The organism is Actinomadura nitritigenes (assembly GCF_017573545.1).
Lineage (GTDB): Bacteria > Actinomycetota > Actinomycetes > Streptosporangiales > Streptosporangiaceae > Spirillospora > Spirillospora nitritigenes.
Genome location: NZ_JAGEOK010000025.1, coordinates 1 through 56818 on the forward strand (window position 1 = coordinate 1; position 56818 = coordinate 56818).

Annotated in this window: 51 protein-coding genes and 1 pseudogene (1 of these 52 cut by a window edge); 22 read left to right on the plus strand and 30 right to left on the minus strand. The window is 74.0% G+C overall.

The window, feature by feature from the left end; translation table 11 throughout:
* The 3 genes from J4557_RS32810 to J4557_RS32820 all read right to left on the minus strand — a co-directional run.
* A partial coding sequence (locus J4557_RS32810) for a SpoIIE family protein phosphatase (RefSeq protein ID WP_208270660.1) occupies window positions 1–1753 on the minus strand: 1753 nt, incomplete at its 3' end.
* A gap of 193 nt (window positions 1754–1946) precedes the next feature.
* Window positions 1947–2537, minus strand: a complete 591-nt coding sequence (locus J4557_RS32815) for a TetR/AcrR family transcriptional regulator (protein WP_208270661.1) — start codon at window positions 2535–2537, stop codon at window positions 1947–1949.
* Window positions 2538–2552: 15 nt separating this feature from the next.
* Complete coding sequence (locus tag J4557_RS32820) at window positions 2553–4118, minus strand: MFS transporter (protein ID WP_307800345.1); 1566 nt, start codon at window positions 4116–4118, stop codon at window positions 2553–2555.
* A gap of 226 nt (window positions 4119–4344) precedes the next feature.
* On the opposite strand from J4557_RS32820, the gene panB reads away from it, so the two are divergent.
* Window positions 4345–5196: a 3-methyl-2-oxobutanoate hydroxymethyltransferase gene (panB, locus tag J4557_RS32825; RefSeq protein WP_208270662.1), complete on the plus strand. Its 852-nt coding sequence runs from the start codon at window positions 4345–4347 to the stop codon at window positions 5194–5196.
* A gap of 52 nt (window positions 5197–5248) precedes the next feature.
* On the opposite strand, the gene J4557_RS32830 is transcribed toward panB, so the two are convergent.
* The 4 genes from J4557_RS32830 to npdG form a co-directional block, all read right to left on the minus strand.
* Entirely contained in the window at window positions 5249–5980 is a 732-nt protein-coding gene (locus tag J4557_RS32830; RefSeq protein ID WP_208270663.1) for a hypothetical protein, read from the minus strand.
* 10 nt (window positions 5981–5990) lie between these two features.
* Window positions 5991–6335, minus strand: a complete 345-nt coding sequence (locus J4557_RS32835) for a hypothetical protein (RefSeq protein WP_208270664.1) — start codon at window positions 6333–6335, stop codon at window positions 5991–5993.
* A 240-nt stretch (window positions 6336–6575) separates the two neighbouring features.
* A complete protein-coding gene (locus J4557_RS32840) occupies window positions 6576–7589 on the minus strand; it encodes an ABC transporter permease (RefSeq protein WP_208270665.1) in 1014 nt (337 codons plus the stop codon).
* Between the two features lie 280 nt (window positions 7590–7869).
* A complete protein-coding gene (npdG, locus tag J4557_RS32845; RefSeq protein ID WP_208270666.1) occupies window positions 7870–8565 on the minus strand; it encodes an NADPH-dependent F420 reductase in 696 nt (231 codons plus the stop codon).
* Window positions 8566–8687: 122 nt separating this feature from the next.
* On the opposite strand from npdG, the gene J4557_RS32850 reads away from it, so the two are divergent.
* The gene (locus tag J4557_RS32850; RefSeq protein WP_243776735.1) at window positions 8688–9254 is read left to right on the plus strand and encodes a hypothetical protein; all 567 of its coding nucleotides are present in this window, start codon (window positions 8688–8690) and stop codon (window positions 9252–9254) included.
* 28 nt (window positions 9255–9282) lie between these two features.
* Here J4557_RS32850 and J4557_RS32855 read toward each other — a convergent pair whose 3' ends face one another.
* Entirely contained in the window at window positions 9283–9462 is a 180-nt protein-coding gene (locus tag J4557_RS32855) for a hypothetical protein (RefSeq protein ID WP_208270668.1), read from the minus strand.
* A 69-nt stretch (window positions 9463–9531) separates the two neighbouring features.
* Between J4557_RS32855 and map the strand changes: the two genes are divergently transcribed.
* From map to J4557_RS32870, 3 genes are all read left to right on the plus strand, one after another.
* A complete protein-coding gene (gene map, locus J4557_RS32860) occupies window positions 9532–10383 on the plus strand; it encodes a type I methionyl aminopeptidase (RefSeq protein ID WP_208270669.1) in 852 nt (283 codons plus the stop codon).
* Between the two features lie 58 nt (window positions 10384–10441).
* Window positions 10442–11131, plus strand: a complete 690-nt coding sequence (locus tag J4557_RS32865; RefSeq protein ID WP_208270670.1) for a ComEA family DNA-binding protein — start codon at window positions 10442–10444, stop codon at window positions 11129–11131.
* An 81-nt stretch (window positions 11132–11212) separates the two neighbouring features.
* Entirely contained in the window at window positions 11213–12253 is a 1041-nt protein-coding gene (locus J4557_RS32870; protein WP_208270671.1) for a DNA polymerase ligase N-terminal domain-containing protein, read from the plus strand.
* Window positions 12254–12310: 57 nt separating this feature from the next.
* On the opposite strand, the gene J4557_RS32875 is transcribed toward J4557_RS32870, so the two are convergent.
* Entirely contained in the window at window positions 12311–12934 is a 624-nt protein-coding gene (locus J4557_RS32875; protein ID WP_208270672.1) for an NAD(P)-dependent oxidoreductase, read from the minus strand.
* A gap of 87 nt (window positions 12935–13021) precedes the next feature.
* Between J4557_RS32875 and J4557_RS32880 the strand changes: the two genes are divergently transcribed.
* Window positions 13022–13372 carry a winged helix-turn-helix transcriptional regulator gene (locus J4557_RS32880; protein WP_208270673.1) on the plus strand — a complete coding sequence of 117 codons (351 nt, stop codon included), beginning with the start codon at window positions 13022–13024 and terminating at the stop codon, window positions 13370–13372.
* Between the two features lie 211 nt (window positions 13373–13583).
* Window positions 13584–14300: a metal-dependent hydrolase gene (locus tag J4557_RS32885; RefSeq protein WP_208270674.1), complete on the plus strand. Its 717-nt coding sequence runs from the start codon at window positions 13584–13586 to the stop codon at window positions 14298–14300.
* On the opposite strand, the gene J4557_RS32890 is transcribed toward J4557_RS32885, so the two are convergent.
* The 3 genes from J4557_RS32890 to J4557_RS32900 are packed head-to-tail and all read right to left on the minus strand — an operon-like array spanning window position 14301 to window position 16971.
* Window positions 14301–14819 carry a hypothetical protein gene (locus J4557_RS32890; protein ID WP_208270675.1) on the minus strand — a complete coding sequence of 173 codons (519 nt, stop codon included), beginning with the start codon at window positions 14817–14819 and terminating at the stop codon, window positions 14301–14303.
* Window positions 14816–16303, minus strand: coding sequence for an ATP-binding protein (locus J4557_RS32895; protein WP_208270676.1), 1488 nt, complete (start codon window positions 16301–16303; stop codon window positions 14816–14818). Before J4557_RS32895 ends, J4557_RS32890 begins: the two co-directional genes overlap by 4 nt.
* Complete coding sequence (locus tag J4557_RS32900) at window positions 16300–16971, minus strand: response regulator (protein WP_190864287.1); 672 nt, start codon at window positions 16969–16971, stop codon at window positions 16300–16302. Before J4557_RS32900 ends, J4557_RS32895 begins: the two co-directional genes overlap by 4 nt.
* A 102-nt stretch (window positions 16972–17073) precedes the next feature.
* Here J4557_RS32900 and J4557_RS32905 point away from each other — a divergent pair, with 102 nt between their 5' ends.
* Window positions 17074–19032 carry a hypothetical protein gene (locus J4557_RS32905; RefSeq protein WP_208270677.1) on the plus strand — a complete coding sequence of 653 codons (1959 nt, stop codon included), beginning with the start codon at window positions 17074–17076 and terminating at the stop codon, window positions 19030–19032.
* On the opposite strand, the gene J4557_RS32910 is transcribed toward J4557_RS32905, so the two are convergent.
* Window positions 19026–20123 carry a baeRF3 domain-containing protein gene (locus tag J4557_RS32910; RefSeq protein WP_208270678.1) on the minus strand — a complete coding sequence of 366 codons (1098 nt, stop codon included), beginning with the start codon at window positions 20121–20123 and terminating at the stop codon, window positions 19026–19028. The two genes, J4557_RS32905 and J4557_RS32910, sit on opposite strands and share 7 nt — an antisense overlap.
* A 98-nt stretch (window positions 20124–20221) precedes the next feature.
* Window positions 20222–20749, minus strand: a complete 528-nt coding sequence (locus J4557_RS32915) for a TetR/AcrR family transcriptional regulator (protein WP_208270679.1) — start codon at window positions 20747–20749, stop codon at window positions 20222–20224.
* 93 nt (window positions 20750–20842) lie between these two features.
* Here J4557_RS32915 and J4557_RS32920 point away from each other — a divergent pair, with 93 nt between their 5' ends.
* Window positions 20843–21769: a TIGR03564 family F420-dependent LLM class oxidoreductase gene (locus tag J4557_RS32920; protein WP_208270680.1), complete on the plus strand. Its 927-nt coding sequence runs from the start codon at window positions 20843–20845 to the stop codon at window positions 21767–21769.
* On the opposite strand, the gene J4557_RS32925 is transcribed toward J4557_RS32920, so the two are convergent.
* From J4557_RS32925 to J4557_RS32970, 10 genes and pseudogenes are all read right to left on the minus strand, one after another.
* Complete coding sequence (locus J4557_RS32925) at window positions 21741–23462, minus strand: class I adenylate-forming enzyme family protein (RefSeq protein WP_208270681.1); 1722 nt, start codon at window positions 23460–23462, stop codon at window positions 21741–21743. The genes J4557_RS32920 and J4557_RS32925 overlap by 29 nt on opposite strands.
* A gap of 80 nt (window positions 23463–23542) precedes the next feature.
* The gene (locus J4557_RS32930) at window positions 23543–24481 is read right to left on the minus strand and encodes a TIGR03621 family F420-dependent LLM class oxidoreductase (protein WP_208270682.1); all 939 of its coding nucleotides are present in this window, start codon (window positions 24479–24481) and stop codon (window positions 23543–23545) included.
* Between the two features lie 17 nt (window positions 24482–24498).
* Window positions 24499–25155, minus strand: a complete 657-nt coding sequence (locus J4557_RS32935; protein WP_208270683.1) for a response regulator — start codon at window positions 25153–25155, stop codon at window positions 24499–24501.
* A 94-nt stretch (window positions 25156–25249) separates the two neighbouring features.
* Window positions 25250–26476, minus strand: a complete 1227-nt coding sequence (locus J4557_RS32940; protein ID WP_307800347.1) for a sensor histidine kinase — start codon at window positions 26474–26476, stop codon at window positions 25250–25252.
* 159 nt (window positions 26477–26635) lie between these two features.
* Entirely contained in the window at window positions 26636–28702 is a 2067-nt protein-coding gene (locus J4557_RS32945) for a bifunctional copper resistance protein CopD/cytochrome c oxidase assembly protein (protein WP_208270684.1), read from the minus strand.
* 39 nt (window positions 28703–28741) lie between these two features.
* The gene (locus J4557_RS32950) at window positions 28742–29386 is read right to left on the minus strand and encodes a copper resistance CopC family protein (protein ID WP_208270685.1); all 645 of its coding nucleotides are present in this window, start codon (window positions 29384–29386) and stop codon (window positions 28742–28744) included.
* Between the two features lie 88 nt (window positions 29387–29474).
* Window positions 29475–31151 carry an AMP-binding protein gene (locus J4557_RS32955; protein ID WP_208270686.1) on the minus strand — a complete coding sequence of 559 codons (1677 nt, stop codon included), beginning with the start codon at window positions 31149–31151 and terminating at the stop codon, window positions 29475–29477.
* Between the two features lie 47 nt (window positions 31152–31198).
* Window positions 31199–32500, minus strand: coding sequence for a DUF5685 family protein (locus J4557_RS32960; RefSeq protein ID WP_208270687.1), 1302 nt, complete (start codon window positions 32498–32500; stop codon window positions 31199–31201).
* A gap of 95 nt (window positions 32501–32595) precedes the next feature.
* On the minus strand, window positions 32596–33891 hold the full coding sequence (locus J4557_RS32965; protein ID WP_208270688.1) for a helix-turn-helix domain-containing protein: 1296 nt from the start codon (window positions 33889–33891) through the stop codon (window positions 32596–32598).
* A 26-nt stretch (window positions 33892–33917) separates the two neighbouring features.
* Window positions 33918–34235 (minus strand): annotated as a pseudogene (locus tag J4557_RS32970) (PucR family transcriptional regulator); the annotation flags it as partial.
* 253 nt (window positions 34236–34488) lie between these two features.
* Between J4557_RS32970 and J4557_RS32975 the strand changes: the two are divergent.
* The 6 genes from J4557_RS32975 (at window position 34489) to J4557_RS33000 (ending at window position 40470) form a co-directional block, all read left to right on the plus strand.
* A complete protein-coding gene (locus J4557_RS32975) occupies window positions 34489–35934 on the plus strand; it encodes an NCS2 family permease (protein ID WP_208270690.1) in 1446 nt (481 codons plus the stop codon).
* Between the two features lie 134 nt (window positions 35935–36068).
* Entirely contained in the window at window positions 36069–37235 is a 1167-nt protein-coding gene (locus J4557_RS32980; RefSeq protein WP_208270691.1) for a glycerate kinase, read from the plus strand.
* Between the two features lie 142 nt (window positions 37236–37377).
* Window positions 37378–38190: an SAM-dependent methyltransferase gene (locus tag J4557_RS32985; RefSeq protein ID WP_208270692.1), complete on the plus strand. Its 813-nt coding sequence runs from the start codon at window positions 37378–37380 to the stop codon at window positions 38188–38190.
* Between the two features lie 153 nt (window positions 38191–38343).
* Window positions 38344–39459, plus strand: coding sequence for an alanine dehydrogenase (gene ald / locus J4557_RS32990; protein WP_208270693.1), 1116 nt, complete (start codon window positions 38344–38346; stop codon window positions 39457–39459).
* Between the two features lie 34 nt (window positions 39460–39493).
* Complete coding sequence (locus J4557_RS32995; protein WP_208270694.1) at window positions 39494–40093, plus strand: histidine phosphatase family protein; 600 nt, start codon at window positions 39494–39496, stop codon at window positions 40091–40093.
* A gap of 77 nt (window positions 40094–40170) precedes the next feature.
* Window positions 40171–40470, plus strand: coding sequence for a metal-sensitive transcriptional regulator (locus J4557_RS33000; RefSeq protein WP_151546637.1), 300 nt, complete (start codon window positions 40171–40173; stop codon window positions 40468–40470).
* On the opposite strand, the gene J4557_RS33005 is transcribed toward J4557_RS33000, so the two are convergent.
* Window positions 40454–40987, minus strand: coding sequence for a MarR family winged helix-turn-helix transcriptional regulator (locus J4557_RS33005; RefSeq protein ID WP_243776726.1), 534 nt, complete (start codon window positions 40985–40987; stop codon window positions 40454–40456). The genes J4557_RS33000 and J4557_RS33005 overlap by 17 nt on opposite strands.
* 115 nt (window positions 40988–41102) lie before the next feature.
* Between J4557_RS33005 and J4557_RS33010 the strand changes: the two genes are divergently transcribed.
* On the plus strand, window positions 41103–42665 hold the full coding sequence (locus J4557_RS33010; protein ID WP_208270695.1) for an MDR family MFS transporter: 1563 nt from the start codon (window positions 41103–41105) through the stop codon (window positions 42663–42665).
* Window positions 42666–42680: 15 nt separating this feature from the next.
* Here the strand turns inward: J4557_RS33010 and J4557_RS33015 are convergent, their stop codons facing one another.
* From J4557_RS33015 to ggt, 3 genes are all read right to left on the minus strand, one after another.
* Window positions 42681–43568 carry an oxygenase MpaB family protein gene (locus J4557_RS33015; RefSeq protein WP_307800348.1) on the minus strand — a complete coding sequence of 296 codons (888 nt, stop codon included), beginning with the start codon at window positions 43566–43568 and terminating at the stop codon, window positions 42681–42683.
* Window positions 43569–43718: 150 nt separating this feature from the next.
* On the minus strand, window positions 43719–44078 hold the full coding sequence (gene cutA, locus J4557_RS33020) for a divalent-cation tolerance protein CutA (protein WP_208270696.1): 360 nt from the start codon (window positions 44076–44078) through the stop codon (window positions 43719–43721).
* A 45-nt stretch (window positions 44079–44123) separates the two neighbouring features.
* Window positions 44124–46001 (minus strand): gamma-glutamyltransferase, encoded by a 1878-nt coding sequence (gene ggt, locus J4557_RS33025; RefSeq protein ID WP_307800349.1) that lies wholly within the window; start codon window positions 45999–46001, stop codon window positions 44124–44126.
* Window positions 46002–46354: 353 nt separating this feature from the next.
* On the opposite strand from ggt, the gene J4557_RS33030 reads away from it, so the two are divergent.
* The 5 genes from J4557_RS33030 to J4557_RS33050 all read left to right on the plus strand — a co-directional run bounded on the left by J4557_RS33030 (window position 46355) and on the right by J4557_RS33050 (window position 52625).
* Complete coding sequence (locus J4557_RS33030; protein WP_243776727.1) at window positions 46355–48292, plus strand: APC family permease; 1938 nt, start codon at window positions 46355–46357, stop codon at window positions 48290–48292.
* Window positions 48293–48452: 160 nt separating this feature from the next.
* Entirely contained in the window at window positions 48453–49277 is an 825-nt protein-coding gene (locus J4557_RS33035) for an NUDIX hydrolase (protein WP_208270698.1), read from the plus strand.
* Window positions 49278–49284: 7 nt separating this feature from the next.
* Window positions 49285–50331, plus strand: coding sequence for a serine/threonine-protein kinase (locus tag J4557_RS33040; RefSeq protein ID WP_208270699.1), 1047 nt, complete (start codon window positions 49285–49287; stop codon window positions 50329–50331).
* Window positions 50332–50343: 12 nt separating this feature from the next.
* Entirely contained in the window at window positions 50344–51315 is a 972-nt protein-coding gene (locus J4557_RS33045) for a hypothetical protein (protein ID WP_208270700.1), read from the plus strand.
* 29 nt (window positions 51316–51344) lie between these two features.
* The gene (locus tag J4557_RS33050) at window positions 51345–52625 is read left to right on the plus strand and encodes an adenylosuccinate synthetase (RefSeq protein ID WP_208270701.1); all 1281 of its coding nucleotides are present in this window, start codon (window positions 51345–51347) and stop codon (window positions 52623–52625) included.
* On the opposite strand, the gene J4557_RS33055 is transcribed toward J4557_RS33050, so the two are convergent.
* Window positions 52580–54022 (minus strand): purine-cytosine permease family protein, encoded by a 1443-nt coding sequence (locus tag J4557_RS33055; protein WP_307800350.1) that lies wholly within the window; start codon window positions 54020–54022, stop codon window positions 52580–52582. The two genes, J4557_RS33050 and J4557_RS33055, sit on opposite strands and share 46 nt — an antisense overlap.
* Window positions 54023–54055: 33 nt before the next feature.
* Window positions 54056–55018: an isopenicillin N synthase family dioxygenase gene (locus J4557_RS33060; protein ID WP_208270702.1), complete on the minus strand. Its 963-nt coding sequence runs from the start codon at window positions 55016–55018 to the stop codon at window positions 54056–54058.
* 238 nt (window positions 55019–55256) lie between these two features.
* On the opposite strand from J4557_RS33060, the gene J4557_RS33065 reads away from it, so the two are divergent.
* Window positions 55257–56818, plus strand: partial view of a hypothetical protein gene (locus J4557_RS33065; protein WP_243776728.1) — the 5' portion only. The gene runs 418 nt beyond the window's last position; 1562 of the gene's 1980 nt are visible here — the first part of the coding sequence; the start codon lies at window positions 55257–55259; the stop codon falls past the right edge of the window.

Below are 56818 nucleotides of genomic sequence, written 5' to 3' on the forward strand. Positions count from 1 at the left end.
CCAGCCGGGTGCGGACGAGCCCGCGGGCGCGGCGGACGGCGGCGGGGTCGGCCGGCAGCGTCCAGGAGACGAACCGGTCCTCGGGGATGCGGCGCAGCCGGGCGATGAGGACGGCGATGTCGTCGCGGTGCTGGTCGGCGTAGACGCCGGCGAGGGTCGCCTTGGCGAGGTCCTCCATCGGGCGGTCGACGGCGCCGGGGCCGAAGATGCCCTTGAGGCGGGCGAGGCCGTCGTCGATGTCGCGGCCGCGGTTCTCGACCAGCCCGTCGGTGTAGATGACGAACAGGCTGCCGTCCTCGACGGTGAACTCGCGGCTCTCGATGGCGGCGCCGCCTGCGACGCCCAGCGGCGGCGCGGGCGGGACGGTCAGGTAGTCGCTGTCGCCGGACGGGCTCGCCAGCAGCGGCGGCAGGTGCCCGGCGGACGCGATCTCGATGGTGCCGGTGGTCGCGTCGTAGACCGCGTACACGCAGGTGGCGAAGTGCGGTTCCTGCTCGCCGAGCTCGATCATCAGCTCGTGCATGACGTGCAGGGCGTCGGCGGGCGGCAGTTCCAGGTTCGCGAGGGTGTGCAGGGCGGTGCGCAGCCGGCCCATGGTGACCGCGGCGCGCACGCCGTGCCCCGCGACGTCGCCGACGATGAGGGCGACGCGGGCGCCGGGCAGCGCGATCGACTCGTACCAGTCGCCGCCGACCTCGACGAGCTTGCTGCCGGGCAGGTAGCGGTGCCGGACCTCGACCGAGGACGGCGCGGACAGCCGCAGCGGCAGCAGGCTGCGCTGCAGCGCGAGCGCGGTGGAGCGCTCGCGGCTGAACTGCCGGGCGTTGTCGATGACGATGGCGGCGCGGGCGGCGAACTCCATGCCGATCTCGACGTCGTAGGCGTCGAACTTGCGGAAGCCCGGGATGCGGGTGCAGGCGATGAAGCCGAGCAGGGTGTCGCGGGCGATCATCGGGAGCAGCACCATGGAGACGCCGCTGAGCAGGTCGCCGGCGGGGCGGCGGCGCCACTTGCTGCCGATGTCGCCGGCCGCGGCGGCGTCGATGTGCGGCAGGTGGACGGGCTGGGCGGTCTCCATCACCTGGCGATAGGGGGTGCCCTCGGGGAACACCAGGACCTCGCCGACGGGGAACGTGGCGCCCCAGCCGGGGTTGCCGTCGTCGGAGGTGACGGCGATGCGGCGCAGCACCGCCGCGCCGGACTCGCTGTGCACCTCGTCGGCGGCGACGAGGCTCTCCAGCACCAGCACGGACGCGGCGTTGCAGTAGTGCGGGACGACGACGTCGACGAGGCCGCGGGCGGACTGGTCGAGGTCGAGGGACGCGCCGAACCGGGTGAGCTGGTCGTCCATCAGGGCGCGGCGCATCAGCGCCGGGTCCTGGTAGCGCTCGCTGGGCGGCAGCGGCACCCGCACGTACAGCAGGCCCGCGGGGCCGGCGCCGGCCTCGCCGCCGAGCATCGGCTGGGCGGTGACGACCGCGTCCGGGGACGGGCCGCCGTCGCCGCGCGGGACGGCGAGCACCGCGGTGCGCTCCTGGCCCGCGGCCAGGGCCTCCAGCAGCGTCTCGAGCTCGGCCTTGGCCTCGTCGGCGACGAGGTCGGCGGCCGCGCGGCCGATCAGCTCCTGCGGCGCGCGGCCGATGACGGACGCGCTGTTGGGTCCGCACTGGACGATCCGCCGTCCGCCGTCGATGCCCAGGACCAGGGTCCGGGACGCCGAATCGGTGGCGGGCGCATCGCCTCGCGGCGCCATGACGGATCTCACCTGACGCGCTCCAGACAGCCGGTCGTCTTAGCACTACCCAGCGACAGTATGGGGCATGACGCGTGATCGGCGGGAGAAGATCACGGTTACCGCGCCGAAAACCGTGCGGTATGCAGGTCCTCGGGCGTTATCTCCCAAGGAAATGGGCCTCCGCGGCTCCCGCCGGCCCCGCCGGATCCGGTCAGGACGGGGCGCCGATCCCGGTCAGCAGGAGGTCCACGACGGTCTCCGCGTAGCCCTCCGGGAAGGTCTCCTGCGGGGTCTTGGTGGACAGCGACCCGGTCAGCATCGAGATGCCCGCCTCGATGTCGAGGTCGGCGCGCAGCTCCCCCGTCTCGACGCCGCGGCGCAGCACCTCGCGGATGACGGCGCGGCGCGGCTCGATGACGTCCTGCTTGTAGCGGGCGTACAGCTCGGGGTACTTCTCGGCGCCGCCGACCACGTTCCAGAAGCAGCGCGAGTAGCGCTTCTTGCGCTCGGCGGCGAAGGTCCGCGCGATCTCGGTGAGGTCCTCGCGGACGGACGCGCCGGACGGCGCGGGCAGCTCGCCCTTCGCCGCGCCGAGCGCGCCCACGATCAGCGCCTCCTTGCTGGGCCAGCGCCGGTAGATCGTCGTCTTGCCGACGCCGGCCCGGGCGGCCACCGCCTCGATGGAGACGCCGGCCACCCCGGACTCCGCGGCGAGCAGGTCGAGGGTGGCCTCGATGATGGCCTTCTCGGCCCGCTCGCTGCGCGGACGTCCCGGCGCGCGGTTGGTCGTCGTGTCGTTCATCGCATGCTCACGTTCTCACACGTGTGCCTTCTCCGGTTCCGGAGCCGCCTGGTTCTCCGCGGCGGGAGCGGCGGCGGTGCGTCCGGGCATCCACTTCAGCACGACCAGGGCGCCGAGGAAGGACACGACGGCCGCGACGATCGACGCGGTGTGCATGGCGTGCACGAACGCGGTGTCGGCGGGGCCGATCAGGCCGTGGCCCGCGGCGCCCATCCGGGCGGCGACGGCGTGCGCGCCCTCGATGGACTCGCCGGCGGCCTGGCGCGCCCCGGCGGGCAGCGCGGCGAGCCGGTCGTGCAGGTCGCCGCGGTAGACGGACGCGACGACGGAGCCGAGGACGGCGACGCCCATCGCGACCGCGACCTGCCGGGCGACGTTGTTGACGGCCGATCCGGCGCCGGCCTTCTCGCGCGGCAGCGCGGACATGACCGACTCGGTCGCGGGCGGCATCACGTTGGCCATCCCGGCGCCCTGCACGAAGAAGATCACGCCGAGGATCCACATGGGCGTGTCGGTGCCGACGAACTGGTAGCTCGCCAGCGCGACGGTGACCAGCAGCAGCCCGGACGTGCAGACGGCCTTGGCGCCGAACCGGCGGACCATGCCCGCGCTGCGCGGGGAGAAGATCAGCTGGGCGGCCGCGAAGGGCAGCACCATCGCGCCGGACTCCAGCGCGCTGAGGCCCCGCACGGACTGCATGTAGAAGCTGGTGAAGAAGAACACGCCGGTCGCGGCGAAGAAGCACAGCGCGATGGACGCGACGGCGGCCGACATGCGGGCGTCCTTGAACAGCCGGACGTCGAACGCCGGCGAGGCGGTGCGGGCCTCGTGCCAGACGAACAGGGCGAGCACCGCGGCGCCGGCGAGGATCGGGCCGAGGGTGCTCAGGGTCAGCCATTCGCCCTTGTCACCGCCCTGGATGATGCCGTACGACACCACGACCAGGCCGACGACCGACAGCAGTACGCCGACCGGGTCGAGCCGTCCGGGGCTCGGGTTGCGCGACTCGGGCACGAGGAACGCGATCAGCGTGACGCCGGCGATGATGACCGGCACGTTGATGAGGAAGACCGAGCCCCACCAGAAGTGGGCGAGCAGCAGGCCGCCGGTGAGCGGGCCGATGGCGACGCCGAGGCCGACGGCGCCGGCCCAGATGCCGATGGCGCGGGCGCGCTCGTGCGGCTCGAAGACGTTGGAGATGATCGACAGCGTCTGCGGCATGATCGCGGCGCCGCCGAGGCCCATCAGGGCGCGGGCGTAGATGAGCTGGTCGGGCGACTGGGCGTAGGCCGAGGCCAGCGAGGCGAGGGCGAACACGGCCATGCCGCCCATCAGCACGCGCTTGCGGCCGATCCGGTCGCCGATGACGCCGAAGGTGAACAGCAGGCCGGCGAAGACCAGCGTGTAGGAGTTGATCGACCATTCGAGCTGGCTCTGGGTGGCGCCGAGGCCCTTGTCGGGGTCGGCGATGGTCTTGAGCGCGACGTTGAGGATGGTGTTGTCGAGCACCACCACCAGCAGGCTCACGGTCAGCACGCCGAGGATGTACCACCGGCGCCGCTGGACGGTCTGGGAGTCCACAGCGCTCCTTGGATCGTGACGGAGGGAATGCGATACGGGTACGTCTCGTTTCGTAAGGAGCGTACGCCGCGTTGCACCGATACGCAACCGTAGCGTTTCGTAATTTGTTCCGGCCCGGCGCCTGAAAGATCCGGGAATCTCGGGGACTACCCGAATCGTTTTCGAAGTGGCACCATCGGATCCGTCTGGGTACGCCACCGTGGCGCCTCAAGACCGGAGGTTCTCCATGTCTTCTTCTGTAGCGCCGCCCGCACAGCCGACCGCACTCTACGGCGGTACCGGCGGGCGAAGGGTCACCGTCCGCGACATCGCGGCCGCCAAGGAGCGGCACGAGAAGTGGCCGATGCTCACCGCCTACGACGCCCTCACCGCGCGGATCTTCGACGAGGCCGGCATCCCCGTCCTCCTCGTCGGCGACTCCGCCGCCATGGTCGTCTACGGCTACGACTCGACCATCCCGGTCACCGTCGACGACCTGATCCCCCTCGCCGCCGCCGTCGTCCGCGGCTCCAAGCGCGCGATGGTCGTCGCCGACCTGCCGTTCGGCTCGTACCAGACGGGCGTTCCCGAGGCCCTCGCCGCCGCCACCCGGTTCCTCAAGGAGACCGGCGCGCACGCGATCAAGGTGGAGGGCGGCCGCCGGATCCTCCCGCAGGTCGAGGCGATGGTCTCCGCCGGCATCCCCGTGATGGGCCACCTAGGCCTCACCCCGCAGTCCGTCAACGTCTTCGGCGGCTACCGGGTCCAGGGCCGCGGCCAGGCCGGCGAGGAGCTGATGGCCGACGCCAAGGCCCTCGAGGCGTCCGGCGCGTTCTCCGTCGTCCTGGAGTGCGTCCCCGAGGAGCTCGCCGCCCGCGTCACCTCGTCGCTGTCCATCCCCACCATCGGCATCGGCGGCGGCAACCAGACCGACGCGCAGGTGCTGGTCTGGCAGGACATGGCCGGCCTCACCCCGCACACCGCGAAGTTCGTGAAGAAGTTCGCCGACATCGGCACCGTGCTCGGCGACGCCGCGCGCAGCTACGCCGAAGAGGTCGTCAGCGGCGTCTACCCGGCCCCCGAGCACACCTACCACTGAGTGATGGCGGCGCCCTCGCCGCCAGGCCGTTAGACGGCGTCCCCGGCGGCGGTCACTGGTCCGGGTTCGAGCGGACCAGCTCGCCGCCGCCGGCCCGCGTCTCGCCGGCCTGGCCGTTGCGCGGCACCGGGACGGGCGGCGGCCCGGCCGCCATGATCTCGTCCCGGAGGGTGTCGACGGCGGAGCGCAGCACGTCCGGGCCCGCCACGTTCATCAGCAGCAGCCCCAGGTTGAGGGCCATCTGCCCGTCGGTCATCTCGCTGCCCGCGAGCGCGTCCACCGCGGTGCGCAGGTCCGCCTGGTCCTCGGCGGAGACGTTCTGCAGCAGGCCGAGGCAGTACGTCGGCAGCGCCAGCTTCGACTTGGCGAACGAGACCCCGCGCATGATCTCCCCCGCCTCCTGCGCGCGGGTCTTCGCCTGCATCCGGTCGACGCCCCGGTCCGCGGCGGCCAGCAGCGAGGTCAGCAGCGTGCTCGGCCCGACCGCGACGTCCTCGTCCCCCACCCGGACGGTGAACACCGCGCTGCGGAACACCATCATCGAGCCGAGGCTCGCGACCAGCACCTGCGTCGCCGCGGCCACGTCCGGCGACGCCACCCCGAACCGCCAGCCGAAGGTGTGCAGGAGCAGCAGCGACCCCGCGCCCGCTCCCCCGTTGATCAGCACGTACGCCCAGGTGCTCGGCACCCGGACCAGCGTGGTGGGGCGGTCCCGGTAGCGGCTGACCAGCTCGGCGACGCCGACCAGGCAGCTCAGCGAGACCGCGACGAGGTATCCGGCCATCCGGTCCCGATCACCGCCCGGTCAGCCGGACGACCTCGTCGATCTCCCGCTCGATCGAGACCAGTCCCCGGTCGCGCAGCCGCTCCACGGCGCCCGCCACCTCCAGCAGCCCGAGCCCGGTCGCGTGCCGGATCTCCGCCAGCGACAGCGGCCCGTCCGCCGCCCGCAGGTGGTCGAGCACCCGGCCGTAGGCGTCGCCGCCGCCGGCCTCGCCCGCCCCGCCCGCGTCACCGCGCGCGTGCGGCGCCCCGGGGGCGTCCGGCGCGGCCGGTGCCGCGGGCGCCCCGGGCCCGGCGGGCCGGCCGGGCGGGGCCAGGAACGCGCTCCACGGGTCCGCGGACCGGATCTGCCTCATCTTCACCTGCCCTGTCGCATGCCGATCATAGGCGCCGCCGGAGCCGGCGCGGCGGGACCGCCGCCACATCGCCCACGGCGGGCGCCGCCGTGCGCCGCGCCCGCCCGTCTCGTCCATGCCCCAACGTCAGCACTTGGACGCGCCGCGGTCGGCTACCGCTCCCGCCATTGTCGCCTTCCTGGCCGGAACGCGCCACGCCGATCCCCCGGCGGCCGCGCCCGCACCGCCGCCCCGGGGCCGTCACCCGAGCCGCACCCGCGGGTCGATGACGGCGTAGAGCAGGTCGACGGCCAGGTTGAACACCACGACCGAGACTGCGGTGATCAGCGTGACGCCGAGGACCATGGGCAGGTCGCCGCTCTGGATGGAGGTGATCGCGAGCTCGCCGAGGCCGGGGATGCTGAAGGTGTTCTCGGTCAGCACCGCCCCGCCCAGCAGGAGGCCGAGGTCGAGGCCGAACACGGTCACGATCGGCGTCATGCAGGCCCGCAGCGCGTGCTTGGTGACGACGACCGCCTCCGGCAGCCCCTTGACGCGGGCGGTGCGGATGAAGTCCTCGCTCATCGTCTCGAGCATCCCCGCCCTGGTGAGCCGCGCGTACATGGCCGCGTAGAGGAAGGCGAGCGTCACCCAGGGCAGCACCAGCGCCCGGAACCACATCCCGGGGTCGGCGGTCAGCGGCCGGTAGCTGCCGCCTCCGGGGAGGATCCTCCAGGTGTAGGAGAACAGGGCGAGCGAGACCAGGCCGGTGAAGTAGATCGGCAGCGACACCCCGCCGAGCGCGATGATCATCGTCGCGCGGTCCCATAACGAGCCCTTGCGCAGCGCCGACACCACACCGGTGACGATGCCGCCGGCGAGCCAGAGGAACGCGGCGCCCACCGCCAGCGACGCGGTCGCGGGCGCGCGGTCGAGGAGCGTCCCGAGCACCGGCTGGCTGCTGCGGAACGAGTAGCCGAGGCACGGCGCCGGGCAGTGGTCGGTGACCGGGCCCGCGTCGTAGTCCCGGCCGACCGCGATCGCCTTCAGGTAGTGCCAGTACTGGACGAGGACCGGCTGGTCGAGGCCGAGCCGCTGCTTCGTCGCCTCGATCGCCTGGACGGTCGACGCCCGCCCGGCGTAGGACGCGGCGATCTGGTCGGTGGTCTGCCCCGCCAGCTTCGGCAGCCAGAAGAACGTGCCGAACGTCACCAGGGTGACCAGCAGCAGCATGACGGCGGCGCTCATGAAGCGCCGGACGATGTAAGCGAGCACGGTCTTCCACCCCGTCGGCCCGCCGGACGGTCCCGGCCGTTCGCCCGACCGGCGCGCGTGGTCACGAGGGCCGGTCCCTCGGCGGCCCGTCACCGGCAGACTAACCGCGTGGTCCCGCGGGGGCCTTGGTCGGAAGTCCCCAAGAAAACGGCGGGGCGTTGGCCGGAAATGTCATCGCGCATGCTCACGCGCGGGCTCGCTCCCCGCGCCCCGGAAGCGAGTCCCGCGCGGAACGGAACGACGCCCGCCACTCCGCCGGCGCCCCCGCTCCGGGCGCCCGTCAGACGTCGGTGATGCGGAGCCCCGCGTGCGCCTTGTAGCGGCGGTTCATCGAGATGAGGTTCGCGGTGAACGCCTCGACCTGCCCGGCGTTGTGCAGCCGCCCGCCGTAGACGCCGCGCATGCCGGGGATGCGTCCGGCGAGCGCCTGCACCAGGTCCGTCGCCTCGCGGTCGTTGCCGAGGACGAGGACGTCCAGCTCCATCTCGTCCACCTCGGGGTCGAGCAGCAGCTTCGCGGACACGTGGTGGAACGCCGCGACGACCCGGCTGCCGGTCAGCACGGCGGCGGCCTGCTCGGCGGCGCTGCCCTCCTCGACCGGGAGCGCGAACGCGCCCTTGCCCTTCTCGAAGCCCAGCGGGTTCACGCAGTCCACGACGATCTTGCCGGCGAGCGCCTCGCGCAGCGACTCCAGCAGCGCCTTGTGCCCCTCCCACGGCACCGCGACGACCACCACGTCGGCGCCGCTCGCGGCGGCCTCGTTCTCCGCGCCCGACACGGGCAGGTCCGCGCCCAGGTCGTCGGCGGCCTGCTGCGCGCGCTCCACCTTCCGCGACCCGATGACCACCCGGTGGCCGGCCAGCGCGAACCGGCGCGCCAGGCCCTTGCCCTGGTCCCCGGTGCCGCCGAGGATGCCGATGGTGAGGCCGCTGACGTCGGGGAGGTCGTGGGGAGTCCTCTGCTGCTGCTCAGTCATGCGGCCGAGTCTGCCAGGCGGCCCTCCGGCCGCTTCGCGTCGCCCTCCCGGCTCGGGCGAAACCGGCGTGCCGCCGGCGTCCGGTGCGGCACCATGGACCGGTGGACGCCGAGCAGATCGTGATGTTGCGCGAGGTGCTGTCCGCCACCGGCTGGCTGGAGCGCACCCAGGACTTCGGACGCGCCCTGCGGGTCACCTCCCGCACCCCCGGCGGGCTGCTGCTGGTCGGCACGCCCGGCGGCGACCCGTGGCACCTCGCCGCGCACCTGGACGACGAGTCGCGGCTCGGCGACGCCCCGGGCCTCGCGCCCACCCTGGTGCGCTGGTCGCCGCCGCCGGACGCGCCGCCCCATCTGAGCGTCGGGCTGTCGCGGCTGGAGGAGGCGCGGCGCGGCGAGACGCTGTTCGTCGTCGCCGAGGACGAGGCGCCCGTCCCGCTGCTGGAGCGGGTCGACGACGCGCGCCGCGTCGGCGCCACGATCCTCGCGCTGGACGGCGGCGACCGCGAGCTGGAGGGCCTGGCGCACGAGGCGCTGACCGTCCCGGCGGGCGAGGCGCTGCTGTCGTTCGACGGCGCGCAGCACCTGGTGAGCGCCGCGGCGGGCCAGGAGCCCGCGCGCGGCGCCCGCGGCCTGCGCCACCGCCTCGCCAGGCTGCTCGAGGCGGTGACCGGCCCGACCGTCGACTAGCCCGCCGCCGGTCCTCCCCGGCGTCCCGCTAGTCCTCCCCGTCGTCCCTGCGCCACGCCTCGTTGCGCTCGCGGGCCAGCGCCAGCGCGCCGGCCGCCGCGCTCTCGGTCGGGTACGGGCCCATCCGGTCCTTGTTCGGGCAGCCGGGCCCGTGCTCGACCTTCATGTGCTTCAGGCAGAACCACCAGTCACCGTCGTCACCGGCCATCGGCGCTCCTTCCGATCGTGGCTCGCGCGGGATTCGTTGCCGCGATGCCGCTGACTACACTCCATCACTATGACGACCCAGCTTCTCCGTCCCGGCAACATCTCTCCCATGCGGAAGGTACCGGCGCAGATCCCGCGGCCGGAGTACGTGGGGAAGAAGCGCCCGAAGACCGGCGAGCCGGACGTCAAGACACCCGAGACCATCGAACGGATGCGCGTCGCCGGCAAGATCGCGGCACAGGCGCTGGAGGAGGTCGGCAAGCACGTCCGGCCGGGCGTCACCACCGACGAGCTGGACCGCATCGGGCACGAGTTCATGCTCGACCACGGCGCCTACCCGTCCACCCTCGGCTACCGGGGGTTCCCGAAGTCGCTGTGCACCTCGATCAACGAGGTGATCTGCCACGGCATCCCCGACGACACCGTGCTGCGCGACGGCGACATCGTCAACGTCGACATCACCGCGTTCATCGGCGGCGTGCACGGCGACACCGACGCGACGTTCCTCTGCGGCGACGTGGACGAGGAGTCGCGGCTGCTGGTGGAGCGCACCCGCGAGGCGACGATGCGGGGCATCAGGGCGGTCAAGCCGGGGCGCGCGCTGAACGTGATCGGGCGGGTCATCGAGTCCTACGCCAAGCGGTTCGGGTACGGGGTCGTCCGCGACTTCACCGGGCACGGCATCGGCACCACGTTCCACTCGGGCCTGGTCGTCCCGCACTACGACGACCCGAACGCCACGACGCTCATCGAGCCGGGCATGACGTTCACCGTCGAGCCGATGCTGACCCTCGGCAGCCACGACTACGACATCTGGGACGACGGCTGGACCGTCGTCACCAAGGACCGCAGGCGCACCGCGCAGTTCGAGCACACGCTGCTGGTGACCGAGGACGGCCACGAGATCCTCACCCTCCCGTGACCCCTTCGTCGACCTAGCGTCCCCTTCAGCCAGCGACCCGGCCGGGAGAATGCGCCTGATGAACGCGCCAGCGCCGTACGAGCCGAGGGTTCCGTCCGACAGCATGCCTCCCGGGCGGGCCGCGCTGAGCGTGACCTGGGCGGCGCTGCCGTTCCTGACGCTCGGGTACGCGACGCCCTTCACGTTCGCGGCGGCGGCCCTGTGGCGGCGCAGCGCGCACCTGCTGGTGTCGTCGGCGGTGTACATCGGCGTGTTCGCGCTGATGCTGTACCTGCTGCCGGACATCGGGAAGCAGGACGGCACGCAGCAGGCGGTGGGGGTGCTGCTGTTCGTCCTCGCGGTGGTGGGGTGCGGGCACGCGTTCCTCATCCGGCGCCGGGTGTTCGACCCGCACGGGCTGGCGGGCATCGACAACGAGGCCGTCGTGGAGCGGGTGCGGCGGCAGCGGCTGCTGCGCGAGAAGGCGCGGGAGCTGGCGGCGAGCGACCCGGGCCTCGCCAAGGAGCTGCGGATCGGCCGCCCCGACCTGACGCGCCAGTACCAGGACGGCGGCCTGGTCGACGTCAACCACGCCCCGGCGGAGGCGCTGACGCTGCTGCCCGGCATCACCCCGGAGCTCGCGGCGCGGATCGAGCGGGTGCGGGCGGAGGCCGGCGGGTTCGTGTCCGCCGAGGAGATGTCGGCGGTGGCGGGCCTGCCGCCGCAGCTGACCGGCGACCTCGCCGACTACACCGTCTTCATCCGTTAGCGGCCGTCCTCGTCCGCTGGCGGGCGTCATCGTCCCCCTGCGGGGCCGTCTCGATCCGCTGATCGCGGGTATGTGGCGGGCGTGACGGAGAAGAAGGGCGGCGGGGACGCGCGGAAAGGCGGCGACCGCCTCGCCGAGTACCGCGGCAGACGCGACCCCCGGAAGACGCCCGAGCCCGTACCCGAGGAGGAGGCCCTCCCGCACGGCGACGACGACACGTTCGTCGTCCAGGAGCACCACGCCTCCAGCCTGCGCTGGGACCTGCGGTTCGAGCGGGACGGCGTGCTGGTCTCCTGGGCCGTGCCGAAGGGCCTGCCGTGGAGCCCGAAGACGAACCACCTGGCCGTCCACACCGAGGACCATCCGCTGGAGTACGCGACGTTCGAGGGCGACATCCCGCAGGACGAGTACGGCGGCGGCAAGGTGACGATCTGGGACCGCGGGACGTACGAGACGGAGAAGTGGTCCGAGCGCGAGGTGAAGGTCGTCATCCACGGCTCGCGGGTGTCGGGCCGGTACGTGCTGTTCAAGACGCGCGGCGAGAACTGGATGATCCACCGGATGGACCCGCCCGCGGACCCGGACGCCGAGCCGCTGCCGGAGGCGCTGCGCCCGATGCGGCCGGTCCGGAAGACCCGGCTGCCGCGCGACCAGGACGCGTGGGGGTTCGAGTTCGCGTGGGGCGGCCGGCGGCTGCTCGCGTACGTGGAGGGCGGCCGGACGCGGTTCACCGACGGCCGGGGGCGCCCCGTGGACGGTCCCGCCGGGCTCGGCTCGCGGCTCGGTGAGCGGCTCGGCGCGCGCCCGGCGGTGCTGGACGGCGCGCTGGCCGTGCTGGACGGCCGCGAGACCTACATGATCTTCGATGTGCCGCATCTGGACGGCCGGCCGCTGCTGGACGTCCCGTACCGCGAGCGCCGCGCCAGGCTCGACGGGCTGGACCTGTCGGGCCCGGCGTGGCAGACGGCGCCGTGGTACCCGGGCGACGGCGACGCGGTGCGGGAGACCGCGGCCGCCCAGGGCCTGCCCGGCGTCCTCGCGAAGCGGCTGGACTCGCCGTACGAGCCGGGCGAGGAGTCCGACGCCTGGCGCCTGATCGAGGCGCCCTCGCGTAAGCGCTGACCGGCCGCGGGCTCAGTAGCCGACGGCTCGGTAGGCCGCGGCTCAGTAGGCGACGGCTCAGTAGGCGACGGTGATGCGGCGGCCGATCGCGTCGTTGTTCTCCAGCTCGTCGACGAGCGCGACGGCGTAGTCCTCCGCGCTGATGCGGCTGTTGCCGTCGGCATCACTGAGGAGCTGGTCGCCGCCCAGCCGGAACGTGCCGGTGCGCTCGCCGGGCTCGATGAGCGCGGCGGGCGAGATGAAGGTCCAGTCCAGGTCGCCGGCCTCGGCCCGGATGACGCCGAGCTGCGCGGCCGCGGCGAGCGCCTCGTTCTTGTAGACGTCGGGGAAGCCGGGGGTGTCCACGAGCCGGACCCCGGGCGCGACCTCCAGGCTTCCGGCGCCGCCGACCACGACCAGGCGGCGGACACCGGCCCGCCGCAGGGCGTCGAGGACGCCGCGGGTGGTGGCCAGCAGCGGTCCCTCGGTCTCCGAACCGTCCCGGGGCGGCGGGACGGTCAGCACGACGGCGTCGTGCCCCTCGGCCAGCCCGGCGATCGCGGCGGCGTCGGCCGCCTCGGCCTTGGCCGTCCCCTCGTTCCCGCTCCGGGTGACGCCGGTGACCTCGTGGCCGCGCTCGCGCGCCTCGCCGGCGATCCGCCGGCCGATCATTCCGGTCGCGCCGATCAACAGGATCCTCATGTCGTCCTCCTCCGTGTCCGTGCCGACCATGAAGGTATCCATCGGATACTGGTTACTTCAACGTGCTATTGGTACCCTCTGGAAACCATGAGAGGCGACGCGTTCGATCCCGAGTGCCCGACCCGGCTCATCCTCGACCGGATCGGCGACAAGTGGTCGGTGCTGGTCGTGCTGAGCCTCACCGGCGGACCGCTCCGCTTCACCGAGCTGCGCCGTCTGATCGGCGGCGTCACCCCCAAGGTCCTTACCCAGACGCTGCGCACGATGGAACGCGACGGCCTGGTCACCCGGCAGGTGTTCGCCGAGGTCCCGCCCCGCGTCGAGTACGCGCTGACCCCGCTGGGGCTGTCACTGCACAAGCCGATCCAGGCGATCACCGAGTGGGCCGAGGAGAACGTCGAGGCCGTCGTCGCCGCCCGCACCGCCCACGACGCCTGACCGTGCGCAGCGCCCACGACGCCTGACCGTGCGCCGGCCGTGCGGGCGCCTTCTCCCCCATCCTGCCGCCGTGGAACCGCCCCGGCGCTATCCGCATCAAAGGGACGTGGCATCCGCTTCGGCGCGCCGCCGCTGAAAACGATCAGTAGCGGGCTAGAGTCCCGCCCTGAACCGGGCGGCGGACGGTGCGCGGAAGGCGGGGGAACTGCCCATGATGGGGAAGACGCACGCGCTGAGCGGCGCGCTGGCGTGGCTGGCCGCGGTGCCGGTGCTCGGCCAGGAGAAGCTGCTCGGCGAGTACGCGGTGTCGCTGTCGCCCGAGCAGGTCGCGGCGGGCGCGGTGGTGTGCGCGGGCGCGGCGATCCTGCCCGACATCGACCATCACAACGGACGCATCGCCAACACCTACGGTCCCATCACGCACCACATGTGCAAGTGGATCGGGAAGGTGTCGGGCGGGCACCGGCACGCCACCCACTCGATCCTGTTCGCGGTCGGCATCGGCTGGGCGATGGACACCCTGGCCACCCACTACGTGTACGCGTGGTGGGCCTGCCTGTTCATGATCGTCGGACTGGGCCTGCGCGGCGTCGGCCTCGACTTCGAGGGCCGCGAGCCGCAGTCCGCGCTCGCCGACTGCGCGCTGGCGCTGATCGCCGTCTGGCTGATGCACAAGATCGACATGAGCTTCGTGGGGTTCGCGGTCACCCTCGGCTGCCTGGCGCACGTGGCCGGGGACTGCCTGACACCGCGCGGCTGCCCGGTGTTCTGGCCGCTGCCCTGGCGGATCGAGGTGCCGGTGGTCCCCCGCACGAACGGCAAGGTCGAGCACTGGGTCGTCGGGCCGGTGCTGATGCTCGGCATCGCGATCCTGGCGATCCGGTCGGTGCTCGGCGACGTCGCCACCCGCTGGCTCACCAAGGGCTGATCAGCGCAGGTCGGCGAAGTCGGCGCAGTCGACGAGCCCCCATCCGTACTCGTCGGGGTCCGGTCCGCTCCAGAGCTTCACCTGCTCGACCCCCGGAATGGACGCGGCGGTGCAGGCGATCTGGCCCAGCGCGACGCGCGACCAGCTCACCCGCCGGTGCGGCACGCCTTCCTGCAGGTCGACGATCAGGACGGAGGGATCGTCGACGATCCTGCCCTCCAGCGGGACGCGCACCTCGCTGTACAGGCCGACCCTTCCCTCCACCGAGGTGACCGGGACGCCGAGCTGCGCGATCGCCAGGTACGGGTGGCCCGGCAGCCCGGGACGGACGACCGGGCGGATGCCGCCGCCCTTCACGAGGTAGACCGTGATGGTGGAGGCCCGTCCCTGGGCGACCGGCATGCTGCCCGCGCTGAGCACGCCCGTCGGCCGGACGCCGCAGCCCGCCGACACCACGGCCGCCGTCACGGCGGCCGCCGCGGCGAGGGCCCGGACCGCCCGTCCCCGTCGCCTGATCATCCGTCCTCCCCGCACTCGTCCCGGTCCTCCTCGTCCGCCTGCCGGACGGGCAGCCAGAGCGTGAACACCGCTCCCCCGTCCGGCCCGTTGGCGGCCTCCAGCGCGCCGCCGTGCAGGACGGCGTTCTCCTTCGCGATCGACAGTCCCAGGCCGCTGCCCTCGCTGCGGGAGCGGGCCGCCTCCGCCTTCACGAACCGGTCGAAGACCACGGGGAGCAGGTCGTCCGGGATGCCGGGCCCGCGGTCGGCGACGGTGATCGCCAGGCCCGGCTCGCCGTCGCGCCGCTCCGGCCCGAAGCGCAGCGTGACCGGCGGGCCGCCGTGCTTCAGCGCGTTGCCGACCAGGTTCGCGACGATGACGTCGAGCCGCCGCGGATCCGCCCGGACGAACAGGTCGGCCGGGCCCTCCACCGCCACCCGGCCCGGCCAGCCGCGCGCCGACAGCGTGCCGGCGACCGCCTCCGCCACGTTCACGTCGTCCAGGACGAGCGCGGCGGCGCCCGCGTCGAACCGGCTGATCTCGATCAGGTGCTCGACCAGCCCGCCGAGCCGGCGGGTCTCCTCGGCGACCAGCCGCGCCGCGCCGCCGTCGTCGCCCGCCTCCTCGGCCAGCACGTCGGTCATCGCGATCATCGAGGTCAGCGGCGTGCGCAGCTCGTGCGAGACGTCCGCGACGAACCGGCGGGACGCCGCCTCCATCGCGCGCAGCTCCGTCACGGTCCGCTCCAGCGCGGCGGCGGCGTGGTTGTAGGTGCGGGCGAGGTCGGCGAGCTCGTCGTGCCCGCGCACCCGGACCCGGGTCGCCAGCCGCCCGTCGCCGAGCGCGCGGGCGGCCGCGCCGAGCCGGCGCACCGGCCGCAGCACCCCGCGGGTCGCGAGGAGGGCGAGCAGCAGCGCCGCGAGCAGCGCGGCGGCGTCGGCGACGATGAGCGCCCGGGTGAGCGAGCGCAGGTCCGCCGCCTCCCGGGACAGGCTCACCGAGACGAACACCATCGGCGGCGTGGTCCGCTGCGGCTCGTCCGCCGTCGTGGTGTAGCCGGTGGCGCGGGCGCCGACCAGCAGGTAGGGATGCCCCTCCAGACCGGGACGGGACTTGACCACGATCCGCTGGAAGACCATGCCGTGCGTCGCCCTGCGCGCGAACTCGCTGCTGACCGGCACGTCCAGCGCGCCGGCCGGGGGCTCCGGGGCGCTCCCGTCGAGCGGCACCGGCACGGCGACCACCGAGCGCCCGGGAGCCGCGAGCGTCTGCTCCACCTGGTCGGCGATCAGGAGCTCGGTGTCGGGCGGCATCTGCTGCGGGATCTGCTGGGCCAGCGTGTCGCGGATCTGGGTCAGCACCGCGTCCTGCGTGCGCTGCAGCATCACCCGCCGCAGCAGGACGTACGAGATGCCGGACGCGAGCACCGACGCCAGCAGCGCCACCACCGTGAACGCCGCGACGAGCCGGACCCGCAGCCCGGTGAACCGGCGCAGCGTCGTCACGGCGCGGTGAACCGGTAGCCGAAGCCGCGCACCGTCTCGATCAGCCGCGGCTCCCCGGGCTCGTCCTCGATCTTGGCGCGGACCCGCTGCACGCAGGCGTCGACCAGCCGCGAGTCGCCCGGATAGGTGTGCTCCCACACCTCGGCCAGCAGGTGCTGGCGGGTCAGCGCCTGACCGGGCCGCCGGGACAGCTCCAGCAGCAGCCGCAGCTCCGTCGGGGTGAGGCGGACATCGGTCCCCGCCTTGGTGACCTTCAGCGACGCGCGGTCGATGACGAGGTCGCCGTAGGCGGAGATGTCGGCGCGGGTCTCGGCGCGGCGCAGCACCGCCCGGATCCGCGCGTCCAGCACCCGCGGCTCGACCGGCTTCACCACGTAGTCGTCGGCGCCCGCCTCCAGGCCGAGGACGACGTCCAGGTCGTCGCCGCGCGCGGTGAGCAGGATCACCGGCAGCGGGTCGCCGCGGCGGATCCGCCGGCACACCTCGATGCCGTCGATGCCGGGCAGCATCACGTCGAGGATCGCGATCTCCGGGCGGCGGGCGCGCAGCGCCTCCAGGCCGTCCTCCCCGGTGGCGCGGGACGTCACGCGGTGCCCCTGGCGGGTCAGCGCCAGCTCCAGCGCGGTCCGCGCCGACGGATCGTCCTCCACGAAGAGAATGCTCGCCACCCGGACATTATTGGGCTCGCCGGTCACTCCGCCCCACTCATGTCACAAGATCCGGACATTCCGCCGACGGGACGGTGACGTCCGGCCCGGACCGTGGGGCCCATGACGCTCGAGATCGTTCCGGTCCTGCGGCCCGCCCCGGACGCTCCCCCGCGCACCCGGCGCCGCCGGGCCGTGCCGTGGCTGCTCGCCGCCGGATTCGCCGCGCAGGTCTGCGTCCGGCTGTGGTTCGCCCGCGCGCGCACTGGCCCCGTCGCCAACCCCGACGAGACCGGTTACCTGCTCGCCGCGCGCCTGCTGTCCGGCGGGCACGGCGGCGACATGTCCGGGAGCACCTTCTACCAGGGCGGATACCCGGCACTGCTGGTCCCCGCGTACTGGTTCTCGCACGACCCGGTCACCGTCTACACGATCGCCCTCGCCATCAACGCGGTCGTCGGCGCGGCCCTGTTCCCCCTCGGATACGTCGCCGCCCGCCGGTTCGGCCTGTCCCGCCGCACCGCGCTCCCCCTCGCCTGGGGCGCCGCGCTGCTGCCCGCCACCACGTTCTTCGGCGAGTTCGTCCTCGCCGACGCCGTCCTGCCCACGATCGTCCTCGCGTGGCTGTGTTTGTTGCAGCGCCCTTGGCGTCAGGCCCTGGAGGGCCTTCCTTCAACGGGCGCTGCGTGCGATGGCTGCATCGCTCCGGCTCGCCTGGGGGCTCGCTGCGCGATCAGGTTCTCGCAGGCTCGAACCTGGCTTCGCTCGCGATCGCGACGGTTCGGGTCGTCGCGTGGCCGGGGCTACGGGCTGGGGCCTGGCGATCAGGTCGCGTCCCGGGGTGCGCTGCGCTCTTGGCTTTCGCGGGAGCGGGTCGCAGTGGTTCGGGACGCGGGGGCGGCCGGTGCGGTCGCGGCGTTCGCGGCGGCGGTCCACAGCAGAGGCGAGGTCGTGCTCGCCGTCCATGTCGTGACGCTGGCGGCTCTCACGGTCGCCGGCGCCGTCCGCAGGCGCGGGGCCGTCGTCGCCGCAGGAGCCGCGGGGCTCGCGGTGACCGCGGGCGGTTACGCGGTGGCCGCGGCCGTCAACGGGCACGTCCGCGCCGAGCTGTACCCCGGCGGGGTGCTCGACCTCGCGGGGAACCTCGGGGAGCGGTTCACCACGGGCGCCGGGCAGGGGTGGGCGCTGTCCGGGGCGGCCGGGCAGATCTGGTACCTGGCCGTCTCCACGTGGGGGCTCGGCGGGGTCGGCCTGGCCGCCGTCGCCGCCGTGCTGCTGCGCCGCCGGTCGCTTCCGGCGGACCGGGTCATGGCGGGCGTGCTTCTCGCCGTGACGTTCGCGATCGCGTACGCGTCATCCGCGGCGCTCCCCGACGAGCACCGCGTGGGCAACTACGCGTACGGGCGGTACCTGTCATGCGTGGCGCTGGTGTACGCGCTGGCGGGTGCGGCGGCGCTGCTGCGCGCCGGCCTGCGCAGCGCGATGGGCCTGGTGGCGGCCGCCGCCGCCATCGTCGGCGCGGCGGGGCTGTGGGTGCGCCTCTACGCGGGCGAGCGGCTCCACACCTACAAGTTCATCGGGTTCGACTTCCCCGAGACGTCGTTCCTGACGGGCGACCGCGGTGCGCTGCACCTGACGGCCGCCTCGCTCGCCGCACTCGGCCTGCTGTGCGGATTCCTCGCGCTGGGCCGGGTCCCCCGGGCGGGGGCGGCCGTGGCGGCCTGCGCCCTGGCGGTGACGAACCTGGCCGCGCTCGCCTTCCTGTTCGGGACGCACCCGGACCGCGTCCGGCCCGCGCCGCCGCTGCCGGGCGCGCCGAAGGGCGGTGTCGTCGCGGACGCGTCGGTCGGATGGGAGGTCCGGACCATGCTCGTCCATCCGGTGTGGTGGACGAGGATCGGCCGCATCGACGTCCGCCGCGACCGGCCCGCGACCGGCGTGTGCACGGTCCTGGTGCAGACGCCGGACGGGACGTCCCCGGAGGCCTCGTGGCCCGCGCACCCGGCGGGCTGGCTCCCGCACGCGAACCGGTCGTGGTCGATCCGCTGGGTCGCCTGGCACGACCCGTCCTGCGATCAGTAGCGGGTCACCAGCGCGATGCGGCCGTGGTCGACCAGGAAGCCGTCGGAGACGAACGTCACCTCGCCGCCGTACTCCAGGGCCGTCTCGATGACGTCGTCCACGACGTCGTCGACGACGTCCGCGCCCTTGAGGACGCCCGGCATGCCGTCGACCGGGACGAGCTCGCCGTCGGTCCGCACGGCGGGCGCGTAGTAGCCGCGCTCGACGACGAGGTGCTCGCCGCGGCCCTCCTCGACCAGCCGGGCGACCTCGGGGAGCCCGCCGGCGTAGCGCTGGATGCTGCGCGCCGCCTCCAGTTCGGCGAGCATCCCGACCTCCCGGAGGTCCTCGTAGGCGTGCAGGGCGGGACGGGCGGCCTCGATGAGGGTGCTCGGCGCGGCGCCCTCGTAGCTGCCGTCGACGCGCCCGGCGGGCCGGATGTGGGAGCCGGCGGCCTCGTCGAAGAAGGCCTGGTGGCGGGTGACGCCGGCGACGATGACGGGGCGGCGGTCGCGGGCGAGGACGCGGTCGAGGGCGGCGACGACCTCGCGGGCGGCCCGCCGGTGCGGTTCCTCCTCGCTGTCGCGGGCGCTGCGCCGCGCCATCCTGCCCGCGTCGATCTCCTCGGCGGGCTCCGGGGCGATCGGGAACCCGTCGCGGGCGTGCTCGGCCAGGTCCTCGCCCTGCCCGCTCCAGAGCCGGATGCGCTGGTCCGACAGCGACAGCAGCCAGTAGCGGGGCGAGCGGGTGTAGGCGGCGACGAGGTCGCGGGTGGCGAACCCGGTGTCGACGACGACGCGCTCGTCCACCGGCTGGGAGATCGCGAACGCGTGGTGCTCGCCGTCGGGCGCCGCGAACAGCACCAGGCCGTCGGAGGCGTGCCGCAGGTCGATCTCGGCGGCGGCCCGCTCCAGCGCGTGCACCACGTGGTCGGCGGTGCCGCCGGTCACCCGGACGTCGTCGTGCAGCCGGCGGCGGGCCTCGGCGAGCAGGTTGCGGAGCCTGATCGGGTCCTGGCGGTTGCCGGGCGCGGACCGGTGCGTCGGCATCAGCACCGAGACGGCCGGGTAGGGGCGGGGCTTGCGCAGGTCGGACAGGGTCGAAGCGTCCATGATCCCCCGATCATCGCCTCTTGCGTCTGTTGTCTCTTTTGTAGCTACTCGCAGGTAAATGAGGCGTAAGCGGCGATTGAGGATCCGGCGCGGGCCGGTCACGGGCGGGCGCGCAGGCCGTCCAGCACGACGCGGGTGACCGGGTCGCCCGCGCGGGCGCCGGGGCGGCAGACGGCCATGCTGATGATCTCGACCACCTCCGCGGGGCCGATGTCGCCGCGGACGGCGCCCTCCTCCTGCGCCTCGCCGGCCAGCCTCTCCAGCAGGGCGTCGACCTCCGCCTGGAGCTCCAGCCGCTCGGGCGGCGCGGGACCGTCCCCGGCGAGCGACTTGATCAGCGCGAACGGCTCGCCGGCGCAGTGCTCCACGGCCAGCGCCAGGACGTCCCAGCGCGGCACGTCCCGCTCCCGGACCTCGGCGATCCGGTCGCGGAACCGGACCAGCGCGGACACGGCGATCTCCTCGACGAGCGCGCGCCGGTCCGGGAAGTGCCGGTACAGCGTGCCCACGCCGAGTCCGGCCGCGCGCGCGATGTCGTCCATGCTCACCGCGCATCCCCGTGCCGCGAACAGGTCCAGCGCGGACGCGACGATGCGCTCGCGGTTGCGGCGGGCGTCGGCTCGCACCGTCTCCTCCTCCAGCCAAGCGGAACTTCGGGTTCAGGTTACTCTGTCCCCGTAAGCAGAAGCGGAACATCAGGTTCAGGTTAGGAGCGGTCCATGCGCATCGGAATGTTCGCCCTCGCCGCGGGGGCGCCGCTGGACGACGTCGTCGCCCGGGCCCGCCTGGCGCGCGACGCGGGGCTCGACAGCGTCTTCTTCGGCCAGGTCCCGTCCTGGGACGCCCTCATGGCCGCCGCCCTGGCCGGACGGGAGGCCCCCGGCCTGGAGGTCGGCACCGCGATCGTCCCGACCTGGCCCCGGCACCCCCTCGCCCTGGCGAGCCAGGCCCTCACCGCGCAGGCGATGGCGGGCGGGCGCTTCACGCTCGGCATCGGGCCGAGCCATCCGCCGGTCATCGAGGGCGGGCACGGCATCGCCTACGAGCGGCCCGCGCGGCACGTCCGCGAGTACCTGTCGGCGCTGCGCCCGCTGCTGCGCGGCGAGGACGTCGAGTACCGCGGCGAGACGCTGACCGCGGTGGGCGCGGTGGACGCGCCCGGGGCGACCCCGCCGTCGGTGATCCTCTCCGCGCTCGGGCCGGCGATGCTCCGGGTCGCCGGCGAGTTCGCCGACGGGACCGTGACGACCTGGACCGGCGCCGCCGCGATCGCCGACCACATCGTGCCGTCGATCACCCGGGCCGCCGAGGCCGCCGGGCGGCCCGCACCGCGCGTGCTGGCGGGCGTCGTCGTCGCGCTCACCACCGACCCCGACGGCGTCCGCCGGGAGCTGGCCGAGCAGTTCGCCGCCGCGTCGCGCTTCCCCGGCTACCGGGCGATCCTCGACCGGCAGGGGCTGTCCGGCGTGCACGAGACGGTCGTCGCGGGCGACGAGGCGGCGGTGGAGCGGGAGCTGCGCCGCTTCGCCGACGCCGGCGCGACCGACCTGCTGATCAGCCCGCACGGCGACGCGGCGCCGGTCCTGGAGCTCGCCGCGTCGCTGCGCCGGCCGCCCGTCACAGCGACGCGCGCAACTCCCGCTTGAGGACCTTGCCGGCCGCGGACACCGGGATCTCGTCCACGAACCGGACCTCGCGGAGCCTCTTGTAGTGCACGACGGCGGCGTTGACGTGCTCCAGCAGCTCGTCCGCGGTCACCTCGCCGGAGCGGACGACGAACGCGGTCGGCAGCTCCCCCGCCTTCGGGTCGGGGCGGCCGACCACGGCGGCGCCCGCGACGGCGGGGTGGGCGAGCAGCTTCTCCTCCAGCTCGCGCGGGTACACGTTGTAGCCGTTGTAGAGCAGCATGTCCTTCTTGCGGTCGACGATGGACAGGTAGCCGTCCTCGTCGAGCACGCCGACGTCGCCCGTGCGCAGCCAGCCGTCGGGGCTCAGCACCGCCCCGGTCTCCTCCGGCCGGTTCAGGTAGCCGGTCATGACCTGCGGGCCGTGCACGCACACCTCGCCCTCCGCGCCGGGCGGCAGCGCGGGGGTCGACTCGTCCACGGACGGGGCGTCCGCCGCGACGATCTTCACCCGGGCGTCCGGGACCGGGACCCCGACCGTGCCGGTCCTGCGCACGCCCGACCGGTGCGTGGGGTTCGCGGTGGCGCCCATCGTCACCTCGCTGAGCCCGTACGCCTCGACGACCACCGCGTCCGGGAAGGCGGCGCCCAGCCGCGCGATCATCTCGTGCGACAGCGGCGCGGCGCCCGACCGGACGCCGCGCACGGGCGACAGGTCGCGCTCGGCGAACGACGGGTGGGCCAGCAGCGCGGAGAACATCGCGGGCGCGCCGCCGAGCGCGGTGGCGCGGAACCGCTCCATGTCGGCCAGGAACGCCGGGACGTCCAGGCGCGGGTGGCTCACGATCGTCGTCCCGGTCATGAACTGGGAGTTCAGGTAGCCGACCGTGCCCATCGCGTGGAACCAGGGCGCGACGCTGACGATGACGCCCTCGCCGAGCGGCGTCGAGTACTCCCCCTCCGGAGCGGCCGAGCGGAGCGTCAGCCCGCCGTGGCCGTCGAGTTCGGGCACCGACCCCGTCCCGGAGCAGGCGAACTGCAGCGTGTTCACCACGACGTTGCGGTGCGGGAGCATCACGCCCTTCGAGCGGCCGGTCGTCCCGCCGGTGTAGGCGATGTGCGCCAGGTCGCGGCGGGCGTCGATCCCGACCTCGGGGAACTCGTCCGGGCGCCCCTCGCCGACCTCCTCGAACGCGACGCCGCAGCCGGCGAACGCGCCGTCGCACAGGCCGGTCACGTCCGCCGGGCCGCCGCCCGAGCCCGCGACCACCACCGTGCGGACCTTCGTCCGCCCGAGGACCTGCGCGACCGGCCCCGCGAGCAGGTCGAGGGTGACGACCACCACCGCGCCGCAGTCGGCGAGCTGGAAGGCCAGCTCGTCCGGTGGCAGCAGCGGGTTGCAGGGGGAGAACGTGGCGCCCGCCAGCAGCGTCCCGTAGTAGGCGATCGCGAACTGCGGCACGTTCGGCAGGTGCAGCGCGACGACGTCGCCGCGGCCGACGCCCCGCTCGATCAGGCCGTGCGCGAACCGGGCCGACGCGCGCGCCAGGCCGGCGAAGGACAGGTCGCGCCCGGCGTGGTGCAGGGCCGTCCGGTCGCCCCAGCGCCGCGCGGCGCCCGCGAGGATCGCGCCGACCGGGACGTCCGGGTAGTCGAGCGAATGCGGCACACCGGCGAACCAGTGCGGGGTGGTCTCGGAAGACGTCGCGCCCATCGCCGTCCCTTTCCAGAGGCTCGTTCTAGAATCTCGTTCACACACTCTAGGAGAGGGACCGGGCGCCCCGGTGCGGCGGGTCAGCGCAGCCGCTCGATCACCGGGCCGAACTCGTCCAGGAACGGACCGTGCACCGTCACGTAGGAGAAGCCGAACCGCTCGCGCCGCTCCCGCAGCTGCCCGGCGATCTGCTCGTGCGTGCCGATGAGCGCGAACGGCGTGTCCAGCACCTCCTCGACGCTCATGTACGGGAGGCGGGCGTCCCGGATCCGCTCGGCCGCGGCCCGCCGGTCCGGGGTGACCTCGACGTGCTGGACGAGCACGTTCCACTCGATCGCCCCGGCCCGGTCCCCCGCGTGCGCGCGGGCGAACGCGACCCGCTCGGCCGCCTGCGCGGCCGTCCCCATCCGGAACGTCCCCGGCGGCGCGCCCTCGACCTGGTACGTCCCCGCGATCCCCACGATGTCGGCGTGCTCGGCGGCGGCCCGCAGCACCGTGTCGCCGGTGCCGCCGACCAGCAGCGGCGGGCCGGAGCCGCCGAACCCCGAACGCTGCACCGGCGCGAGGTCGGCGAGCCCGAAGTGCTCGGCCACCGGCCTGCGCTCGGCGTAGCCCGGCCCGCCGAACAGCCGCCCGAGCTCCTCGATCAGCGCCGTCATCCGCTCGGCGCGGGCGGCGAACGGCTCCCACGCGATCCCCGCCGCGTCGAACTCCCACTTCATGTGCCCCGCGCCGAGACCGATTTCGACCCGCCCGCCGGTGAGCCGGTCGGCGGTCGCGATCTCGCGGGCCAGCAGGTGCGCGTTCCAGAAGGCGGCGTTCAGCACCAGCGTGCCGACCCGCAGCCGCTCGGTCGCGTCCGCCGCCGCGACCATCGTCGGGAACGGCGCCGGCGAGCCGAGGTGGTCGGGGACCTGCGCCACGTCGTAGCCGTACCGCTCGCCCCGCCGGCACCGCTCGACGAAGTCCCCGGGAGAGGCGATGTCGAAGAAGTTGAACCCGAACCGGAAGTCCCTCATGTGGCGATCATGCCCGGTCAGCCCGGAGTGATGAAGCCCGTCTCGTAGGCGAGGATGACCGCCTGCGTCCGGTCCCGCGCCTGGAGCTTGGCGAGGATGTTCCCGACGTGCGTCTTCACCGTCTGCGGGCTCACGAACAGCTCCCCGGCGATCTCGGCGTTGGAGCGGCCCTTCGCCACCAGGCGCAGCACGTCCGCCTCCCGCTCGGTCAGCTCGCCGTGCCAGCGCGCCGCCCGCCCGCCGGCCGGCGACGGCCCGTGCGCGGCGGCCAGCTCCCGGATCGCGGCCGGGAACAGCAGGGTGTCGCCGTGCGCGACCATCCGGACCGCCTGCAGGATCTCCTCCGGCCGCGTCCGCTTGAGCAGGAAGCCGTTCGCGCCGGCCTTCAGCGCGTCGTAGACGTACTCGTCGTTCTCGAACGTCGTCACGACGATGATCTTCGGGGGCTCCCGGACGGTGTCCAGGATGTGGCGGGTCGCCTGGATCCCGTCGAGCCGCGGCATCCGCACGTCCATCAGGATCACGTCCGGGCGGAGCCGCGCCACCGCGTCCGGCACCTCCGCGCCGTCGGACGCCTCGCCGACCACGGCCAGGTCCTCCTCGGCGTTGATGATCGCCGCCAGTCCCGCCCTGATCAGCCGCTCGTCGTCGACCAGCAGCACCTTGATCGTCATGTCCCGGACCCTCTCACGAAGCACCGTCCTCCCGTGGAACACCCGCGTCCGGTGGAGCACGCCGCTCCGGGGACGGGGCACCGCCGCCGCCTGCTCAGGGGACGCGTCCCAGCGGCAGCGACACGTGCATCCGCCAGCGGTCGCCGTCCGGCCCCGCCGTCATCTCGCCCCGCAGCACGGTGACGCGCTCGCGGATGCCGCCGAGCCCGCGCCCGCCGCCGTGCCCCGACCCGACGCCGCGCGCCCCCAGCGGGTTGCTCATCTCCATCTCCAGCCGATCCCCGGCCACGCCGAGGCGCAGCCGCACCGGCACCTTGCCCGCGTGCCGCAGCGCGTTCGTCAGCCCCTCCTGGACGATCCGGTACGCCTCCCGGGACACCGCCGCGGGCACGTGCTCGACCTGCGGGTCCACCTCCGAGTCGAGCCGCACCCCGGCGAGCCGCGTCTGCTCCAGCACGCGGCCGAGATCCTTCAGCGTGGGCTGCGGCGCCGGCCGGGACCGGTCCTCGCGCAGCAGCCCGAGCACGTGGTCCAGATCCTCCAGCGCCGCACGCGCCGACTCCTCGATCGCGCCGAGCGCCTCCCGGGCGAACTCCGGGTCGGTGTCCAGGACGCGTCCGGCCGCGCCCGCCTGCAGCGTCACGACGCTGAGCGCGTGCCCCACCGAGTCGTGCAGCTCGCGCGCCAGCCGGTTGCGCTCGGCGAGCCGGACCGCCCGCGCCTCCAGCTCCGCGAGCCGCTCCGCGGCGGTCGGCCCGAGGAACCGCGGCGCCAGCCGCGCCAGCAGCACGCCCCCCGCGACGATCAGGACGAGCAGCACCGCGACTCCGGCGACCCCGGCCGGCGGCGCCGCCCACTCCACCCACGTCCCGGGCCGCCCCCACCGGCCGAGCAGCCGCTCGTCCCAGTCCACCATCGGCGCCATGACCAGCACGAACGCGAAGGGCGGCACGGCCAGGCTGAGCCCGCTGACGACCACGCCGGCGAACAGGTGCAGGGTGAACCACGCGCCGGACCGCGTCCGGCTCTCCCAGGTCCCCGCCGGCCCCGGCGCCAGCGCCGCCGCCGGGCCCCGCAGCAGCTCCTTGGCCAGCGAGCTCTCCAGCAGCCGCACCGACGGGACGAGTCCGGTGACGAACGCGGCGGCCGCCGGGAACACCAGCAGCGCCAGCACCCCCGCGCCCGGCCCGCCGAAGGGCAGCAGCGCGGCGAGGGTCATGCCGAGGAACCAGTACGGCATGAGCAGCGCCCCGCCCACCACCAGGTGGGCCCAGCGCCGCCAGGTCGTCCGCTCGATCAGCGGATGCAGAACACCGGACACGCCCCGATCCTGGCAGAACGGTGGCGCCGCCCCCTCCCCCGCGCGACCGGCGCGGCTCCCCCGCGCGGGGGAGCCGCCCGCCGCATCACGCACGGACCGCCGCATCAGCGCCGCGCCCGCCGCCGCGTCACGGCGCGCGTCCTGGCACGGGTCGGCGCGTCACGCCTCGGGCTGCCGGGCGGCCTTCCGGCCCTGCTCGCCCGCGAGCCGGTCGCGCTCGGCGAGCTTGGCCAGGCGCGCGTTGTAGGCGGCGAGCTCGTCCTCCCCCTCGCCGGCCTCCCCCCGCGCGGTGCGCTCGGCGGCGCGGTCGGCCTTGCGGTCCATCCGGCGGGCCTGCCGCTGGTCGTCGGCGTACCACTGGAACGCCATCACCAGCAGGACGACGAAGGTCGGCACCTCGCCGAACGCCCACGCGATCGACCCGGCGGTGTGCTGGTCGTGCAGGATCGTGGTGCCCCACGGCGGGTTGACGGCGTTGTACCAGCCGGTCGCGAGCGCCTGGTTCAGGCTCATCAGCGCGATGCCGAAGAACGCGTGGAACGGCATGGTGACGAACAGCAGCAGCAGCCGCATCGGGTGCGGCAGCCGGCGCGGCGCCGGGTCGATGCCGAGCAGCACCCAGAAGAACAGGCAGCCGGACGCCAGGAAGTGCACCATCATCGCGATGTGCCCGAGATGGTCCCCCATGAGCTTCTCGAACAGCGGCGTGAAGTACAGCGCGAACGTGCTGCCCATGAACAGGATCGTGGCGAACGCCGGATGGGCGACGAACCGGACGAAGCGGCTGTGCAGCATCGCGGTGAGCCACTCGCGCGGGCCGCGGTCGCCGCGGATCCGGGCGGGCTTGAGCGCGCGCAGCGCCAGCGTCGTCGGCGCGCCGACCACCAGGAAGATCGGCGTCAGCATGTTCAGCACCATGTGCTGCGCCATGTGCACGCTGAACAGGATCGGCGCGTACCGGGAGACGCCCGTCTGGGTCACGACGACGATCGTCAGCAGCCCGAAGAACCAGGAGACCGTGCGTCCGACCGGCCAGGAGTCGCCGCGCCGCCGCAGCCGCAGCACCCCGGCCAGGTACAGGCCGCCGAGCACGGCGACCAGGACGCCGAAGAACAGGTCGAAGTGCCACAGCGTCGCGAGCCGCTCGAGGTCGATGTGCGGCGGCATGTCGAAGCCGAGCTGCGTCTTGATCGCCGACTCGGTGCCGGTCTCCGGCGGCGGCGCGGTGCGGGCGAGCGCGACGGCGAGGCCCATGGTGGCGGCCATGACGGCGGCCTCGACGGCGGCGAGCCGGGCGAACGCGCGGGGCTTGCGGTCGTGCAGCGCCGGGATCGTCCGCTCGCGGTGCCACCAGCCGAACCAGCCGAGCGCCGCGAACGCGATGATCTTGCCGAGGGCGAGCCGCCCGTAGTCGGTGGTCACCAGCTCCGACGGGCTCGGCAGCCGGGAGATCACGTTGACCATGCCGCTGGCGCCGACGGTGACGTAGCACCACAGCGCCATCCGGCTGAACCGCTCGGCCATGATCGGGAGCTTGTCGCGGCCGAGCAGCGCGTGGGCGCCGACGACCGCGAGGCCGCCGACCCACGGCGCGATCGCGGCGACGTGCAGCGCGACGCCGGTGACGGCGACCTCGTGGTTGGCGGCCGACGCGGAGTGGCCGGTGAGCGGGGGCGGCAGCAGCGCGATCCCGGCCATGGCCAGCAGCCCGAACGCGGCGGCCGGGGTGGTCGTGGTGCGCGCCAGCAGCGCCACCACCACGGCCAGCAGCACCACGATCATCAGCGCGGTGCCCTGCTCCAGCGAGCCGACGTAGCTGCTCAGCTCGTTGCCGCCGATCACCTCGCTGACCGGCTGGCCGAGCACGTCGGCGACGGTGAACACCAGCGTGGCCGCCGCGGCGGCGGCCCATCCGGCCGCCAGCCACGACGCCGCGCGCAGGTAGCCGACCGAGTCCCGGGACAGCTTCGGCGCGCCGCGCCCGCCCTCGACGGGCAGCAGCGCGGCGCCCGCGAGGAGCGCGCCGACGGTCAGCGCGGACAGCAGGTCCATCGCCGCGCGCGACGCCGGCAGCCCCCACCGGGTGGCGGCGCCGGCGTCCCCGATGCCGGGGATGACCTGCTCGGTCACCGCCCCGCCGAGGACGAGCGCGGCCACCAGGACGGCTGCCCCGGCCGCGACCGCGGCGGCGGCCGCGCGCACGACGCGCAGCCCGCCCTCACTCACCGGCGTTCCTCACTGCCGACCCCCGATCACTGGCGTTCCTCACTCACTTGCGGCGGCCGCCCCGTGCTTGCGCTTGGCCCGGTAGACGATGGCCACGCCGATGCCGACGCCGAGCAGCACGCCGACGCCGATCAGGCCCCAGGTCACCATCCCGGAGCCGGAGTCGGACTCGGCCGCCTGCTGCTGGTCGATCTTGAGCGGCTGCTCGTTGCTGGTCGCGGCGGCGCCGGTCTGGTCGACCGCGCCCACGCCGCCCTTGGGCGCCGCCTGCGGCTGCTCCCCGGTGCTCCCGTCCCCGCCGGCGGCGGTCGCGGTGAAGGTGAGGCCGTCGGCCTGGACCGGGTGCCCGTCGGCGCCGACCACCCGGTAGGCGACCGTGTACGACCCGGCGGGCAGCGCGCCGGTCAGCTTCTGCGTGACCGTGGTGCCCTTGTGCTCGGCGGCGCCCGACTGGAAGGCCTTGCCGTGCGCGTCCTTGACGATCACCTTCGCGTTGCTGATCTCGTCGCTGAAGACCAGCTTCACCTCGGTGACCGCGGCGGCGGACGCGCCCTTGCCGGGCGTGCTGCTCACCAGCTGGGTGTGGGCCAGCGCGGGGGTCGCGGTCAGGCCGCCGAGCGCGGCGGCGAGGACGGCGACGAGACCGAGGCGGCGCAGGGGCCCGCGGGTCGTGGGGATTCTCATGGGGTGGCCGGGTTCTCTATCCGGGAATCAGGGCCCTTCTAGCGTACTGACGCGGCGCCGATGGCACGCCCGGGGTCGGGGAAGGCCGTCAGAGCGTGCCCAAAGCGTGATCGCGGCCGTGCTCGGCGAACTCGCCGCGCAGGGCCGCGGCGTGCGCGGCGGTCAGCGGCTCGTAGGCCAGGGCGCGGCCGGGACGCACCCACACCCGCTGCCCGTCCGCCGGTTCCCACAGGAGGCGGCGGAGCGGCCGCTTGTGCACCTTCCCCGTCGCGGTCAGCGGCATCTGCCGGACGACCCGGACGAACCGCGGCGCCCACTTCGTCCCGAGGTCGGGCTGGGCGGCCAGGAAGCCGGCGAACCCGTCGGGGTCGAACGCGGTGCCGTCGTGCAGTTCCAGCGCGGCCATCACCTGGTCGCCGGTGCGCGGGTCCGGGACGGGGTAGACGGCGCACATCACCACGGCGGGCCAGCGCGACAGGATCCGCTCGACCGGCGCGGCGGCGAAGTTCTCGCTGTCGACGCGGAGCCGGTCGGCGCCGCGCCCGGCGAAGTAGAAGTAGCCGGCCTCGTCGCGGTAGCCGAGGTCGCCGCTCCAGTACGTGCCGCCGCGGACCCGCTCGGCGTCGGCCTCCGGGTCGTTGTAGTAGCCCTCGAAGGCGGCGCCGGCGCCGGGCCCCGCGAGCTCGCCGATGGCCTCGCCGGGGTTGAGCAGGGCGCCGGAGGCGTCGAAGCGGGCCCGGGGGCACTCGCGGCCGGTGCCGGGGTCGAGCACGGAGACCTCGACGTCGGGCGGCGCGACGCCGAGCGAGTCGGGCGGCGAGTCCGGGGTCTTGCGCAGCGAGATCGCGCCCTCGCTGGAGCCGTAGCCCTCGATGATCCGGCATCCGAACCGGCGCGCGAACCCGGCCATGTCCTGGGCGGACGCCTCGGTGCCGAACGCGCACCGCAGCGTGTTGTCGTGGTCGTCGGGCCGCTCGGGGGTGGCGAGGATGTAGGCGAGGGCGCGTCCGACGTAGTTGAAGTAGGTCACGCCGAACCGGCGCACGTCCGGCAGGAAGCCGGACGCGGAGAAGCGGCGGCGCAGCGCGACGGTGGCGCCCGCGTGCACGGCCATCGCGAGGTTGGCCATGACGGCGTTGCCGTGGAACAGCGGCATCGCGACGTAGGTGACGGAGTCGCGCCCGATCCCCATCATCGCGGACCGTTCGGCGATCGCGGCGAGCCGTCCCTGCCCGCAGGCGACCGCCTTCGGCGCGCCGGTCGACCCGGACGTGAACAGGAGCAGCAGCCGGTCGTCCGGCCGCGCGCCCGGGTCGCCGCGGTCCGTCCGGGCCGCCGCCGCGTGGAGCGACGCCTCGTACGCGGCGGAGTCGACGACGAGGATCCGGTCCGCCGGGAACTCCTCGCCGAGCGCGTCGAGCAGCGGGAGGTGGGCGGTGTCGGTGACGATCAGGTCGCAGTCGGTGTGCCGGACGTCCGCGGCCAGCTCGGCGCCGCGCCGGGTCGGGTTGACGCCGACGACGGTGGCGCGGCCGAGCGCCGCGGCGAAGATCCAGAACACGTACTCGGGGACGTTCTCCAGCAGCACCCCGACGTGCCGGGGGCGGCCGGGCGGCTCGGGGCACGCGTCCGGCAGCAGCGCGGCGCGCGTCCGGGCGGCCGCCACGGCCTGCGCCCAGCTGAAGGTCTCGTCCTCGAACCGGAGCGCGGGGTGCCCGTCACCGGCCCGTTCCAGCAGAAGGTCCGCGAAGGTCGGGCTCGCCACGTCCGCGACACTGCCACCCAAGCTTTTGCTTGGTCAATAGGGGACGATCAATTGCACCCGCAGTCGCAGTCACAGCAGTCGCAGCCGTCACAGCAGTCGCAGTCGCAGCCGCTGCAGCCGCTGCAGCAGTCGCAGCCGTCGCAGCAGTCGTCGCAGTGCCGGGTGCACCAGCAGCGCTCCCCGCAGTCCTTGCCGTGGTGCTCGCTCCAGTCCGGCTGGAACACCCCGCAGGTCAGGCACACCGCCGTCCCGGTGAAGCACGGGATCGGCCATCCCGGGCGGCGGCCCGGCGGCCGGTGCCCGTAGTTCGCGCCGCCGCCTCCCCCGCCGCCGTGCGGCGGGAACCAGCCGCCGCCGTCGCCCTGGCCGCCGCCGTGCTGGGGCGGATACCCCTGCTGGTACGGGTCGCCGGGCGGCGGGTACTGCCCGGGCGGCGGATACTGGCCGGGCGGCGGGTACTGGCCGGGCCGGTACGGAGGCTGCTCCGGCCCCGGCGGGTAGGCGGCGAAGACCCGGTCGACCGACCGGCGGACCTCCCGGTCCAGCAGTGCCCGGACGAGCCGCGGCCGCTCCATCTCCAGGTCGGCCAGGGCGAGCCGCAGCCCGTGCAGGGCGTCGTCGGCGTACCGGCGGGCCTCGGCGGGCGCCGTGCCGGTGGCCAGGAGCGGGTTGAAGGCGCCCGCCGCCGCGTCGTCGGCGACGTCCTCGACGGCGTCGATCAGGTGCGCGAGGCGGCCGAAGTGGCGGCCCGCCTCCGCCAGCGTCTCGGCGTTGCCCTCCTTGCCCGCGAGGACCGCGGTGTGGGCGAACACGGCCGCGACGGCGGTCTCGGTGGGCTCGGTGAGGTCGAGCAGCCGCAGGCCCGGCTCGGCCTCCAGCACGGCCTGCCGGGCGACGGCCTCGCGCAGCACGGACGGGTCGAACCCCACGGCGGCGCCCGTCCGCGCGCCCGCCGCGTCCCAGCGGGAGGCGGCCCGGCCCGCGGCGGCGGCGACCAGCCGGCGCGCGTACGCGCCGTCGCCGTCCGCGACGTGGTCGCGGGTCTTCCCGGCGGCCAGCAGCAGCGACGCGGCCGCCGCCAGCCGCGCGCCCTCCGCCTTCGCGGTCACGACCTCGGCGGTCTTCATCCCGCGCAGCGCGCAGGGCCCGGCCTTGCGGCGCGGCGACAGCTCCGGCGCCTGCGCCTCGACCAGCACGGAGACGAGCAGCCCGTCGTAGTTGGTGACGAGCCGCGCCGCCTGGCCGTGCTCGGCCCGCAGCGTCAGGCACAGCCCGCACAGGTGCGCCATCCAGTCCTTGAACAGCGTCCCGCACAGCACGTGCTTGCAGGGACGGACCACACCGAACACCGATTTCTCCCCGTTTCAGGCGACTCGCAGCATTGACTCACGGACGCAGCGGCGCCCGGAACGGTTCGTCCCAGACGATCGGAAATTCGTCGCGGTCAGACTCCGACGCAGGTCAGGGCGCGGCGGTAGGCGGCCATCCGCGGCTCCCGCGTGCCCGTCTCGGCCAGCACCTCGGCGAGGTCGAACCACGCCTGCGCCGCCTCCCGCGAGGACTCCATGTCCTCCAGGCACGTCGCGGCCCTGGTGAGCACCTCCACCGCCCGGTCGCGGTGGCCGAGCCGCACGCACGCCTCGCCCAGCACGGTCAGCGCGCCCGCCGTCACCCGGCGCGGCGCGTCGCCGAGCAGCTCCAGGGCGTCCTCGGCGAGCCGCACCGCCTCCGCCGGGCGGCCGAGCGCGGTCTCCGCGCGGGCCAGCTCGGTCAGGCAGCGGGCGACGTCGATCTCCCCGGCGGAGCCGGCGTTGATCTCCCCGCTCACCCGGTCGAGCAGCTCGCGGGCCTGCACCGCCTGGTCGGGCCGGGCGCGCAGCAGCAGCCCCGCGTAGACCACCCGGAGCCGGTTGAGGTCGCGCGGGTCCTCGCCGTCGCCGGCCAGCATCAGCGCCCGCTCGGCGAGCCCGACGCCCTCCTCGTACTCGCCGCGGATCTGCGCGACGTTGGCGGCCTCCCAGTAGGCGACCGTGCGGGCCCGCGCGCTGCCGATCCGCTCGGCCCGCTCGACCAGCTGCCCGGCCAGCTGCCGGGCGCGGACGAGGTCGCCGCGCTCGATGAAGGCGGCCAGCAGCGCCGCGCCGAGGTGCACGGCGGCGTCGGTGGAGTCGGCACCGGTCGCGATGAGGTGCCGCAGCGCCTCCTCGGCGGCCTGCACGCCCGCGCTGATGTCGCCGCGCTCGCGCAGGCAGCGGCTCAGCGCGACGTGCACCCGCGCCCAGTGGTCCAGGTCGGCCTCGGCGGAGGCCTCCTCGGTCAGCGCACGCAGCCCGGCGATCACCTCCTCCAGCTCGCCGGCCGCCTCCAGCGCGAGGGCGTGCCCCCAGCGGGCCTGGTGCAGCATCTCCGGCAGCGCGACGGCGTCGGCGTTGGCCAGCACCTCGGCGAACCGGGCCCGCGCCTCGGCGGCGGCGCCGTTGCGCAGCGCGATCTCCGCGTAGTCCAGGGTGACGCGCAGCTCGTCCACGACGTCCTCGCTGACGCCGCTGACGAGGTAGGTCGCCGAGCAGTTCAGCTTCACGGCGAGCAGGTCGACCACGCTCGGGGCGGGGACCCGCTTGTCGCTCTCGATCAGCGAGATGTAGCTGTCGGACAGCTCGGGGAAGGCCAGCTGCGCCTGGCTCACGCCCTGCCTGATCCGCAGGGCGCGGATGCGCTGCCCCAGTGTCTCCCGGTCCATGTGACCCCGCTCTTCCTTGTGGTCGCCTACAGGGTGCTCGCCGGACGCGTCGCGCGCAGGGCGAGGAAGAAGTCGACTCGGTCCTCAAGTGTGCCGAGATCCCGGCCGGTGAGGTCCTCGATCCGGCGGATTCGGTACCGAAGCGTGTTCACATGGACGTGCAGCCGGGTCGCGCTCCGGCTCCACGACCCCGAGCAGGACAGGAACACCTCCAGGGTGTGCACGAGCTCGGCCTGCCTGCTGCTGTCGTACTCCTCCAGCGGCCCGAGCATCCGCTCCCGGAACGACCAGCGCGTCCGCTCCGGGACGGCGGCCAGCAGCAGCGCGTAGGAGTCCGCGTAGGCGTCCCCGTACGCTTCGGGGGCCGGCGCGTCCGCCGAGTCTCGCATTCGCACCATGGCAGGCTATAGCGGACCGTTCCCGTCACGCAGCGCTGGACCTGAAGCACATCCCGGCACCGGCCGGCGCGCGGCGGCGGACCCCGGCCGGCTCCGTCGAGGGGACGGGCCGTACCGGTGGACGACGCCGGGCCCTCCGGCGGCTACCCTGTGCTCGCACTTTCCGGGAACGACGCTGGTGAAGGCGGAGCACGCGCGAATGTCCAAGATCAACACGGCAGAGGCCGACGCATCACCGCCGCCCGGCGGGCGCGGACCGCTGGACCGGCTGTTCGACCTGACCGCCCGGCGGACCACGGTGGCCCGCGAGCTGCGCGGCGGCGTCACCACGTTCTTCGCGATGGCCTACATCATCCTGCTGAACCCGATCATCCTCGGCGGGGCCAAGGACGTCACCGGCGCGACGCTGTCGATCCCGCAGCTGACCACGATGACCGCGCTGTCCGCCGCGATCACCACGGTGATCATGGGGCTGGTCGGGAACGCGCCGCTGGCCCTCGCCGCCGGCCTCGGCATCAACGCGGTGGTCGCCTTCCAGGCGGCGCCCGTGATGACGTGGCCGCAGGCGATGGGCCTCGTGGTGATCGAGGGCGTGATCATCGTCCTGCTGGCGCTCACCGGCGTCCGCGAGCGGATCATGAACTCGATCCCGCTGGCGCTCAAGCACGCCATCGCGGTCGGCATCGGCGCGTTCATCGCGCTGGTCGGGCTGTACGACTCCGGGTTCGTCACCTCGAGCAAGACCAGCCCGCCGCTGTCGCTCGGCACCGCCGGCCGGCTGGAGACCTGGCCGACGCTGGTCTTCGGCCTCACCCTGCTGCTGATGATCGTGCTGTACGTGCGGAGGGTGCCCGGCGCCATCCTGATCAGCATCATCGCCGGCACCGTGCTCGCGGTGGTCATCCAGTCGTACGCGTCGGTGCCGGACGGCGGCTGGGGCGTGGTCACCCCGGACCTGCCGAACAAGGTGTTCGCCACGCCCGACTTCGGGCTCTTCGGGAAGGTCGACCTGTTCGGCGGGTTCGGCCGGGCGGGCGTGATCACGGCGCTGGTGGTGCTGTTCACCCTGGTGCTGTCCGGGTTCTTCGACGCGATGGGCACCATCCTCGGCATCAGCGACGAGGCCGGCCTGACCAACGAGCGGGGCGAGGTGCCGCGGCTCGGCCGGATCCTGTCCGTGGACGGCGTGTCCGCCGCGCTCGGCGGCGTGACCAGCTCGTCCGCCAACACCGTGTTCGTCGAGTCGGCGGCCGGCGTCGGCGAGGGCGCCCGGACCGGCCTGGCCAACATCGCGACCGGCGCGCTGTTCGCGCTCACCCTGTTCCTCACCCCGCTCGCCGCGGTCGTGCCCGCGCAGGCCGCCGCGCCCGCGCTGGTGGTGGTCGGCGCGCTGATGATGACGCAGGTCGCCAAGGTGACGTGGGACGACCTGGAGATCGCGATCCCGGCGTTCCTCACCATCGTGCTGATGCCGTTCACCTACTCGATCACCATCGGCATCGGCGGCGGGATGGTCACCTACGCGATCATCAAGCTGGCCCGCGGCCGGCTCCGCGAGGTGTCGGTGTGGCTGTGGCCCGTGGTGGTGCTGTTCCTGCTGTTCTTCGCGATCCACCCGATCGAGACGTGGCTCGGGGTGAAGTAGGGGCGGGGGCCGCGAGATTCTCACGCGAATGTCGGCGCATTTGAAAGTCTCGGACACGCTTGCGGGTGTCAAATAGTGCCGTCATGGCGTAAGCAGAAGGTAGGGCCTTACCCCCCGGCGTGAAAGGCGTGGCTGTGGTGTCCGCGGACCGTCCCCCCGAGCCTCCCGCGCACGGCCACGTCCTGCTGGCGCCCGGGCGGTTCCCCGGCGCGCTGACCGCGGCCCAGGTGGCCCGCCACCTCGCCGCCGGGCTGCGCCGCGCGCGGCCGGACGTCCCGATCGTCGAGCTGCCCGTCGCCGACGGCGGGGACGGCACCGTCGAGGCGGCGGTCGCGGCGGGCTGGAGCCGGGTCGAGGTCGAGGTCTGCGGGCCGACCGGCCGGCCGGTGACCGCGCGGCTGGCGCTGCGCGACCGCACCGCGGTGGTGGAGCTGGCGGAGGCGTCCGGGCTGCGCCGGCTGCCGGGCGGCAAGCCGAGCCCGCTCACCGCGTCCAGCCTCGGCACCGGGCAGCTGGTGGCGCACGCGCTGCGGCTCGGCGCCCGGCGGATCGTGCTCGGGCTCGGCGGCGGCGCCTGCACCGACGGCGGCGCCGGGCTCGTCCAGGGGCTCGGCGGGCGGCTGCTCGACGCGCTCGGCAAGGACCTGCCGCCCGGCGGGGCGGCGCTGCGCTCGCTGCACGCGCTGGACCTGCGCGCCCTGCCCGACCTGTCGGGCGTCGAGGTGGTCGTCGCGGGCGACACCGCGGGCCCGCTGCTCGGCCGCGGCGGCGCCGCCGCGCTGGACGGCCCGCCGCGCGGCGCGACCCGCGACGAGGTCCGGGTGCTGGACGCGGGGCTGCGCCGCTGGGCCGACCTGGCGGAGGCGGCGTCCCGCCGCGCCGCCCGCGACCTGCCGGGCGCGGGCGCGGCCGGCGGCGTCGGGTTCGCCGCGCTGGCCTTCCTCGGCGCGACGATCGAGCCGGGCGCCGCGCTGATGCTGGACCTGCTCGACCTCACCGGCCGGGCGCGCGGCGCGCACCTGGTCGTGACCGGCGAGGGCACCCTCGACACCCGGTCGCTGCGCGGCACCGCGCCGATCGGCGTCGCGCGCGCCGCCGCCCGGGCCGGCGCGCCGGTGATCGCGGTGGCCGGGCGCCGCGGGCTGACCGGCGAGCGGCTGCGCAAGGCGCGGATCCAGGCCGTGTACGCGCTGGACGACATCGAGCCGGACGCCGAGCGCCGCGTCCGCCGGGCCGGGCCGCTGCTGGAGCAGCTGACGGTCGCGATCGCCGACGAGTGGCTGCCCGGGCCGCGCCGCTGAACGGCCGCCGCCGGACGACCTCCGCCGGACGACCTCCGCCGGACGACATTCGACAGTTTCCGGACGGAAGGCTGGACCGCCGTCTAAGATCATGGACGGCGGCGGCATCCGAGAACTCCACAGCGGCACGAGGCGGGCGCACATGGCGGACGAGCGGCAGTACGACTGGGCATCACTCGGCATCGACGTGACCAAGCCGAGCATCGCGCGGACCTACGACGTGGTCCTGCGCGGCAAGGACAACTTCGAGGTCGACCGCGCGTTCGTGGACCAGATCGCCGAGATCGTCCCCGAGATCTACGACGTGGCCGCCTACAACCGGCAGATCCTCGGCCGCGGCGTGCGGTACCTGGCCGGCGAGGCGGGCCTGCGCCAGTTCCTCGACCTCGGCTCCGGGCTGCCGACCGTGCAGAACACCCACCAGGTCGCCCAGTCCGTCGCGCCGGAGTCCCGCGTCGTGTACGTCGACAACGACCCGATCGTGCTGGCGCACGGCCGGGCGCTGCTCGCCGAGAACGAGCGCACGACCGTCGTCACGGCGGACGTCCGTGAGCCGGAGGAGATCCTCGCCCACGACGAGGTGCGCCGGCTCCTCGACCTCGACCGCCCCGTCGGCGTGATGCTCGTCGGCATCCTGCACCACCTGCACGACGACGAGAAGCCGCAGCGGGTCGTCGACACGCTGATGGACGCGGTGCCGTCCGGCAGCCACCTGTTCATCACGAGCTTCTGCGCGTCCAGCCAGGAGGCGATCGACGCCGAGGTGCAGTACCAGGGGCTCCTCGGCACCGGCCGGTTCCGCACCCCCGAGGAGATCGAGCGCTGGTTCGCCGGCCTGGAGCTGCTGGAGCCGGGCGTGGTCCCGCTGCCGCTGTGGCGGCCGGACGGGCCCGTCCCGAACGAGCTGACCGTCGGGCACAGGCTCATGTACGGGGGCATCGCCCGCAAGCCCTGAACCGGGCCGCGCCGACCTGCGGCGCTTTACACAGTGTCATCGAACGGGACGATGACTTTTCAACCTGCACATGGCACGGAGGGGTCCCCGCACCGCACCCTGTAGGCGTGCGCAGCGGCGTACGTCCTGGTCAGCGTTGACGGAGGATCCCCCGTGAAGATCGGCGTCCCACAAGAGATCAAGAACAACGAGTACCGGGTGGCCATCACCCCGGCGGGCGTGCACGAGCTCACCCGGCACGGCCACGAGGTGTTCGTCGAGCGCGGCGCCGGTCTCGGCTCGGCCATCCCCGACGACGACTACACCGCCGCCGGGGCCAAGATCCTCGACGGCCCGGACGAGGTGTGGGCCGAGGGCGACCTGATCCTCAAGGTCAAGGAGCCGATCGCGGCCGAGTACCACCGGATGCGCGCCGGCCAGACCCTCTTCACCTACCTGCACCTCGCCGCGTCCCGCGAGTGCACCGACGCGCTGCTGTCCGCCGGCGTCACCGCGATCGCCTACGAGACCGTCCAGCTCCCGGACCGGTCGCTGCCGCTGCTCGCCCCCATGTCGGAGGTCGCCGGGCGGCTCGCCCCGCAGGTCGGCGCGTACAACCTCATGGCGTCCAACGGCGGCCGCGGCGTGCTGCCGGGCGGCGTGCCCGGCGTCGCCCCCGCGAAGGTCGTGGTGATCGGCGGCGGCGTCTCCGGGCTGAACGCCGCGCAGATCGCCGTCGGGATGGGCGCCGACGTCACCGTCCTGGACCTGAACGTCGACCGGCTCCGCCACATCGACGCGATCTACCAGGGCCGGATGCGGACGCTGGTGTCCAACGCCTACCTGGTCGAGCAGGAGGCGCGCGCCGCCGACCTCGTGATCGGCGCCGTGCTGATCCCCGGCGCCAAGGCGCCGAAGCTGATCTCCAACGACCTCGTCGCGGCCATGAAGTCCGGCTCGGTCCTGGTCGACATCGCCATCGACCAGGGCGGCTGCTTCGAGGACTCCCGCCCTACCACGCACGACGCCCCCACCTACAAGGTGCACGGCTCGACGTTCTACTGCGTCGCGAACATGCCGGGCTCGGTGCCCAACACCTCGACGTACGCGCTCACCGGCGTCACCCTCCCCTACGCCCTGCAGCTCGCCGACAAGGGCTGGCGCCGCGCGCTCCACGAGAACGCCGCCCTGGCCAAGGGCCTCAACACCCACGCCGGCGAGCTCGTCTACGACCACGTCGCCGAGGCGCACGGCCTCCCGTACACCCCGCTGTCCTCGATCTTGGACTGATGGGCGGTCCCCGCGAGCCGCTAGGCTGGCGATCGTGGGGGAGCTGATCGTTCTGAGGCACGGGGAGACCGAGTGGAGCCGGGACCGGCGCCACACCGGCCGCACCGACCTGCCGCTGACGGCGCGCGGCGAGGAGCAGGCGCGGGCGCTTCCCCCGCTGCTGGCCTCGCGGCGGATCGTCCGCGTGGTCGCCAGCCCGGCCGAGCGGGCCCGGTGCACCGCCGAGCTCGCGGGCCTGACGGTGGACGAGACGGACCCCGACCTGTGGGAGTGGGACTACGGCGGCTACGAGGGGATCACGACGGCCGAGATCCGCGAGGACCGGCCCGGCTGGTACCTCTGGAAGGACGGCGTGGTCCCGGGGGACGCGGAGCATCCCGGCGAGACCGTCGAGCAGGTCGGCAAGCGGACCGACGCGGTGCTCGCGCGGGTGCGGCCGCTGCTGGCCGAGGGCGACGTGGCGCTCGTCGCGCACGGGCACGTGCTGCGCGTGCTGACCGCCCGCTGGCTCGGGCTGGAGCCCGCGCTCGGGCGGGCGTTCGCGCTCGCCACCGGGACGGTGTCGCTGCTCGGGACCGAGCACGGCCACCCCGTGATCGCCTCATGGAACGTCCCGGCCGATCCGACCGCATAAAATACCCCTTGGGGGATCTCCCCCGGCGGGGCGTCCCCAGGGGCCCGCGCGGCCCCGGAGTGATTGCGAGGACGGAGATGGCGACCAGCGAGACCCCCACCCGCGGGTACACGGCCACCAAGGACCAGCTGCAGACCCGGCTCGCCCGGATCGAGGGGCAGGTCCGCGGCATCGACCGCATGGTGGCCGACGACCGCTACTGCATCGACATCCTCACCCAGATCAGCGCCGTCCAGGCGGCCCTGGACAAGGTCGCGCTCGGCCTGCTGGACGGGCACGTCCGGCACTGCGTGGCGGAGGGGACGCAGGAGGGCAAGGGTGAGGAGATGTCCACCGAGCTGATGGCGGCGGTCGGGCGGCTCATGCGCCGCGGCTGATCCCGCCGCAGAGCGGGTCGTCCTCCCCGGCCCGCTCCATCATCTCCACCAGCGTCCGCCAGCCGTGCAGGAAGTGCTCGCGCTCGGCGGGGGCGAGCGCCTCCAGCGTCATCCGCAGCGGCCGCAGGCGCCGCCAGGCGAACCGCTCGACGAGCGCGCGGCGCTCCTCGTGCAGGCTGACGATCATGCGGCGGCGGTCCCGCTCGTCCGGGCGCCGGTCGACGAAGCCGCCGCGCTGGAGTTCGCCGACGAGCTGGCTGACGGTGGCGGGGCTGAGCGCCATGTGCCGGGCGAGGACGCCGACCGGGACCGGCCCGTTCAGCACCAGGCCGATCAGCACGGGGACGTGCCGCGGGCCGAGACCGGCCGCGTTCACCAGGCCGATCAGCTCCTCGGCCTCCTCGTGCGCCCTGCGGCCCTTCATGCCGCGGAACATCCGGCCCATGATCTGGACCATCGCCTCCAGGTCGGCGTCGACGGCGGTGTCCGCGGCGGCCGCACCCGTTTTCCCGGACATACCTTGAATTTCAACACATTCCGTGTTGCAGTGTAAATACATTGAACTTCAAGGCGTTTCACACTTTTCACAACGGGGACACGGGGCAACCGGAACACACATGAGGGGGCCGACCATGGCCGAGAGCCCGCCCACCGATCTCGCGCCGCCGGGCGCGTCCGCCGCGACCGAGCGCCTGGACCCGCAGGTCATCCTGCTCGGCCTGGTCATCGTGTCCGGGACGGTCATGGCGATCCTGGACACCACCATCGTCAACGTGGCCCTGCAGACGCTCGGCAAGGACTTCCACGCGAGCCTGTCCACCATCCAGTGGACGATCACCGGGTACACGCTGGCGCTCGGCACGGTGATCCCGATCACCGGCTGGGCGGTCGACCGGTTCGGCGGCCGCCGGGTGTGGATGCTGTCGATCGTGCTGTTCGTCGCCGGGTCGGTGCTGTCCGGCGCGTCCTGGAACATCCAGTCGCTCATCGTCTTCCGCGTCGTGCAGGGGCTCGGCGGCGGCATGCTGATGCCGACCGGCATGGCCATCCTCACCATGGCCGCCGGACCGCGGCGGATGGGCCGCATCATGAGCATCGTGGGCGTGCCGATGCTGCTCGGCCCGGTGCTCGGTCCCGTGATCGGCGGCTGGCTGGTCGAGGACGTCGACTGGCGCTGGATCTTCTTCGTGAACCTGCCGGTCGGCGCGCTCGCCTTCGCCCTCGCCTGGTGGAAGGTGCCGCACCGGCAGGAGGGGCAGGGCGGGGGCGGCTCCTCGGCGCTGGACCTGCGCGGGCTGCTCCTGCTGCCGCCGGGGTTCGCCTTGCTGATCTACGGGCTGTCCACCGCCAACAGCAACGGCGGTTTCGGGAGCACCTCGACGATCGCGTGGCTGCTCGCCGGCGCCGTCCTGGTGGTGCTGTTCGTGCTGCACAGCCTGCAGCGGCGGGAGCGGTCGCTGATCGACGTGCGGCTGTTCGCCGACCGGACCTTCGCGACCGCCTCCGTCGCGGTGTTCCTCGTCGGCATCGCGCTCATGGGCTCGATGCTGCTGATCCCGCTGTACTACCAGACCGCCCGCGGCGAGGGCGCCCTCGCCGCCGGGCTGCTGCTGGCCCCGCAGGGCCTCGGCGCCGCCACCGCGATGCCGTTCTCCGGCATCATCACCGACAAGCTCGGCGCCGGCCGCATCGTGCCGTTCGGCATCGTGCTGCTGGTGGTCGGGACCATCCCGTTCGCGCTGGTCGGCGCGCACACCTCCTACTGGTTCCTCGGCGCCGCCCTGTACGTCCGGGGCCTCGGCCTCGGCTGCACCATGATGCCGACGATGTCGGCGGCGCTGACCACGCTGGCCCGCTCGGCGGCGTCGCGGGCGAGCAGCACGCTGAACATCCTCGTCCAGCTCGGCGGCTCGGTCGGGGTGGCGCTGCTCGCCGTCATCCTGTCCCGCCAGATCAGCTCGCGGCTCCCGCAGATGGGCGGCAAGGGAGGCGGCGCGGGGGTCGGCCAGATCCCCGACCGGATCCGCGAGCAGGTCGCGCCGAAGCTCGCGGACGCGTTCGGCACGACGTTCTGGGTCGCGATGATCCTCACCGCGGTGCTGATCGTCCCGGCGTTCCTGCTGCCGAGGCACGGCACGCACACCGACGGGCCCGACGCCCCCGCGCAGGGCGACGCTCCCCCGCCGATGGCCTGACCCGCGCCGGAAGGGTCAGGACGCCATGGACCAGGTGGCCAGGCCGGCCTCGTGCTCGCGCGTGAGGCGCCTGGCCCGCCGGGCGTCCGGCGAGTACCGGAACCGCTCGGGGACGGCGTGGGTGGTGCGGTACAGGCCCTTGAGCGCCAGCGTGGCGGCGAGGTCGGACGTCGGCAGCCCCGGCAGCCCGTACATCCGGCGGGCCCAGCGCGGCAGCGTCGACACCACCAGCATCGCGACGCCCGGCGCGGCGAGCTTCAGCGGCATCAGGTGCTGCGGGACGGCCGGGCTGAACATCCGCTTCAGCCCCTCGCGGGCCTCCCGGCACGCGAAGATCTGCCGCCGCATCCGCGCGTAGTAGTCCTTCATCTCGGCGACCGAGCCGGGCACGTCCGCCGGGTCGAGGCCGACGACCGCGGCGGCGCGGCGCTGCTCGTCCACGAACGCGTCGGCGTCGGCGGAGGTCAGCGGCACGCCGGCGCGGCGCGCCACGTCCAGGTAGGAGTCGACCTCCCCCATGTGCACCCAGAGCAGGTTCTCGGGGTCGTCCACCGGGAACGTCTCGCCGGTGCGCAGGTCGAGGCCGCTGAGCTTGGAGTGCAGCTTGCGGACGCGGCGGCCCACCCGCTCGACCTCCGCGTGCGTCCCGTAGGTGCGCACCCGGACGAACTCGACCGTCCGGCCGAGCCGCGCCCAGGCCGCGTCGGGGTTCATCAGCTCCGAGTTCTGCGCCGTGCCCCACATCGTGCGGGGATGCAGGGCCTGCAGCAGCAGCGCCCGGATCCCGCCGACGATCAGCACCGGCTCGCCCATCACCTGCCAGGTCACCGAGCCCGGGCCGAACAGGCCGTGGTCCTCGTCCTCCCCGGCGCCGCCCTCCCGGACCCCGAACTCCTCGCGCACGTCGACCGCCTTCCTCTCCGCGGCAGGAAACCACGCCGGCCACGGTAAATGAAGACTTACCCGGCTATGGCGTGCGTCACACGGCCCCGGGGCGGTCAGCGGCGTCCGTTCCGCACGCCCGGCGAGCGGCGCGCCCGGCCCGGACGCCGCTCAGTCCTCGGGCTCGTCCACCGCCTCGTCGCGCTCGCCCGGCTCGGTCTGCTCGGCGACCCAGGCGAAGTAGTCCAGGCTGCCCGCCACCACCGGCGTCGCGATGATCTCCGGGGTGTCGTAGGAGTGCAGGTCGGTGATCAGGGTGGCGAGCTCGTCGAACCGGTCGGCGGTGGTCTTGAACACCACCATCCACTCCTCGGCGGTCTCGATCTCGCCCTCCCACCAGTAGGTGCTCGCGATCGGGCCGACGAGCTGGGCGCACGCGGCGAGCCGTTCGGCGACCGCCGACCGGGCCAGCCCGGCCGCCTCGGACCGGGCGTCGGTGGTGGTCGTCACCTGCACGTAAGACTGCGCCATGCCCCCACTACTTCCCGCTCGGGAGCCCCGCACGCCACCGCGGCGTCACGGGCGGGCCGGCCGCACGACCAGGGCGCTGCCGCCGCCGCGCCGGACCGGCTCGGCGACCGCCTGGACGAGCCCGGGCGCCAGGAACTCCAGCCCGGTGGCCGCGCCGATCACGCCCGCCGGCGGGCCCGGGAACACCTCCAGCCGGTGCCCGCGCGCCGCGAGCGCCTTGCCGTACCGGTCGATGAACGCCTGCTCGGCGAAGACCTGCGGGGTGTTGCGCTGGGTGGCGCGCGGCGCGGCCAGCGCGGTGGGCAGGTCCATGCCGAGGTCGATCCGGTCCACCAGGATCTGCAGCACGGTCGTGATGATCGTCGACCCGCCGGGCGTGCCGAGCGCGAGCTTCGGCCGCCCGTCCTTGAGCACGATCGTCGGCGCGATGCTGCTGCGCGGCCGCTTGTGCGGGCCGGGCAGGTTCGGATCGGGCAGGCCGCCGGGCGCGGACGGCGCGAACGAGAAGTCCGTCAGCTCGTTGTTCAGCAGGAACCCGCGGCCGGGGACGGTGAGGGCGCTGCCGCCGAACTGCTCGATCGTGACGGTGTAGGAGGCGACGTTCCCCCACTTGTCGGCGACGACGAGGTGGGTCGTCTGCGGTCCCTCGGCGGCCAGCACCCGGGTCTGGGTGCCGGACGGGACGCACGGCTGGTACCGGCCGTCCGGGCTGCCGGGCGGGACGGGCGCGGCGGCGGCCTGGTCCGGCTTGATCAGGCAGGCGCGCTCGCGGGCGAACCCCTGGGACAGCAGCTCGTCCAGCGGCACCGTCACCTTGGCGGGGTCGCCGACGTAGGCGCCGCGGTCGGCGTAGGCGAGCTTCGACGCCTCCAGGTAGTAGTGCAGCGCGGTGACGGGGTCGCGCGGGTCGAGCCGGAAGTTCCCGAGGATGTTGAGCGCCTCGCCGACCGTGGAGCCCCCGGACGACGACGGCGGTTCGCCGTACACGTCGTACCCGCGGTAGGAGACGTGCGTGGGCTGCTTGGAAAGCGCCTTGTAGGCGGCCAGGTCGCTGGTCTTCATGACGCCCGGCCGGACCACGCGGGTCGCCTTCGGGTCGACCGGCGGCTTGGCGACGGTCTGGACGATCTCCTTGCCCAGTTCACCGTTGTAAAGCCAGCCGATGCCGTGCTTGGCGAGCTGCTTGTAGGTGTTGGCGAGGTCGGGGTTCCTGAACACCGACCCGACGACGGGGAGCTTCCCGCCGGGCAGGAACAGCTCCCGGGTCGGGACGATGTCGCGGAAGCGCGCCTCGTTCGTCGCGGTCTGGTCGTAGAACTCCTGGTCCACCACGAACCCGTGCTCTGCGGTCTTGATCGCGGGTTGCAGCAGCGCGCCCAGCTTGCGGGTGCCGAACCGGCGCAGCGCGAGGTCCCACTGGGCGAGGGTGCCGGGCACGCCGACGCTGAGCCCGCTGGTGACGGCGTCGGCGAAGGAGAGCGGCTTGCCCGTCTCCGGGTCGACGAAGTAGTCCTCCTTCATCGACGCCGGGCCGAACTCGCGGCCGTCCAGCGCGTACACCTGGCGGGTCTTCGCGTTGTAGTACGTCATGTAGCCGCCGCCGCCGATGGCCGACACGTACGGCTCGGTGACGCCGAGGGTCGCGCCCGCCGCGACGGCGGCGTCCATCGCGTTGCCGCCCCGCTTGAGGATCTCCAGGGCGGCGCGGCTCGCGTCCGGGTCGACGGTGGAGACGGCGCCGCCGTAGCCGGTCGCGACGGGCTGCTTGGCCGGCGGGCTCTGCCCGGCCGGCGCGGCCGGAGCGGGCGGCGCCGCCGAGGCGGCCGCGGGGGCGGCCAGCGCGGCGGTGAGGGCGAGGGCGGCGGCGAACGCCGTGCGGCGGACGGTTCCGGAGGGCGAGGAGCGCTGTGCTGGGCGGGACACCGAACCTCCTGTGGGACGCGGCGTCCCTACGGTGTCACCGATCTTCGTCGATTGCCACCGTCCGCACCGGCCGACCCCGGCCGCCGGCGGCTCTCCGGCCGAAAGCGCTTTCCTTCGGAATGGCGGCATTCGTGGGAACGGTCCACCGGAAATCCGGTCCCGTATCCGCCTCTCACCTGCGGCTCCTTCCGCCATACTGGCGAACCGTGGTTTGGCAGCATCCGACAACAGACCCCTGACGGCAATCCGCTGGAAAACGGTGTGCTTTATGGTCATCCTGGTGAATTCTTAGGGACTTCGACCACACCGTCTCTCGCGATCAGCGGCGCGGGTTCGGGCCAGGGGGGATACCTATGACCTGGGACGTCCGCATGCGCAACAACATGTTCCGCCGGCTGCCGGTGGAGCAGGCGACCGGCCGGCTGTACGGCGGCCGGCACCGGCTCCGCGTCGTGTACCGGACCCGGGACCTGATCGTGCTCGGGCTCGGCGTGATGATCGGCTCCGGCATCTTCAAGATCTCCGGTGAGCAGGCCGCGACCACCGCCGGCCCGTCGGTGATCGTCTCCTTCCTGATCGCCGGCGGCGTCTGCCTCCTCGCCGCGCTGTCCTACGCGGAGCTGTCGTCGATCGTCCCGGTCGCGGGCAGCGCCTACTCCTTCAGCTACGTCGCGTTCGGCGAGATCTGGGCGTGGGTGGTCGGCTGGGCGCTGGTGCTGGAGCTGCTGCTCGCCGCGTCGGTCGTGGCGCGGGCCTGGTCGCTGTACGCCGCGCAGGCCCTCGCGGACTTCGCCGTGCCCGTGCCGTCCTGGCTCGCCGGGATCATCGGGCAGGAGAAGGGGTTCGACCTGTTCGCGTTCGGCATCCTGGTGCTGCTGATCACCATGCTGGCCACCGGCAGCCGGATGAGCCTGCGCAGCCTGTGGTTCATGGTGATGGCCAAGCTGATCGTGATCGGGCTGGTCGTCGCGACCGGGCTGAAGTTCTTCCACGCCGGCAACCTCACCCCGTTCGTGCCGCCCGCGCGGCCCGCGCCCGACGGCGCGGCGACCGTGCTGGACGCGGTGCTCGGCGCGGTCACCGGCAGCAAGCCGGAGGTGTTCGGGATCTGGGGGGTCTTCGCCGCCGCGCCCGCGATCGCGTTCGCCTACATCGGCTTCGACCTGATCGCGACCGCGTCCGAGGAGACCGACGACGCGCCCCGCAAGGTGCCGCGCGGCATGCTGACCAGCCTCGCGATCGCCGTCGTGCTGTACGTCGCGGTCGCCGTCGCCATGGTCGGCATGGTCTCCACCGACCGGCTCGACCCCGCCAAGCCGCTGCTGGCGACCGCGTTCGGCCTCGTCGGCGCGGACTCCATGGGCGAGATCATCGACATCGGCGCGGTGCTGGCGCTGACCACCGTGATCCTGGTGGTGCTGATCAGCCTGACCCGGGTGGTGTTCTCCATGGCCCGGGACGGCCTGCTGCCCCGCCCGATCGCCGGGATGAGCCGGTTCCGGGTGCCGTCGCGGGCCACGCTGGTCGCGGGCGGCGCCGCGGTCGTGATGTCGCAGAGCGTCAACGTGCTCACGCTGGAGCAGATGGTCGTGATCGGGACGCTGTTCGCGTTCCTGTTCGTCTCGGCGGGCGTGCTGGCGCTGCGCCGCGACCGCCCCGACCTGCACCGCCCGTTCCGCGTCCCGGCCGCGCCGGTCACCGCCGTCGCCACGATCCTCGCGACCGGCTGGCTGATGCTGAACCTGAAGGTGCAGACGTGGGGGTACTTCACCGTCTGGATGGTCGCGGGCATCGCGATCTACCTCGTGTACGGCCGCCGCAAGAGCCAGATGAAGCTGCTGCTGGACGCGCCGCCGCCCGGGGGCCGGGCCGCCGCGCGGAGGGACGCGCCGCCGCCCGGCGTGGCGCCCCTGGACGCGTCCTTCGCCGGGCCGTTCGCCGGGTCCTCGCCCGGCGGCGGGTTCCCGGCGCCGCCCCCCGGTCCGTACCGGACCGGTTCGCGGCCGAACGTCCCCGCGCCGGAGAGCCCCTACCCGACCGGCCGGTACTCGGTGGGACGCAGGCCGATCGGCCAGAACGCCGCCGATCCCCATCAGCGAGACCCCTACGGGCGCGAGCGCCCCGAGCGCGAGCCGTACGCGCGGGGCGGGCCCGGCCAGGGGCGGCCCGCGCGGGAGGACGCGGCGGACGGGCCGGCCGATCCGTACGCGCTCGACCCCGGGGTGCCGGACCCCTTCGCGTCCGGGCCGCACGAGGAGCCGCCCTACCCGGGCGGGCGCCACCGCCGCTGACGAACGCCCCTGAGCGCCGTTTCCCCAGGTGGGAGGCGGCGCTCTGCGCTTGTGCGGAGAACCGGGGTGGACAGAACGCCGCACTCCGGGTTATGTTCTTCTCATATCGAGATGAACTCACTCTGAGATTTACTCGGATCGAGACCATGGAGAGGCGCGGATGTCCCCGGAACCGATGCGCGACGAGAGCGAGTTCCTCGCGAGCTACGACCCGCGCGCCTACGACCCCGTCGCCGTGACCGTGGACGTCGTCGCCCTCACCATCCGGGACGGCGCGCTGCACGTCCTGCTCGTGCGCCGCGGCGGCGCGCCGTTCGCGGGCATGTGGGCGCTGCCCGGCGGGTTCGTCCACGCGGGCGGCAGGCGCGAGGCCGAGGACCTGCCGGACGCCGCCGTCCGCGAGCTGGCCGAGGAGACCGGCCTGAGCGGGAAGGACGGCGCGCTCGGGCGCGTCCACCTGGAGCAGCTCGGGACCTACGGCGCCCCCGGCCGCGACCCGCGCATGCGGATCATCTCGGTCGCCTACCTGGCGTTCGCGCCCGAGCTCCCCGACCCGGAGGCGGGCGGCGACGCCGCCGACGCGGCCTGGGTCCCGGTGGGCGCGCTCGGCCTGACCGAGTCAGGCGACCAGCGGCCCGGCACCACCCGGCGGCTCGCGTTCGACCACGCGCGGATCCTCTCCGACGGCCTGGAGCGGGCCCGCGGCAAGCTCGAGTACACCCCGCTCGCCACGGCGTTCTGCGGCGACGAGTTCACCATCCCCGAGCTGCGCGCCGTCTACGAGGCGGTCTGGGGCGAGGAGCTGCACGCCGGCAACTTCCACCGGAAGGTGCTGTCGGTGCCCGGCTTCGTGGAGAGCACCGGCGCCACGTCCGACCGGGGCGGCCGGCGCGGCGGGCCCCGCCCCCGCCTCTACCGCGCGGGCGACGCCCGCCTCCTGCACCCCGCACTGCTGCGGCCCGGCCGCGAGGAAGAGATCAGGTGATACCCCGATGACCAGGCATGACGGGAGCACCCGTGACCTCGACGACGCGCTGGCCCGGCTGGACCGCGCCCGCGTCCCCGCCGACCTGTTCGGCGACGACGCCGCCGAGGCGGCGCGCCGGTACCGGCGGCTCGTCCGGCTCGTCCACCCGGACGCGACCGGCGGCCGCACCCGCGACGCGTTCGTCCGGCTGAACGCGCTGTGGCGGACCTACAACCGGTCCGACCCGGCCGTCCTCACCACCCGCCGGCACTCCTACCGCATCGCCGGCGATCCCGTCTCCGGCGACCTCGCCCGGCTCTACCGGGCCGCCGCGGACACCCGGCCCGGCGAGGTGCTGCTGAAGATGCCGCGCGACCCCCGCGACGGCGACCTGCTCGAACGCGAGGCCGTCGCGCTGCGCCAGCTCCCCAAGGACGGCGACGGGCGCTTCCTGCCGTACGTGCCGTACCTCGTCGAGTCGTTCCGCCACAAGGACGCCGCGACGGGGACGCAGCGGCAGGCGAACGCGATCGCCGCCCTCGACGGCTTCCGCACCCTGGCCGAGGTCAAGGCCGCCTTCCCCGGCGGCGTCGACCCGCGCGACGCCGCGTGGATGTGGCGGCGGCTGCTGGTCGGGCTGGGGTTCGCGCACCGCGCGGGCGTCCTGCACGGCGCGGTGCTGCCCGACCACGTCATGATCCACCCGGAGGAGCACGGGCTGGTCCTGGTCGACTGGTGCTACTCCGTCCCCGGCTGCTACGCGCACGCCGACCCGTCCGGGCGCGTCCCCGCCCTGGTGGAGCGGTACCGCGACTGGTACCCGCCCGAGGTGCCGGCGCGGCGGCCCGCCAGCGAGGCCACCGACCTCTACATGGCCACCCGGTGCATGACCGACCTGATGGGCGAGCGGGCGCCCAAGGCGATGCGCATGTTCGCGCGCGGCTGCCTGCTGTCCGCGCAGAACCGCCGCCCCCGCGACGCCTGGCGGCTGCTGGGCGAGCTCGACGAGCTGCTCGAACGGCTCTACGGCCCACGGCGGTTCCGCCCCTTCCACCTGCCCGTCGCCCACTGAAGGAGAAGACCCATGGGAAGCGGAAACTGGTCCACCGACGTCTACGCGGCGCGCGCGAGCTACCGCGCGTCCACCGGCTCCAGCGCGTTCGCCTACAGCGACGGCGGCGCCACCGCCGTCCACGCCGACCTCGACCCGAAGGGCGTGACGGTCCGGGAGAGCCGCGACTCCGACGACCACCCCGAGTCTCTGGCGATCGGCGTCCTGTTCGACGTCACCGGCTCGATGGGCGGCGTGCCTCGCACCCTGCAGACCAAGCTGCCCGACCTGCTCGGCCTGCTGCTGCGCAAGGGGTACGTCGAGCACCCGCACATCCTGTTCGGCGCGGTCGGCGACGCGACCTGCGACCGGGCGCCGCTCCAGATCGGCCAGTTCGAGGCCGACAACCGGATGGACGACGACCTCGGCAAGATCCTGCTGGAGGGCGGGGGCGGCGGCCAGATGCGCGAGTCCTACGAGCTGGCCATGTACTTCATGGCGCGGCACACCGCGATCGACTGCTTCGAGAAGCGCGGCAAGCGCGGCTACCTGTTCATGATCGGCGACGAGCTGGCCTACCCGAAGACCAAGCGCCGGGAGGTCGCCAAGGTCGTCGGCGACGACCTGGAGCGCGACCTGCCGATCGAGGACGTGCTGCGCGAGCTCCAGCGGATGTACGAGGTGTACTTCATCATCCCCGAGGGCGCCTACCACTCCGGCAGCCGCGAGCTGAAGGACTTCTGGCAGGGCCTGCTCGGCCAGCACGTCCTCTACCTGGACGACCTCGACGCCGTCTGCGAGACGATCGCGCTGACCGTCGGGCTCGCCGAGGACGCCATCGACCTGGACGAGGGCCTGGAGCACCTGGCCGAGGCCGGCTCGGACGCGGGCGCGTCGGTGTCGCGGGCGCTGGCCCGGCTGGACGCGTCCCGCGCGCCCGTCGCGGTGTCGGCGACGCCGCCCGGCCTGGACGCCTCCGGGCCGTCCGGGACGACGCGGCTCTGAGGCCCCGCACGGGAGAGGAGAGCACCGCGATGGGGCACGTCATCGTCGTCGACCTCGGGTTCGGGGACGCGGGCAAGGGCACGGTCGTCGACCACCTCTGCCGCACGTCCCCGGTGACGGCGGTCGTCCGGTTCAACGGCGGCGCGCAGGCGGCGCACAACGTCGTGGCGGACGACGGCCGGCACCACACGTTCGCCCAGTTCGGCTCGGGGACGTTCGCGCCGCGCGTCCGGACGCACCTGTCGCGGTTCATGCTCGTCGACCCGCTCGCGCTCGCCGCCGAGGCCGACCACCTGCGGCGGCTCGGCGTCGGCGACGCGCTGGACCGGCTCACCGTCGACCGGGACGCGCTGCTCACCACGCCGTACCACCGGGCCGCCAACCGCGCACGCGAGCGGGCGCGCGGCGCGGCCCGGCACGGGTCGTGCGGCATGGGCATCGGGGAGACCGCGTCCTATGCCCTCGCGCACGACGACGCGCCGCGCGCGGGCGACTGCCTGTCGCCCGCGCGGCTGCGGCGCCGGCTCGCCGCCGTGCACGACTGGTACCGGGCGTCGTTCCCGTCCGGCGAGGCGGTCCCGGACGTCGCCGCCTGCGCGGACGCGTTCACCGCGTTCGCCGGGCGGGTGCGGATCGTCGGCGGCGGCCACCTGCACGGACTGCTCCGGTCCGGCGACGTGGTGTTCGAGGGCGCGCAGGGCGTGCTGCTCGACGAGCGGCACGGCTTCCACCCGTACACGACCTGGTCGACCACGACGTTCGCCAACGCGGAGACCCTGCTGGACGAGGCGGGCGCGTCCGCGGCCCGGCTCGGCGTCCTGCGGGCGTACGCGACGCGCCACGGCCCGGGGCCGTTCGTCACCGAGGACGCGGCGCTGACCGCCGCCCTCCCCGAGCCGCACAACGGCACGGGCCCCTGGCAGGGCGCCTTCCGCGCCGGCCACCTCGACGCCGTCGCGCTCCGGTACGCCCTGGAGGTCGCCGGCGGCGCCGACGGCCTGGCGGTCACGCACCTGGACGTCGCGGGGGCGCGTCCCGACCTGCGCGTCTGCCGGGCCTACGAGCTGCCCGAGGGGCGGATCGGGCGGCTGCCGGCGGGTGAGGGCGGCCTGGACCGCCAGGCCGCCCTCACCCGGCGGCTGCTCACCGCCCGTCCCGTCTACGCGCCGCTGGGCGAACCGGTGGAGACGATCGAGCAAGCGCTGGGCGTGCCGGTCGTGCTGACCTCGCACGGCCCCACGGCCGCGGACAAGCACGCCACCGGTCAGCCGCTCTCGCGGAACCCGGGCACCTTGCGCAGGACCGCGTAGAGCAGCGCCGCGAGGACGAACCCGACCGCGAACGTGATGTCGCCGAACGACGGGTGGTGGCTCGGCACGATCCCGACGTACTTCTGCTGGTTGGAGAACAGCCACACCGACACCACGACGGCGACCGCCATCGCCGTCGGCCCGGCCCAGTTGCGGCGCCGGACGTCGAACACCATCGCGTCGATCCGCGCGTCCGCGTCCCGCACCGACCAGACCCCGCGCCGCAGCACCAGGTCGGCCAGCACCACACCGAGCCACGGCCCGATCCAGTACGCGATGACCAGCAGGAACGCCTCGTAGTCGTGGCCGGCGTCGTCCAGCCCGAAGTAGGCGACGACGAGCCCGACCGCGCCGAACGCCCCGGCGACCAGCGCGCGCTGCAGCCGCACCGGCAGCGGCAACCGGATCCCGGTCGCGACGAACGACATCGACCCGGAGTAGATGTTGATCGCGTTGGCGCCGACCGCGCCGATCGCGATGACCAGCAGGGTGAGGTTCGCGACGAGCGAGGGCAGGTGCCCGGTGAACGCGCCGGTCGGGTCGGCGAGCGCCGCGCCGCCCAGCGTCGCCGACGCCGCGCCGACGATCTGCAGGACGGTGCAGCCGGCGAAGACGCCGAGCGCCGCCCACAGGCCCGCGGCGCGGGGGCTCGTCGTGGCCGGCAGGTAGCGGGTGTAGTCGGCGGCGTAGGGGTTCCAGCCCGCCGCGTACCCGAAGCTCGCGCCGACCACGATGAGGAACGCGCCGATCCCGCCCGGCCCGGAACCGTCCGGGGCGGGCGCGCCGAAGTCCGCCTTCGCCAGGATGATCGCGGACGCGACGCCGAACACCACCGCCAGCAACGGGAACGCGTACCGCTCGTAGGCGTGCACGAGGTTGTGCCCGAAGAACGCGACGCCGGCCTGCAGCGCGACCACGATCGCCAGGCACAGCGGCTTCGGCATCCCGGTCAGCGTGTTGAGCGCCAGCGACCCGCTGACGCTGTTCACCGCGAACCAGCCGACGCCGCCCGCCACCGAGTTGATCGCGGACGGCAGCATGTTGCCGCGGTGCCCGAACGGCACCCGGCCGAGCACCATCTCCGGCACCCCGTACCGGGGGCCGCGCGCCGACAGGACCGCGTGCGTCACCGAGCCGAGCAGCGTGCCCACCGTGATCGCGGCGGTGGCCTGCCAGAACGTCAGCCCGAACGCGGCGACCGCGAGCACGCCGAGGAACACCGTCGCGAACTCCAGGTTCGGCGACGTCCAGGTCCACAGCAGGTTGAGCGGCCGGCCGTGCCGCTGGTCGAGGGGGATGAAGCCGGCGCCGCCCGGCTCGACGGCGGCGACCCGGGCGCCGTAGTCGCCCTCGCGGACGACCACGCCCGCGGGCGGGCCTTCTTGAATCTCCGTCACGGGGGACCTTTCAGCGTGTTCGGTGTTCGGTGTTCAGGCGAGGGTGATGGCGTCGAGGCGTTCGAGGAGGAAGTCGTGCGCGCGCACGGCCGCACCGCCGGCGGCGCGGCCGACGGGCGGGCCGAGCGGCTCGATGCGGGCGTCCGGGTCGCACTCGTAGAAGAAGATCAGCGACACGAGCTCCTCGTCCGGGGCGCTCGGGTCCGGCGGCAGGACGCGGTGCCGGTTGGACTTCCAGCGGCCGCCGGTCCAGTGGGCGAGCAGGTCGCCGACGTTGACGGTGAAGGAGTCCTCGACCCACGGGGCGTCCACCCAGCCGGCCTCGTCGGAGTACACCTGCAGGCCGCCCACCCCGTCCTGCCGGTCCAGGACCGTGACGGTGCCGAAGTCGGTGTGCGGGCCGATCCGGAACTGGCCGGGCTCCGGCTCCCCGAGCTGCGACAGCGGCGGGTAGCGGTTGATGTTCAGCGTGAAGGACGGGTGCAGCGCGTGCGCGGTGAAGAAGCCCGACGGCAGGCCGAGCGCGACCGCGCACAGCGCGAGCAGATCGTCCGACAGCCGCTTCATCCGGGCCAGGTAGCGCGTCAGCAGCGCCTCCAGCTCCGGCACCTCGCCGGGCCACACGTTCGGCAGGAACCACTCGGCGTCGAAGAACGGGTCGCCGGTCGGGCGGTCGGCGCCGACCGCGAACGTCTCCTTCAGGTCCGGCGGCGTCGCGGTGCCCTCGGCGTACCCGTTGGCCTCGACGCCGGGCGGCAGCCAGCCGCGCTCCCCAACGGTCGCCGCGTACCGCTGCTTGACCTCCTGCGGCAGCGCGAAGAACCGCTTGGCGGCGGCGCGGATCCCGTCCCGTTCCGCGGCGGGCACCCCGTGTCCGGTGACCACCAGGAAGCCGATCTCGCTCAACGCGGCGTCGACCCGCGCGGCGACGGCGTCGCGGTCGCGCTCGCCGCCGTGGAACCAGGGGGCGAGGTCGATGACGGGGACGGCTTTCATGGAACGGTCCTTTCCGGGCGGGTGCGGCGCTGCGCTCACTATCGCTGGTGATCAAGGCCCGATCACCCCCCGAAACGGAGATGAAACCGTCACTTCGCGAGATTTAACGTGGCCCTAACATGCGGTGGCCGGTCGCCCTCCGGATGACCGGCATCGGCCGACGGCGGCCGTCCATTGACCCGGGGCCGCGAGGAGACGAAGATCACTCCGAATGCCGCGGATCCCCCGGAGGTGGACGTTGCGTCTCCCGTCCCTGCGCGCCGTCGCGACGGCCGCCGCCCTGGCCCTTCCGGCGGCCCTGCTCGGCACCGTGCCCGCGTCCGCCGCTCCGGCCGCCGCCTCGCCCTCCGGCGGCGACGGCTGCGACCCGATCGACCCGGCGTCGTGCCTGCTGCCGTTCCCGAGCAACTGGTACACGAGGCCCGACCCGCACACCGCGACCGGCGTGCGGATCGACATGCGCACGACGCTGAAGAACGCGCTCGGCCTGCCCGTCTCGCCGGACGCGTGGAACCGCGCCGACGGCTTCTCCCCCGGGTCCGACCTGCTCGCCCGCGTCCCCGGCGTCGACCTGGCGCGCACCGGCGCCGCCCCCGTCACCGACATCGGCGCGTCGCTGAAGCCGGACGCGCCGATCGTCATCGTCGACACCGCGACCGGGCAGCGCTGGCCGTACTGGGCCGAACTCGACGCCAACGCGCCCGGCGACCGCAAGGCGCTGATCGTCCGGCCCGCCAGGAACCTCGTCGAGGGACACCGCTACGCGGTCGCGCTGCGGAACCTGCGCGACGCGTCCGGGAACCTCATCGGGCCGAACGCGGCGTTCGCCAGGATCCTCGGCCCCGCGCTGCCGTCCGCGGACCCGCTGTACGCGCGGCAGAAGGCCGAGAGGAAGGTGCTCGCGGACCTCGCCGCGCGCGGCGTGAAGCGCGACGGCCTCTACCTGGCCTGGGACTTCACCGTCGCCAGCGCGCGCAGCATCGCCGGGCCGATGCTGCACATCCGCGACGACGCGCTCCGCAGGCTCGGCGACCGGTCGCCGACGTTCCTCGTCACGCAGGTGACGAACAACGTCGACGACAAGATCGCGCGCGAGGTGAAGGGCGTCGTGTGGGCGCCGAGCTACCTCGACCAGTACGGCGGGCTCCCCGGGTCGGCGTTCCACTACGGCGAGGACGGCCTGCCGTCCCGGCTTCCGGGCAACGACCAGGCCGTCCCGTTCCAGTGCGAGATCCCGAAGGCCGCGTTCGGCACGCCCGCGAACCCCGCCCTCTACGGACACGGACTGCTCGGCAGCGAGGGCGAGGTGGACGCCGGGAACGTCAAGGCGATGGCCGCCGAGCACGACTTCGCGTTCTGCGCGACGAAGTGGATCGGCATGTCCGAGGAGGACGTCCCGAACGTCGTCTCCGCGCTCGCCGACATCAGCCGGTTCCGCACCGTCGCCGACCGGCTCCAGCAGAGCATGCTGAACTTCATCTTCCTCGGCCGCGCGATGACCCGCGGCTTCGCCGGCGACAAGGCGTTCCAGGACGACTCCGGCAGGCCGCTGATCGCGCCGGGCGCCCCGCTCACCTACGACGGCAACAGCCAGGGCGGGATCATGGGCGGCGCGCTCACCGCGGTCTCCCCCGACCTGCGCCGCTCCGTCCTCGGCGTCCCCGCGATGAACTACAGCACGCTGCTCAACCGCAGCGCCGACTTCCCCGAGTACGCCAAGGTCCTCGACCTGTTCTACCCCGACAAGCTCGACCAGCAGATCGGCCTCGCGCTGATCCAGATGCTGTGGGACCGCGGCGA

Coding starts and splice junctions, on each gene's coding strand:
- J4557_RS32815 (WP_208270661.1), bottom strand. CDS start 2,537: ATGAACGACACGACGACCAACCGCGCGCCGGGACGTCCGCGCAGCGAG.
- panB (WP_208270662.1), top strand. CDS start 4,345: ATGTCTTCTTCTGTAGCGCCGCCCGCACAGCCGACCGCACTCTACGGC.
- J4557_RS32830 (WP_208270663.1), bottom strand. CDS start 5,980: ATGGCCGGATACCTCGTCGCGGTCTCGCTGAGCTGCCTGGTCGGCGTC.
- J4557_RS32835 (WP_208270664.1), bottom strand. CDS start 6,335: ATGAGGCAGATCCGGTCCGCGGACCCGTGGAGCGCGTTCCTGGCCCCG.
- npdG (WP_208270666.1), bottom strand. CDS start 8,565: ATGACTGAGCAGCAGCAGAGGACTCCCCACGACCTCCCCGACGTCAGC.
- J4557_RS32850 (WP_243776735.1), top strand. CDS start 8,688: ATGTTGCGCGAGGTGCTGTCCGCCACCGGCTGGCTGGAGCGCACCCAG.
- J4557_RS32855 (WP_208270668.1), bottom strand. CDS start 9,462: ATGGCCGGTGACGACGGTGACTGGTGGTTCTGCCTGAAGCACATGAAG.
- map (WP_208270669.1), top strand. CDS start 9,532: ATGACGACCCAGCTTCTCCGTCCCGGCAACATCTCTCCCATGCGGAAG.
- J4557_RS32865 (WP_208270670.1), top strand. CDS start 10,442: ATGAACGCGCCAGCGCCGTACGAGCCGAGGGTTCCGTCCGACAGCATG.
- J4557_RS32875 (WP_208270672.1), bottom strand. CDS start 12,934: ATGAGGATCCTGTTGATCGGCGCGACCGGAATGATCGGCCGGCGGATC.
- J4557_RS32880 (WP_208270673.1), top strand. CDS start 13,022: ATGAGAGGCGACGCGTTCGATCCCGAGTGCCCGACCCGGCTCATCCTC.
- J4557_RS32885 (WP_208270674.1), top strand. CDS start 13,584: ATGATGGGGAAGACGCACGCGCTGAGCGGCGCGCTGGCGTGGCTGGCC.
- J4557_RS32890 (WP_208270675.1), bottom strand. CDS start 14,819: ATGATCAGGCGACGGGGACGGGCGGTCCGGGCCCTCGCCGCGGCGGCC.
- J4557_RS32905 (WP_208270677.1), top strand. CDS start 17,074: ATGACGCTCGAGATCGTTCCGGTCCTGCGGCCCGCCCCGGACGCTCCC.
- J4557_RS32910 (WP_208270678.1), bottom strand. CDS start 20,123: ATGGACGCTTCGACCCTGTCCGACCTGCGCAAGCCCCGCCCCTACCCG.
- J4557_RS32920 (WP_208270680.1), top strand. CDS start 20,843: ATGCGCATCGGAATGTTCGCCCTCGCCGCGGGGGCGCCGCTGGACGAC.
- J4557_RS32925 (WP_208270681.1), bottom strand. CDS start 23,462: ATGGGCGCGACGTCTTCCGAGACCACCCCGCACTGGTTCGCCGGTGTG.
- J4557_RS32930 (WP_208270682.1), bottom strand. CDS start 24,481: ATGAGGGACTTCCGGTTCGGGTTCAACTTCTTCGACATCGCCTCTCCC.
- J4557_RS32935 (WP_208270683.1), bottom strand. CDS start 25,155: ATGACGATCAAGGTGCTGCTGGTCGACGACGAGCGGCTGATCAGGGCG.
- J4557_RS32950 (WP_208270685.1), bottom strand. CDS start 29,386: ATGAGAATCCCCACGACCCGCGGGCCCCTGCGCCGCCTCGGTCTCGTC.
- J4557_RS32965 (WP_208270688.1), bottom strand. CDS start 33,891: ATGGACCGGGAGACACTGGGGCAGCGCATCCGCGCCCTGCGGATCAGG.
- J4557_RS32975 (WP_208270690.1), top strand. CDS start 34,489: ATGTCCAAGATCAACACGGCAGAGGCCGACGCATCACCGCCGCCCGGC.
- J4557_RS32985 (WP_208270692.1), top strand. CDS start 37,378: ATGGCGGACGAGCGGCAGTACGACTGGGCATCACTCGGCATCGACGTG.
- J4557_RS33000 (WP_151546637.1), top strand. CDS start 40,171: ATGGCGACCAGCGAGACCCCCACCCGCGGGTACACGGCCACCAAGGAC.
- J4557_RS33005 (WP_243776726.1), bottom strand. CDS start 40,987: ATGTCCGGGAAAACGGGTGCGGCCGCCGCGGACACCGCCGTCGACGCC.
- J4557_RS33010 (WP_208270695.1), top strand. CDS start 41,103: ATGGCCGAGAGCCCGCCCACCGATCTCGCGCCGCCGGGCGCGTCCGCC.
- cutA (WP_208270696.1), bottom strand. CDS start 44,078: ATGGCGCAGTCTTACGTGCAGGTGACGACCACCACCGACGCCCGGTCC.
- J4557_RS33030 (WP_243776727.1), top strand. CDS start 46,355: ATGACCTGGGACGTCCGCATGCGCAACAACATGTTCCGCCGGCTGCCG.
- J4557_RS33035 (WP_208270698.1), top strand. CDS start 48,453: ATGTCCCCGGAACCGATGCGCGACGAGAGCGAGTTCCTCGCGAGCTAC.
- J4557_RS33040 (WP_208270699.1), top strand. CDS start 49,285: ATGACCAGGCATGACGGGAGCACCCGTGACCTCGACGACGCGCTGGCC.
- J4557_RS33045 (WP_208270700.1), top strand. CDS start 50,344: ATGGGAAGCGGAAACTGGTCCACCGACGTCTACGCGGCGCGCGCGAGC.
- J4557_RS33050 (WP_208270701.1), top strand. CDS start 51,345: ATGGGGCACGTCATCGTCGTCGACCTCGGGTTCGGGGACGCGGGCAAG.
- J4557_RS33060 (WP_208270702.1), bottom strand. CDS start 55,018: ATGAAAGCCGTCCCCGTCATCGACCTCGCCCCCTGGTTCCACGGCGGC.